The organism is Ruegeria sp. BB9 (genome assembly GCF_056539345.1).
Map to the genome: position 1 here is coordinate 113,244 of NZ_JBQFUU010000001.1, position 56,146 is coordinate 169,389.

Consider the following 56,146-nt stretch of genomic DNA (forward strand, 5'->3'; position numbering starts at 1 on the left):
GCACAGGGAACGCTGAAACAACCGGAAACAGCGTTCGGATTGATTTGATAATCCATCACGGTTTTATGGGATAAACCGAATGGAAGCCTGAAATTGAAGACGGAAAGCAGAATGCAGCCCCCCCGATACCCCCGCGACATGATTGGATACGGAGCCAACCCGCCAGAAGCCCAGTGGCCGGGCGGGGCCAAGCTGGCAGTGCAGATCGTGCTGAACTACGAAGAGGGCGGTGAAAACTGCGTGTTGCATGGCGACGCCGCTTCCGAGGCGTTTCTGTCCGAAATCGTCGGCGCCGCGCCTTGGCCGGGCCAGCGGCATTGGAACATGGAATCCATCTATGAATACGGCGCCCGCGCTGGGTTCTGGCGGCTGCATCGCCTGATGGCCGACCTGCCAGTGACCGTCTATGGCGTGGCCACCGCGCTGGCGCGCTCGCCCGATCAGGTGGCGGCGATGAAATCCGCCGGGTGGGAGATCGCCAGCCACGGCCTGAAATGGGTCGAGCACAAGGACATGCCGGAAGACGAGGAGCGCGCCCAGATCGCCGAGGCGATCCGCCTGCACACTGAGGTGGTCGGAGACCGCCCGCGCGGCTGGTACACGGGACGGTGTTCGGACAACACCGTTCGGCTGGTGGCCGAGGAAGGCGGGTTTGCCTATGTGGCCGACACCTATGCTGACGATCTGCCCTATTGGATGCACGTCAGCGGACGCGACCAGCTGATCGTGCCCTATACGCTGGACTGCAACGACATGCGCTTTGCCACGCCGCAGGGGTTCAACTCGGGCGATCAGTTCTTCGCCTATCTCCGCGACAGTTTCGATGCGCTCTATGCCGAGGGGCAGGCGGGCGCGCCCAAGATGTTGTCGATCGGTCTGCATTGCCGCCTGATCGGCCGACCGGGCCGGGTGATGGCGCTGAAGCGGTTCCTGGACTATGCGCGCGGCTTCTCCGATGTATGGTTCGCGACCCGGTTGCAGATTGCCGAACATTGGGCGGCGCATCATCCGCCGCAGGATCGCCCACGCCCCTCGCAGATGGACCGCGACGCCTTCGTGGCGGCCTATGGCGGCATTTTCGAACATTCGCCCTGGATCGCCGAGCGCGCCTGGGCGCTGGAACTGGGCCCCGCCCATGATACGGCGGGCGGGCTGCACAACGCGCTGGCGCGGGTGTTCCGTTCGGCCTCGTCCGAGGAACGCCTTGGCGTTCTGACCGCGCATCCGGATCTGGCGGGCAAGCTGGCACAGGCCAAACGCCTGACGGCCGAAAGCACCTCCGAGCAGGCCTCGGCCGGGTTGGACGCCCTGACCGACGCCGAGCGCGACGCCTTCACCGATTTGAACACGCGTTACACCGAAAAATTCGGCTTCCCCTTCATCATCGCGGTGCGCGACCACGACAAGGCCTCGATCCTGCAGGCGTTCCAGCGGCGCATCGAGAATGACCGCGAGACCGAGCTCGCCGAAGCCTGCTGTCAGGTCGAGCGCATCGCCGAGTTCCGGCTGCGCGACCTGCTACTCTCATGACGCGAGTCGTCCATATCGCGCCGCTGACGGCCCAAGCTTTTGCGCCGTTCGGTGACGTGCTCGAGGTTTCCGGTGCGCCGGACAAGATCATCAATCAGGGTCAGTGCGGGCGGTATCACGACCGGGCGGTTCTGGACTTTGCGGACGGGCGCGCGGGGATCAGCCTGTTCGACGCCAACCCACGGACATTGCCCTTTCAACTGGACATGGTCGAACGTCACCCTCAGGGCAGCCAGGCCTTCATTCCCATGTCCCACCAGCCGTTCCTGGTGATCGTCGCGCCGGATGAGGATGGCGTTCCGGGCCGGCCACAGGCCTTCGTGACGCAGCCGGGACAGGCCGTGAACTACCATCGGGGCACGTGGCATGGCGTGCTGACGCCGCTGCACGCGCCTGGCCTGTTCGCTGTAGTCGACCGTATCGGTTCGGGTGCAAACCTCGAGGAGCACTGGTTCGACACCCCTTACGAGGTGGTTGAACGCTAAGCCAATTTTGAAGCCGTCGGAGAAGCGGCAAGACCCCCATGAGAAAACAGGGAGACAGTTGAGATCATGGCCGAAACTTCGATAGGAACACCCGATCAGCTTCGGGATCCGAATTACACGCCTGCGCTGCACAAGGCGATACCACTTGGGATTCAGCACGTTCTGGCAATGTTTGTGTCAAACGTGACCCCCGCCATCATCGTGGCCGGTGCGGCCGGGTTTGGCTTCGGGTCGAACTCGCCCGATTTTCCCGAGCTGCTGTATCTGATCCAGATGTCGATGCTGTTTGCAGGGCTGGCGACCTTGTTGCAGACCATCACGCTGGGCCCGGTTGGTGCGGCATTGCCCATCGTTCAGGGAACAAGCTTTGCGTTCCTGCCAATCATGATCCCATTGGTGGCTGGCAAGGGCGTCGAGGCCCTTGCTGCGCTGTTCGGAGGCGTTCTGATCGGCGGTATCTTTCACGCCTGCCTTGGGATGTTCATTGGCAAGATTCGCTTCGCTCTGCCGCCATTGGTCACGGGCCTTGTTGTGACGATGATCGGATTGGCACTGGTCAAGGTCGGCATCCAGTATGCGGCGGGTGGTGTCCCGGCGATCGGTACGCCGGAATACGGATCGCTGCTCAACTGGTCTGCGGCACTGGTCGTCGTGATCGTCACGCTGGGCCTCAAGTTCTTTGCTCGCGGAATGCTGTCGGTGTCTGCGGTTCTGGTCGGATTGGCTGTCGGCTATGTCTACGCCCTGATGGTCGGAATGGTGACGTTCGAAACAATTGGAACAAGCTGGTCGCGGGCCGCTGGTTTCGCGCTGCCGGTGCCCTTCAAATATGGGTTCGAATTCTCGCTTGCGGCGGTGATCGGGTTCTGCCTCATGGCTTTCGTGTCAGCGGTCGAAACCGTCGGTGACGTTTCGGGCATTACCAAAGGCGGTGCGGGTCGCGAGGCCACGGACAAAGAAATCGCGGGAGCGACCTACGCAGATGGTGTGGGTACGGCGGTTGCCGGTATCTTTGGCGGTTTGCCGAATACCTCGTTCAGTCAGAACGTTGGTCTGATCGCGATGACCGGTGTCATGAGCCGCCATGTCGTCACGATTGGTGCGCTGTTCCTGATCCTGTGCGGACTTGTTCCCAAGGTCGGCGCCATCATACGCACTGTTCCGATCGAAGTTCTGGGGGGCGGCGTGATCGTCATGTTCGGCATGGTGGTGGCTGCCGGTATTTCGATGTTGTCTGACGTGGACTGGAATCGCCGCAACATGGTGATCTTCGCTATCTCGCTGTCGATCGGGCTTGGCTTGCAACTGGAACCCGGCGCGGTTCAGCATTTGCCGGACACAATCCGCATCCTGATGACAAGCGGACTGCTGCCCGCAGCGCTCATCGCCATTGTGCTGAACCTCATTCTGCCGCATGAACTGGCCGAGGAGTCGACCGAAGAGGTCTCGGGCGGAATGGCCGGTCACGGCGCTGGCAGTTTGCCGCACGACTGAAACCTGTAACTCAGCCCTGCAGCGCCAAGCGCGCTGCGGGCTATTCCAACTGGGCCATCATCCCGGCGACATCGAGCATACGGGCCGAAAAACCCCACTCATTGTCATACCATCCGAAAACCCGGACCTGATTTTGCCCGACGACACGTGTTTCCGGTCCGGCAATCACCAGCGATTCTGGTCGCGCACGCAGATCGGACGAGACCAGCGGCAAGTCGGTCCAGCCGAGCACCTTTGAAGCCTCGACGGCGCGACGCAATTCGACCGAGAACAGCTCGGGTTCCGTTCCATTTTGCAGGGTCACGACCAGATCGATGGCCGAGACGCTGGCCGTCGGCACCCGAACTGCCGCGCCCGAGATGCGGCCTGCAAGATGCGGCAGAACCACGTCGATCAGATGGGTCGCGCTTGACGTTGTGGGCACCATCGACAAGGCCCCGGCCCGCGACCGCGCCAGGTCGCCGCGCGGAGCGTCCACCATCGGCTGGCTGTTGGTGTAGCAGTGAATCGTGGTCATGTGCGCTGAGGCGATGCCCCCGATCTCGTCGATCACCTTGGCCAGCGGCGCCAGCGCGTTGGTGGTGCAGGACGCGTTCGATACAATCCGGGCATTGCCCAGCATGTCTTCGTTGGCACCCAGAACGATCGTTGTCTCGGCGGCCGGGGACGGGCCGGAAATCAGCACCTTGCTAGCCCCTGCCTGCAGGCCCCGGATTGCGACATCCGAACTGCGCGCGATACCCGTGCAATCTAGCATCACGTCCACGCCGGACAGATCGACATCGGCAAGGTCGTCGCTGTGGCTCAGTGGAATCGAATGTCCATCCACCTGCAAGGCTCCGGCGCTGGTTTCGACCGAACCGGCATAGGGGCCGAACGTGCTGTCGTACTTGAACAGATAGGCACAGGTCTCCAGCGGTGCGATGTCGTTGACCAGCACCACTTGAATATCCGAACCCGCTGGCAGGGCCATGACCTGCCGCAGGATCGTGCGGCCGATGCGGCCGAATCCGTTGATTGCGAGTTTCATGCGCAAGCTATGGCAGGCCGTTTGACCGACCTCAATGCCTGTATGGCGTCGCCGCTATCCGCAGCTGACCTGCGAGAAGAACTGGCCCGAAATATTCTGGTACATGCTTGACCGGATCACCTTGCACCCGGTTGCCTGCTGGATGGCCGCAATGGCCTGAACCGTGCGCAGGCGCGGCGGCGGGCCGAACGGGTTGAGGTTGTTGTTGTCGCGGGTCGCACGATACACGACAGGGGCGTCCGCAACCTGCGTCACAGCCCATGTGCGGCTCATGACGGATACGGTTTTGGTCGCTTCCTTTGCCACGACCGGGGCGGTGTCGACGGCGACCATGAGGCCGATCAGGGCCAGTGCCGTCAGAGGGGCGCGCAGTTTCATCGACCAATCTCCACGAATGAACAAAACGAAATCACCTCTGATTTCAGCAAATTCCGCCGTCCCTGTGAACCCCTGCCGACGCAAAAGCCCGTTTTCAGGACCTTTTGCTGGTCATCGTGTGGACAGTTTCAACGGCATGTGCCGATTGACGTCCTTGTAGAGCAGATACCGGAATCGCCCCGGCCCGCCCGCGTAGCAGGCTTGAGGACAGAACGCGCGCAACCACATGTAGTCACCGGCCTCGACCTCGACCCAATCCTGGTTCAGTCGATAGACGGCCTTTCCCTCAAGCACATAAAGCCCGTGTTCCATGACATGCGTTTCGGCAAAGGGGATGACCCCGCCTGGTTCAAACGTGACAATGTTCACATGCATGTCATGGCGCAGGTCATTCGGGTCCGCGAAGCGCGTTGTGGCCCACCGACCTTCGGTGCCGGGCATTGGGGTTGGGGCGACGTCGCGTTCGTTGGTGATGATCGGATCGGGGGCCGGCAATCCGGGTACGGCCTCATAGGCCTTGCGCACCCAATGGAACCGGGCCACTGCGTCAGAGCGGTTGTGCAAGGTCCAATCGGACCCGGGCGGAATGTAGGCATAGCCCCCTGTGTCCAGCTCGTGGACCTGCCCCGCAAGGGTCAGGGTAACCGACCCTTCGACGACGAAGACCACGCCTTGAGCCTCCGGGTCCGTCTCGGGCGTATCGCTGCCGCCGCCGGGCTGAACCTCCATGATGTATTGCGAAAACGTCTCGGCAAACCCGCTGAGGGGGCGCGAAAGGACCCACAGTCGGGTTTGTTCCCAAAACGGCAGAAAGCTGGTCACGATGTCGCGCATCGTGCCTTTCGGGATGACGGCATAGGCGTCAGTGAACATGGCGCGGTCGGTCAGCAGCTGAGTCTGGTCCGGAAGCCCGCCGGTGGGCGCGTAGTAGTTTTGATGAGCCATTCCTGTGCCTCAAGCTTGGTTTGCGATTACTATGGTCGCATCAGCGGCGGGCCGATAGCGCCGGCAGTCCGATAGGTTTGTTCGGCATTATTTGAAGGTCCGGCCGCGGGGGCTTGGCCCTGATTGCTGGGATGTATATTCTTGGTGCAGATCAATTTTCACGAAAGCGAGTTTCGCATGACTGTCCGGTTGCCTGCTGCCCTGTTTGCGCTGTTTTTGTCGGGTGTCGTGGGGGCGGTCGATGCCAAGCCTCTGTCCCGGATCATCGCCGAAATGGGGCTGAGCCCGGACGACTATCAGGTTCTGGACGCGACGACGTCTTCGATGCTGGCAGGCGGGACCCCAAGCGTCGGGCAGGAGCGGAACTGGGTCAACGAGAAAACGGGCACCAAAGGCACGGTCAGGATACGGGACGTGAAGGACAACTGCGTTCACTTCCAGCACTTTGTCCAGCCGTCCGGGGCGGCGCCCAACCCGGAAATCCGCACCCGTCAGTGCAAGGATGCCAGCGGCAATTGGATTCTGACGCCGTAATCGCGGCTCAGTAACCGCGGCTGCGGTCAACCTCGTGCAGCAGGGGCTGACCTGCGCTCAGCCGCAGAAAGTTCTGGGCAACATCCGCCAACGCATCACCCAGATGCCATCCCGACACATGCGGTGTGATCGTGACCGACGGGTGCCGCCATAAAGGGCTGTCTGCGGGCAATGGCTCTTGTGCGGTCACATCGAGAACCGCATGGCCCGGACGACCCCGGTCAAGTGCCTCGATCAGGGCTTCCTCGTCGATCAGGTCGCCACGTCCCGCATTCAACAACTGGCTGCCGTCCTTCATCGCGCTGAGCATTTCTGCGTCGAACAAGCCGATGGTTTCGGGGGTCGAGGGCAGAATCGCGCAGACATGGTCGCAACCGCGCAGCATTCCCGGCAAAGCATCCTGCCCGTGCAGACAGGTCACATCTTCGATTTGCTTGGGCGACCGGCTCCAGCCGATGACCTGGAACCCGACATCGCGCAGCATGCGGGCGGTACGGCTGCCGATATGGCCCAGCCCCAGAACTCCGACTACGGTGTCAGATGTCAGCACCGGCGCTTTCGGCCGCCACTCGGCCCGCCGCTGAGCGTCCGCGTGAAAGCCCATGTTCCGGTGAGCGTACAGGATATAGGCCAGAAACCACTCTGCGATGCCTTGCGCCGGGGCGTCCGGTTTCAGGCGGGCCACGCGGACATGCGCGGGCAAGGCGGGGTTCGACACGATTGTCTCGACTCCGGCGCCCAACTTTTGCACCAGCTGCAGATTGGGTAGGCGGGTCGCGTGATCTTCCCGCAGGCCGACAACCGCCACCATGGTGACCTCGGCCGGGTCACCAATTGTGCTTGGCGTGCGCACATCGGCCGTTGGTGCATGTTGCCGTACTTCTTCGGCAATCTCGGCATCGCTCATCCAGTCGGACAGCCCGGTATCGATTAACAACGCCATCTGCGCCCCTCTTCCGTTTCAAATTGATTGCAAGTGACGTGCCGTCACGCGGCTGGACACAGTTGCCGCAGCTAAGCCATCCTCGGCGCAAAGGTAAAGCCCGGTTCCGGGATCTACGGAGGATTCTTCATGAACATGTCATTTGTCTTGCGCGAGGAGAACCGGGCGCTGCTGGAGCGGGTCCGCGACATGATCCGCAACGAAATCATGCCCCTGGAAGAGGAATACCAGGCCGAGATCAACAAGGGCGACCGCTGGCAGTACACCGAACGCCAGGCCGAGATACTGGAAGGCCTGAAGGCCAAGGCCAAGGCGGCCGGTCTGTGGAATTTCTGGCTGACCGACAGCGACAAGGGGTTTGGTCTGACCACGGTTGAATACGCCTATTTCGCCGAAGAGATGGGCAAGACCCCGCTGGGCGCCGAGGTGTTCAATTGTTCCGCCCCCGACACCGGCAACATGGAGGTGTTCGAGCGCTACGGCACCGAGAAGATGAAAGAGCAGTGGCTCAAGCCGCTGCTCGAGGGCGAGATCCGCTCGGCCTATCTGATGACCGAGCCGGATGTAGCCTCGTCGGATGCCACGAATATCTCGATGTCCTGCGTGCGGGACGGGGATGACTATGTTCTGAATGGCGAGAAATGGTGGTCGTCCGGCGCGGGCGATCCGCGCTGCAAGGTCTACATCGTGATGGTCAAGACCGGCGGCGACGACCTGCCCAAGCACAAGCGCCAGTCGATGATCGTGGTGCCCGCCGACACGCCCGGGATCGAGATCCTGCGCCCGATGGAAGTGTACGGCCATGACGACGCGCCGCACGGACACATGCATATCCGGTTCACCAATGTCCGAGTGCCGGCCGAGAACATCCTGCTGGGCGAGGGCCGCGGGTTCGAAATCGCGCAGGGGCGCCTCGGGCCCGGTCGTATCCATCACTGCATGCGCGCGATCGGCCAGGCCGAGATGGCGCTGGAGCAGATGTGCAAACGCGCCCTGCAGCGCGAAGCCTTCGGCAAGAAGCTGGCGCAACTGGGTGCCAATTTCGACATCATCGCCGAGTGCCGGATGGAGATCGAGATGGCCCGCCTGCTGTGTCTGAAGGCCGCGTGGTACATGGATCAGGGCGATGCGCGCGCGGCGGCCCCGTGGATCAGCCAGATCAAGGTCGTGGCACCGCGCGTTGCGCTGAAGGTAATCGACGAGGCGGTGCAGATGTTCGGCGGGCAGGGCGTCAGCCAGGATACGCCGCTGGCCACCGCCTGGACGCATGTGCGCACGCTGCGGCTGGCCGATGGCCCGGATGCGGTGCATCGCCGTCAGGTGGCGCGGGCCGAACTGAAAAAGCATACCCAGGAAAAGATTTGAGATGCAGGACGCGGCGATGCAGCCAGTGGTGGGTAAGACCGCTTATTTCCGGGTCGCGCCCGACGGGGCCTTTGTCGGAAATGACCCGGCGCGCGGGCCGTGGTCGGCTGACCACTGTCATGCCGGCCCGGTTGCGGGCCTGATCGTGCGCGCGGCCGAGATCGAGGTCGGCCCCGACAAGATGCTGACCCGCCTGACCGTCGATCTGCTGCGCCCGCTGCCTCTGTCCGGTCTTCGCGTGGCCGCCGAGACCGTGCGCCACACCAAGACGCTGGCCACCACGCGCGTCACGGTGCATGACCTGGACGATACGCTGTGCGCGACCGCCACCACGATGCATCTGGCGCGCCGGGATCTGGGGCCGGTGCCGAATGTGGCGATCCAAGGCCCCGACCTGTCGCAGATCGAAGACGGCCCGTTTCCCATCGGCGAAATGCGGCATGACCTGCCCGGCTTTGCCCATCATTCCGAGGTGGCCTATCCCAAAGGCGGCAACCAGGGGGCGGGGCCGAAAACCATCTGGATGCGCACCCCGCTTCTGCTCGAGGGTGAAACCCCCTCGCCGATCCAGTCGTTGTGCCCGCTGGCCGATTGCGGCAACGGAATTTCGTGGAATGCGCCGACCTCGGAAATGGGGTTCATGAACACCGACCTGACGGTGCAGATCCACCGCGAGCCGACCTCCGACTGGCTCGCCTCGGACTCCGTGTCGCACTGGCAGCCCAGCGGCATCGGGATGTCGCAGTCGGTTCTGTACGATACTCAAGGCCCGATCGGCACGGCGCTGCAGACGCTGGTCCTGTTTCCGCCGAAATAAGCGGCAAAATCCGTGCTTACCGCCGAACCGCGTTGCCAGCGCCGGTCGGGCACCCTATCTTCGCGTTCATGCGCTGGATACCCACCTTGTTCGCCTGTTGCCTGCCGTTTACCGCGGTGGCGCACCCGCATGTCTTCATCGACACCGGGCTGGAGTTCATAGTGGACGAGTCGGGCAACCTGACCCATGTCCGCGTCACCTGGGCCTATGACGAGTTCTACTCGCTGCTAGTGCTTGAAGACATGAGATTGGATCAGGACGGCGACGGCGTGCTGTCCGAAGCCGAAGAGCAGCGCCTCGCCGGTTTCGACGCGCAGTGGGTCGAAGGATACAATGGCGATCTGGTCATCCTGGCCGCCGATCAACCGGTTGCCTTGTCCGGTCCGCTGGAACCGCGCGCCACGACCGAGGATGGTCGTATCGTGACAACCCATCTGCGCAAGGTCGAGGGCGACCCTTTGCCCGCCCAAAGCCTGTCTGCCAAACCCTATGACGAGACATTCTATACCGCCTACGAAGTGACGCGTCCGGTCACCGTTTCCGGGCCTGAATCCTGCCGGATCGACAGGTTCGAGCCGGATATCGACGGCGAACTGGCCCAGATGCAGGCCTTTCTGCTGACCCTGGACGCCGACTATGACCTCGAGGAGAACGACATCCCCCTGGTCGGTGAACGCTTTGCCACCGAGATCCGCGTTTCATGTCCCGCTACCTGATCCTGCCGGTCGGCCTGGCAATAGCGCTGCTGCTGTGGTTCTGGGGCAGCGGAGGCTTTGACAACCTCGCGTCCTGGGCCGCGGGCGAGCAGCGGGAATTTCAGAACCAGATCGCCCGAGCCCTTCGGGCCGCGCGGGCCGAACAGCCCGAGGCCGTGGCCACGCTGCTGGCCGTCTGTTTTGCCTATGGGTTCTTCCATGCGGTGGGGCCGGGGCATGGTAAGGTGCTGATCGGAGGGTACGGGCTGGGCCGCAATGTCGCATTTCTGCGCCTGTCGGCGATCAGCGTGCTGTCCTCGCTGGGGCAGGCCGTGACGGCCATCGTTCTGGTTTATGCAGGCGTTCTGGTGTTCCAGATGTCGCGGCAAAGCCTGGTCGGCACCACCGAACAGATCATGGCCCCGGTCAGCTATGGCGCGATCGCGGCCATCGGGCTGTGGCTGGTTCTGCGATCGCTGCGCAGTTTCGCCCGGCGCGGTCGTGCGGACAGTGCTCCGCATGACCATCACCATCATCATGATCACGGGCATCACCACCACGACGGCGAAGTCTGTTCCGATTGCGGGCATCGTCACGGCCCCACCGCCGAAGAGGTGGCCCAGGTCGGCAGCCTGCGCGAGGCGCTGATCCTGATCGCCGGTATCGCCGCGCGACCCTGTACCGGGGCCTTGTTCGTGCTGATCCTGACCTGGCAGATGGGCATCGCGATGGTCGGCATCGCCGGGGCCTTTGCCATGGCGCTGGGCACCGCGACCGTCACCACCCTGGTTGGCTGGACGTCGTTCGGGTTGCGGGGCGGGTTGCTGGCCTCGGCCTCGGCCACGCGGTTCGCGGCCGTGTTGGCACCCACGATCGAACTGGTGGCCGGGCTGCTGATCGCAGTGATCGCGGGCGGATTGCTGCTGCGCGCGCTCTGACGTCAGTCGAAAACAGGATCGGGATAGCCCACCCGCGCCAGGTACAATCCTTGCGGCGGGCAGACCGGCCCGCAGGCCGCGCGGTCGGCGGCCTCGAGCGCATCGCGCACGTCCTGCGGTGTCCAAGCGCCCGCGCCGACCCGTTCCAGCGTGCCGACGAAACTGCGGACCTGGTTGTGCAGGAAGGACCGGGCGCGGACGTGGAAATGCACCTCGGGGCCGGAAAAGCCCTGAACCTGTTCGACGCGCAGCTCGTCCAACGTCTTGACCGGGCTGGCCGCCTGGCAGATCGAGGACCGGAAGGTGGTGAAATCGTGCCGCCCGATCAGCATGTCGGCCCCTTCCTGCATCGCGGCGACATCCAGCGGATGCCCGATCTGCCAGACCTGGCCCTTGTCATGGGTCGCGGGCGCACGGCGGATCAGGATGCGAAACAGGTATTGCCGCTCGATGGCCGAGAACCGCGCATGCCAGTCATCCGCCACCCGCGCGGCCTTGAGAATCGCCACCGGCAACGGCTTGAGGTGATAGTTCAGCGCCTCGGACAGGCGGAACGGGTCCCAGTCTTTTTCAAGGTCGCAATGGGCCACTTGCCCCAGCGCGTGAACACCCGCATCCGTGCGCCCCGCGGCTGCGATCGTGTGTGCCCCGGGCTGCAGTTTCGACAAGGCCGCCTCGATGGCGCCCTGGACCGAGGGCAGCTCTTTCTGCCGCTGCCATCCGGCAAACGGCTCACCTTGGTATTCGACTTTCAACGCGTATCTGGGCATGGGCTGCTGGTACCCTGCCGGAGGCGCCCGGGCAAGGGCAGGCGGCAAAAGCGCTGGCAACCGGGGCAGCGGCTACCTATCTTGGGACAAACAAGAAATGCGGGGCGGCGGTTTGGTCATCTCATCACTGGCAGACAGTCTTGTGCGCGGCGTCGAATCCGTCGGCGACCGCGTGTCCGAGACGTTTTTCGAACCGGTCGTGCGGCTGGGCGTCACCGGTCTTGCGCGGTCGGGCAAGACGGTGTTCATCACGTCGCTGGTGGCCAACCTGCTGGACCGGGGGAGGATGCCCGGCCTGGTCGCCCAACAGGAGGGGCGCATCAACGCCGCCTACCTGCAGCCGCAGCCCGACGACACAGTGCCCCGGTTCGATTATGAATCGCACCTGTCGGCCCTGACCGGGCCTCAGCCCCATTGGCCCGACAGCACCCGCGCCGTGTCCGAGCTGCGCCTGTCGTTCAAGGTTCGCCCCGCCGGGTTGCTGGCCGGCCTGCAGGGGCCGCGCACCGTGCATCTGGACATCGTCGACTATCCCGGCGAGTGGCTGCTGGATCTGGCACTGCTCGAAAAAACCTATGACGACTGGTCGCGCGAAACGTTGGAGCGGATCGCGCAGCGTCCGGCCGCCGCCGATTTCCTGGCCCAGATCAAATCCGTTGATCCGGCCGACCCCCATGATGAACCCACCGCGCAGGCCCTGGCGCGGGGCTTTGCCGATTATCTGACTGCCGCGCGGGATGCGGGGTTTTATGACTGCACGCCGGGCCGGTTCCTGCTGCCGGGCGATCTGGCCGGGTCGCCGGTGCTGACCTTTGCGCCGTTGCCGGTCGAGAGCGCCGCGCGCCGCCGCAGCCTGCACCGCGAGATGGATCGCCGGTTCGAGGCCTACAAATCGCAGGTAGTGAAGCCCTTTTTCCGGGATCATTTCGCCCGGATCGACCGGCAGGTGGTGCTGGTGGATGCGCTGGGCGCGATTCACAAGGGTCCGCAGGCGGTCGAGGACATGCGCCGCGCCATGGGCGACATCCTGTCGGCCTTCCGGCCCGGCCGCAACGCATGGCTCAGCCAGATGTTGCTGGGCAAGCGGGTCGAACGCATCCTGTTCGCGGCCACCAAGGCCGATCACCTGCACCACCTGCAACACCCGCGCCTGACCGCGATCATGGAGGCCCTGACCCGCGAGGCGCGCGACCGCGCCAGGTTCGCCGGGGCCGAAACCGCCGCAATGTCCATCGCCGCGCTGCGCGTGACGACCGAAGAGATCCGCAATCACAACGGCGTCGAACTGCCCTGCGTGCGCGGTAGTTTGGAGAATGGAAAACAGGCGGCCTTCTACCCCGGAGAGCTGCCCGAAGACCCCGCCCATCTGCTGGGCCCTGCACGCAAGGGGGCCGACACCTGGCTGGGCGAGGATTTCGGGTTCATGACCTTTGCCCCGGCGAATCTGTCGCTGCGCCCCGGTGACGGCCCGCCGCATATCCGGCTGGACCGCGCCGCGCAGTTCCTGATCGGAGACCGGCTGTGACTGTTACCCTCAGGCCCGCGCGCAGCCTCGACGCCGGGGCGATCGGAGAGATCCTGCACGGCTTTGCACTCGAAAACGACTGGATGCCCGAGCTGCATACCGGGGCCGAAGCCATCGCCTTTTGCGGGCGGATGATTGACAATGGATGGGTCACGGTTGCCGAACAGGGCGGCAAGGTCGCAGGCTTTTTGGCCATGGACGGAACCGAGGTTCATTGCCTGTACCTAAGCCCCGCCGCGCGGAATCAGGGGATCGGCACACAACTGCTGGACAGCGCCAAGGCAGGTCGCCGAGAACTGGCGCTGTATGCGTTTCAGGCCAACACGGGCGCGTGCCGGTTCTACGAACGGCACGGCTTTGTCGAAGTGGCCCGCAGCGACGGGGCCGACAATGATGAACAACTGCCGGACATTCGGTTCGTATGGCGGAAAAAGGAGTGACGCATGGCCAAGGGTCCGGTTCTGATCGAGCTTGACGAGGATGCCCCGGCCGCCGACGTGTCGAAGGCCGCGCCGGTACCGGATATCGCGCCGCCCCAGGGGCAGGCGATGCAGGCCGCGGCCCGGCTGGCCGCGCGCAAGCCGTCGGTTCTTGGGCGGTGGTTTTGGGGGCTGGCGGTTGCGGTCGTGGGGGCGGCGGTCTCTGTCGTCGCATGGAATTTCGCCACCTCGTTGATCGCCAGCGTGCCGGTGCTGGGCTGGATCGTGACCGGCCTGATCTGCGCGCTGGTGCTGGTGGCCCTGCTGATCGCGCTGCGCGAACTGGCCGCGCTGGGCCGGCTGTCGCGGGTGGACGGGATGCGCCGCGCCGCCGATGCCGCGCTGGCCGATGCCGATCTGGCACAGGCCCGGGCCGTGACGCAGCGCCTGATCGCGTTCTATCGCGGGCGCGAGGATACGCGCTGGGGCCGCGACCGTCTGGTCGAACGGATCGAAGAACAGTTCGACGCTTCGGGCCTGCTGGGACTGGTCGAGGATGAATTGCTGGCCCCGCTCGACGCCGCCGCCAGCCGCGAGGTCGAGGCCGCCGCGCGCCAGGTCGCGACGGTGACGGCGCTGGTGCCGCTGGCGCTGGCCGATGTTGCGACGGCGCTGCTGGCCTCGCTGCGGATGATCCGCCGGATTGCCGAGATCTATGGCGGGCGGGCCGGGTTTCTGGGGGGCTGGCGGTTGACCCGTGCGGTGTTCGTTCACCTGGTGGCCACCGGCGCGGTGGCCGTGGGTGACGACCTGCTCGAACCGGTTCTGGGCGGGTCGGTCCTCAGCAAGCTGTCGCGCCGCTTTGGCGAAGGACTGGTCAACGGCGCCCTCAGCGCCCGCGTCGGCGTGGCTGCGATGGAGGTCTGCCGCCCGCTGCCCTTCTCGGACCGGCACAGGCCGTCGACCCGCGGCATGGTTTCGCGCGCGCTGGGCGGGCTGTTTTCCAAGGGTTGATCTGCCGCAAAGCCATCGGGCCGCCACGCAGGGCACAATCTCTTGGAAGGGAGACCAGCCATGGCGGATCACGGCCACACCCAACAGGAAATCGCAGACCGGATCGACGCCCCACCCGGGCGCGGGGTCCTGCGTGACGTGGTATATGGCGGGATCGACGGATCGGTGACCACGCTGGCCATCGTGGCAGGCGTGGCCGGGGCCGGGCTTTCGCCCTTTGTCATCGTGGCCTTGGGCTTGGCCAACGTGCTAGCCGACGGGTTCTCGATGGCGGCGGGCAATTACTCGGGGACCAAGGCCGAGTTGGACAATATCCGCCGGATCCGCGCTATCGAAGAGCGCCACATCCGCCTCTACCCCGACGGCGAGCGCGGCGAGGTGCTGGAGATCCTGTCCCGCAAGGGTTTGTCAGGCCGGGTGCTGGAACAGGCAACCGACGCGATCACCGCCGATCGTGACACTTGGATCAACCTGATGATCGAGGGCGAATACGGGCTGGGCAGCGTCGATCCGCATCCGCTCAAGGCCGCTGCGGCCACGTTCGCGGCCTTTGTCGTGGCCGGCATGGTTCCGCTCGTGCCGTTCCTGTTGGGTGTTCAGGGCGCGTTTCCAGCCTCGGTCCTGATGACACTGGGCGTTTTCTTTGCCATCGGCGCGATGAAAAGCCGGTGGTCGCTGGCGCCTTGGTGGCGCTCGGGGCTTGAGACGCTGGCGATTGGTGGAGCGGCGGCGGCAATTGCCTATCTCGTCGGGTCTCTGTTCCATCCTTAGATCACTGGCGTCAGATCGCAACAGGCTGAAACCATTCGGGATTTCCCGACTGTCTTGCCGCGCCTGGACAGGATAGCCTGTAATGCAGATTTGCCCGGAGGTGCGGTTTGGAATCTCTGCTTGTTCTTGTTGGCCTGGTCGTTTTGGCGATGCCGGTATCTATTGTCGTCTTGCTGGTCGGCCATGCCCGTCTGCGGCGGCGGGTCGAGCAGTTGGAGAGTCGGTTGGGTGCCGAGCAGCAACCGGACGCGGAGCGGCCACCAAAGACGCAGTCCGCGCCAATCGAAGCGCCGACGCCTGAACCGCGGCCGGCCCCTTGGGGTTCACCGAAACAGGAAAGCCCACCGACGCCGGACCAACGGCCTGACCCTGAAGAGTCGGCAGCTGTTACTGAGAGTGCATCGCCTCCGGCGGCAGTGGTGTTCCGCGCCGAGCGGTTCGACGATCTGGGCGCGTGGCTGCGCGAGAACTGGTTCTATGCCGTATCCGCTCTGTCGCTGGCGCTGGCGGGGATCTTCCTCGTGCAATACGGGGTCGAGAACGGTTTGCTGCCGCCTACCGCGCGCGTGTTGGCGGCCCTGGGCTTCGGCGCGCTGCTGATCGTGGCGGGTGAAATTGTGCGGCGTCGGTATGGCGATGACGAGTCGTCGGCCACCGCCTACCTGCCTTCGGTATTTTCCGGCGCGGGGCTGGTCACGCTGTTCGGCGGTGTGCTGGCGGCGCGTCAGCTCTATGACTTGATCGGCCCCGAGGCGGCCTTGGCAGGCATGATCGCCATCGCTCTAGTCGGGCTGGTACTTGGCTGGTTCCACGGCCCGCTGCTGGCGGCGATCGGGTTGATCGGCGCCTTTGCCGCGCCATTCGTCGTGGGTGGCGGCTCGGCTGACCCGTCTTGGCTGTACGTATATTTCTTCGTGATCACCGGGCTGGGGCTAGGGATCGACACGGTGCGGCGCTGGGCCTGGGTGTCGGTGATGTCGCTGGTGGGCGCCTATTTGGCGGGCCTTTTGCTGGTGATGGGTTCGCCGATCACGGAATCGGCTTTCCTCGTCTACATGGCCGCCGTGGCCGTGATCGCCATTGCCATTCCCGCCCGGCGGATCTGGCCCGACCATGACGGCGCGATGTTCAGCGAAATCCTTGTCAGAAAAGCCAGTGGTCCGTGGCCCGAATTTCCGACGCGCCTGGCCTTTGGGGCGGTGCTGGCAAGCTCGGCCATTCTGGCACTGCAATGGGCGGATACGAGCGGTGAGTTCTGGCTGGGTGTGATCCTGCTGGCCGGGCTGACTTTCGCCCTGCTGATCTGGGCAAAGGACGCGCCGGCCCTGCAGGACATGACCGCGCTTCCCGCCCTGGCTCTGGGTGGTTTCGTGTTCACGCATGGATTTGATGGCGGCGCGGTGGCGCGTGGGTTCTGGCAGACCTATTCCGAAACGCCCGAGGCTGCTTTTCCGTTGGCCGTGACCTTGCTGGTTGCGTTGGGCGCGATGATCTCTCTTCTGGCGGCATGGCGGTCGTTTCGGGGTGGGCGGTACCCGCTGGTCTGGGCCGGTGCCGCCGCGCTGTACGCCCCGGCGCTGGCCATCGCGCTTGAGCTTGGCTGGCGTCCTGCCAGCGTGATGGGCGCCTACCCCTGGGCTTTGCATGCGGTCGCGCTTGCGGCGCTGATGGTGGTACTGGCCGAGCGCTTTGCGCGTGTGGATGGCGAGGCCCGGATGCGTCCGGCTTTGGCCACGCTGTCGGCCTTGTCCTGCTTGACCTTCGGCTGCGTGATCGTGCTCAGCTCGGCGGCGCTGACCATCGCTTTCGTGGTCACGATCATCGCGGCGGCAGCGCTGGACCGGCGATTCAACCTGCTACCGATGAGCTGGTTCATCTGGGTCGGCGTTGCCACCGTCACGTTCCGACTGATCCTGAACCCGGGCCTGGACTGGGCGCTGCACGCGCCGGTTGTGGAAATGGCGCTGGTCTATGGGGCTGCGGTTGCAGGTTATCTTGCCGCATGGTGGATGCTGCGCCCGTTGGACCGCCCGGTCGCCAATGTCATGCTGGACAGCGCAGCGTGGGCGACGGGCGGCGTTCTGGTGTCTCTGCTGCTGTTGCGCTGGCTGGAAGGGCTGGGCGAGGGCGGTGCCGACGACAGCCATTGGGGGCTGGGCCTGCTGTCGGCCATTTGGCTGCTGCTGGCCTTTGTGCAGGTGCAGCGCTTTGCGCTGGGCGGGCGACTGAACTGGGTTCGGGTCGCACTGGGCGTGTTCTTTGCCGCGCATGGCCTGTTGTGGCTCGCGCTGGCTGCGACAGTGGCCAACCCTGTTTTGCGTTTTGGGGCAGATCCTGTTCTGGGGCCTCCGATCGTGAACACGCTGGCCATTGCCTATCTGCTGCCGGCCCTCGTCATCGGCCTGTCCGCGTGGCGGATCCCCACGATGCCGGCGCAGTTGCGGCTGGCCTGTCAGGGGGTGACCATTGCGCTGGGCGCCTTGTGGCTGGGCCTGACCATCCGGCATTTCTGGCAGGGCGCGGCAGGGATGTATGAAGGCAACGGCGTATCCCAGCCTGAGCTCTATACTTACACGCTCGCCCTGCTGGTGATCGGCGCGGCGCTGTTCTATCAGTCGCTGGCGCGTCGGTCGGACCTGATGCGCAAGGCCGGGCTGGCGGTGATCGGGTTGGCGGTGGCCAAGGTGTTCCTGATCGACATCTCGGGGCTGGGCGGTTTGATCCGGGTGTTTTCGTTGCTGGCCTTGGGGCTGGCGCTGGCGGGTCTGGCCTGGCTGAACCGCTGGGCCAAGCTGCGCCATTCGCCGCAGGGGCCGGAAGCTCTGGACCAATAGGCGCAACCGGCCTATAAGCCCGGCCATGCAAGACGTTCTGGCCATTATCATTCGAATTATTTCCCCGGCGCTCTGAGTTTCCGAGACGCCGGGCAAAGGTGCTTGAGTTCATCGCACCGACCGCTTCGATCCAAACACGCCAAGATCATCCAAGGGACGCCTCTCCATGTGCGCCGACACGACCCAGACACCCGACTACAAAGACACGCTGAACCTGCCCCGAACCGAATTCCCCATGCGCGCCGGCCTGCCCCAGCGCGAGCCCGCATGGCTAGACCGCTGGGAGAAGATCGGCGTCTATGACCGCCTGCGCGACAAACAGGGTCGCAAGCCCTTCACACTGCATGACGGCCCGCCCTATGCCAACGGGCACCTGCATATCGGCCACGCGTTGAACAAGACGATCAAGGACATGATCGTGCGGTCGCATCAGATGATGGGCTTTGATGCGCGCTATGTGCCCGGCTGGGACTGTCACGGCCTGCCGATCGAATGGAAGATCGAGGAACAGTACCGCAAGAAGGGCAAGAACAAGGACGAGGTTCCGGTCATCGACTTCCGCCAGGAGTGCCGCAAGTTCGCCGAAGGCTGGATCGACATCCAGCGCGAGGAGTTCAAGCGCCTGGGCATCACCGGCAACTGGGCCGATCCCTACGTCACTATGGACTATCACGCCGAGGCGGTGATCGCGGACGAGTTCATGAAGTTCCTGATGAACGGCACGCTGTATCAGGGCTCGAAACCGGTGATGTGGTCGCCGATCGAGAAGACCGCCCTGGCCGAGGCCGAGGTCGAATATCACGACAAGGAAAGCTTCACCATCTGGGTGAAGTTCAAGGTGGTGAACACTGGTGACACCACGCTGGACAACGCCTATGTTGTGATCTGGACCACGACGCCCTGGACCATGCCGTCGAACAAGGCCGTGGTCTATGGCAAGGATATCTCGTACGGGCTGTACGAAGTGACCGCCCGCCCCGAGGAATGCTGGGCCCGGATCGGTGACCGCTACCTGCTGGCCGACAATCTGGCCGCCGACGTGTTCGCGCGGGCGCGACTGGACGACACCATGTACCGCCGCCTGTGTGACGTCACCCAGGACGATCTGGCCAAGATCCAGCTGCAGCACCCGCTGGCAGGGGCCGAAGGGTCCAACGGCGAATGGGACGACATCCGCGATTTCCGCGCGGCCGATTTCGTGACCGATACGGAAGGCACCGGCTTCGTCCATTGCGCGCCCTCGCACGGGATGGAGGAATTCGAGCTGTACCGCGATCTGGGCATGCTCGAGCAGGTCATCACCTACAACGTGATGGACGATGGCAGCTTCCGCGCTGACATGCCGTTTTTCGGCGGCAAGTACATCCTGTCGCGCAAGGGCGGCGAGGGCGATGCGAACAAGGCTGTGATCGACAAGCTGGCCGAGGTCGGCGGGCTGCTGGCGCGTGGCAAGATCAAGCACAGCTATCCGCATTCGTGGCGGTCCAAGGCGCCGATCATCTATCGTAACACACCGCAATGGTTCGTGTCCGTCGACCGCAAGCTGGACGACGGCATGGACGAAATGGGCGACAACATCCGCGAACGCGCCCTGCGCTCGATCGACGAGCTGGTGAAGTGGACGCCGCCATCGGGCCGCAACCGCCTGTATTCGATGATTGAGGCGCGCCCCGACTGGGTTCTGTCGCGCCAGCGTGCCTGGGGTGTGCCGCTCACGTGCTTCACCAAGAAGGGCGCTCTGCCCACCGACGCGGACTATCTGCTGCGCAACGCGGATGTGAACACCCGCATCAAGGCCGCGTTCGAAGAACACGGTGCCGATGTCTGGTACACTGACGGGTTCAAACAGCAGGTTCTGGACGGCATCGTGAACCCCGACGACTATGACCAGGTGTTCGACGTTCTGGACGTTTGGTTCGACTCGGGCTCGACCCATGCGTTCGTTCTGCGCGACCGTGAGGATGGCACTGACGACGGTATCGCCGATGTCTACATGGAGGGCACCGACCAGCACCGCGGATGGTTCCATTCCTCGATGCTGCAAGCCTGCGGCACGATCGGCCGTGCGCCGTATCGCAACGTGGTCACGCACGGGTTCACGCTGGACGAGAAGGGCAACAAGATGTCCAAATCGCTCGGTAATACCATCGTGCCGGAAGAGGTCGTCAAGCAATACGGTGCCGACATCCTGCGCCTGTGGGTGGCCCAGACCGACTATACCGCCGACCAGCGGATCGGGCCGGAAATCCTGAAAGGGGTCGCTGACAGCTATCGCCGGCTGCGCAACACGATGCGCTTCATGCTGGGCTCGCTGGCCGATTTCACCGAGGCCGACCGGATCGACCCGGCCGAGATGCCGCGTCTGGAACGCTGGGTGCTCAGCCGCCTGGCCGAGTTGGACGAGCAGGTCCGCAAGGGCTATGCTGCGTTCGACTTCCAGGGCGTGTTCAGCGCGGTGTTCAACTTTGCCACCGTTGACCTGTCGGCCTTCTATTTCGACGTGCGCAAGGATGCGCTTTATTGCGATGGCGACACCCCGCGCCGCCGGGCCGCGCGCACGGTGCTGGATATACTGTTCCACCGACTGACCACCTGGCTGGCGCCGGTTCTGGTCTTTACGATGGAAGAGGTCTGGCTCGAGCGGTTCCCGGGCGACGACAGCTCGGTGCATCTGGTCGACTTCCCCGACACGCCTGCCGATTGGCGCGATGCCGAGCTCGAGGCGAACATGGCCAAGATCCGCCGTGTGCGCCGTGCGGTGACCGCCGCGCTGGAAGTGCAGCGCCGCGACAAGGTTATCGGCTCCAGCCTCGAAGCCGCGCCGGTCGTGCATGTCGAGGATGCCGAAACCCGCGACCTGCTGGCGACCTTCGACGTGGATGACCTTTGCATCACTTCGGGTCTGACCGTCACCGCCGACCCGGCCCCGGCCGAGGCGTTCCGCCTGCCCGAGATCGAGGGCGTCGGCGTCGTGTTCGAAAAGGCCGAAGGGGCCAAATGCCGGCGCTGCTGGAAGATCCGGCCGGATGTGGGACGTCACGCCCACCCCGGCGTCTGCGGCCGATGCGATACGGCGCTGAGCTGAAAATGATCTCTGAAACCCCCGCCATCGCGCGGGGGTTTTTCTTGCGGCTTGCCGTGCCCCCGCTGATCTGAAACTCTGCGCCCATGCCGATGATTGCAGTGGAAACCCAGTTCGGATGCCTTGGGATAGAAGAAGAGGACGGTGCCATCACCAGTCTGGTGTGGGACGGTCACACAACGGGTGAGAGGACCCCGCTGCTGATCGAAGCGGGGTTGCAAATCAGGGCCTATGCCGAGGGCCGGTTGCAAAAGTTCGACTTGCCGCTGCGTGTCGTTGGGTCCGAGTTCCAGAAGCAGGTCTGCGACTTGATGTCCGCGATTCCTTTCGGTGACACACGGACCTACGGTGATATCGCGCAGGATCTTGGGTGTCCGGCGCAAGCTGTCGGGCAGGCCTGTGGTGCCAACCCGATCCCGGTGATCATTCCATGTCACCGCGTTCTGGCGGCAAGCGGGCTTGGCGGGTTCTCGGGGCAGGGCGGGGTTGAGGGCAAGGTTGCCCTGTTGCGTCACGAGGGCGCTGCCAGTCTGCTGATCTGACCACCGGAATCCGGTTGCAATCTTTTGCAAAGCGTCCCAACCTGAGACAGTTTTCGAACCCGAAGGACTGCAATTCATGACTGCGAAAATTGACCCCGCCGCCCGGAAGAAGGCCATCATTGACCAATTGATGGCGTTGGAGGCACAGGAGTTGGCGACGGCGCAGGCGCACCACGATGCCTTTCAGAAAGAGTCCAAATTGGATGACCGGGAAGGCCACGACAAGGATGATATCGCGGCATCGCGCGAAAGCGCAGATCTGGCCGCTGCGTTTGACGGGCCGGTGCATGCGCACCATGCCAAGATTGACGTGATCGAAAACACCGATTTCAGCCTGACGGATACCGTGCAGCCGGGTGCCGTAGTCTGGCTGGGTGATCGGCATTTCGTCGTCTGCGTGTCGACCACCAAGTTCGACGTGGACGGCGAAACATATATGGGGATTTCAACCCAAAGCCCGATCTATCTGGCCATGGCCGGAATGCGCAAGGGGGACGTCTTCACCCACAATGGCACCGAGTTCGAGATCCGGGAAATCCTCTGACCTGTGATTTTCGCCCGTTGGGGCCGCGTCTCAGTCGCGGCTCGGCGGCATGATTTGCTGGGCGATCCCTGCCGAGACCAGGTACAGACTGGTCACCACCAGACCCCAATGCGCCCAGCTTTGCGGGTGAAAATCCACCCAAGCGGCCCATCCGGCGAAAAATGTCCATGCGAAGGCCATGGGCAGGGACAGGTTGCGCCAGCGTTCCGTGCGCACGGGGTGAATGAATTTCAGGGGCAGAAACATTGCAACGGCCAGCAGCGCCACAAGGACGAGGCTGAACCAGAAGTCGGGCTTTAGCGCAAAGATCACCACCACGACCATGTTCCAGCAACCGGGAAAACCGGAAAAGGAATTGTCCTTTGTTTTCATACGCGTGTCGGCAAAATACATCGCGCTGGCGAAGGTGATGACGATGATCGCGAACCAACCGGTCCAGCCGTCCATCAAGCCGGATTTGAACAGCGCGTAGGCCGGAATGAAGACGTAGGTCAGATAGTCGATGATCAGGTCCAGCAGGACACCGTCGAACTCGGGCGCGTTCTTTTTGACGTGATAGTGCCGCGCCAAAGGGCCGTCGATTCCGTCGACGATGAACGAAACGACCAGCCACAGAAACATCAGGCTCCACTTTTCCTCGACCGCGGCCAGCATGGCCAGCATCGCAAATACGGCTCCGGTCGCGGTAAACAGGTGAACGGCTAAGGCTTTGAATCTGAGTGTCATGACCCGTGTCATGTACGATGCGCGCCCGAGATGCAAAGCAAAAAGCCAGCGGTATCAGCACCGAAATTTGGTTGCTGCAATTCCGCCGCGTCTCAGGCTTTGGGGTGCGCGCGGTTGTACACCTCCATGAGGCGCGCGGTGTCGACCGCTGTATAGGCCTGGGTGGTCGAAAGGGACGCGTGACCCAGCAGTTCCTGAATGGCCCGGAGGTCTCCGCCGGCCGACAGAAGATGGGTTGCAAAGCTGTGCCGCATCGCGTGTGGAGTGGCCGTTGCCGGAAGACCCAGCTGCATGCGCGCTTTGGCCATGACGCCCTGAATTGCCCTTGGACTCAGGGCCTTGCCCCGTACGCCGCGGAACAATGGGGCGGTTGGGCTTTGGGGATGTGGGCACAATTCCAGGTATCGGTCGACTGCCTGACGCGCAGCGGGTATGACCGGAACGATCCTTTCCTTGTCACCCTTGCCGACAATTCTCAGCGTGTTGGGCAGGGGCGCGTCCGCTCCGGTCAGGGACAGGGCTTCGGAAATGCGAAGGCCGCAGCCATACAGCAGGGTCACGACGGCAACGTCGCGGGCGGCAACCCAATCTGACCCGGATTGCAGCTCGACCGTCTCGATCATGGCGCGGGCGGCGTCTTCGGCCAGAGGGCGCGGCAGTTTCTTGGTGTATTTCGGGGCGCGGGTGGACAGGACGGCGGTGGGCTCGAACCCCTCGCGTTCAGCCAGCCAGCGATAGAAGCTTTTGACGGCGGACAGTTTTCGCGCCAGTGACCGCGCCCCGACACCGGATTCGCGTTGATGTGCCATCCAGGCCCGCATGTCCGAAACGGTGATGCGCTCGAGCGCCGCCAGCCCCTGCCGTTCGCTGTGATGCAAAGTCATGAAAGACAGGAAATCCGAGACATCCCCGCGATAGGCATTGATGGTGTTTTCCGAACGGCCCGCCAAAGCGGTCAACCCCTCCAGCCACAACTGCAATGCATCGCGGCAGGCTGGAGAGATCAGGCTCACGACAGCCAGTGGCGCATCGACCGTTCGAATACGCCTGCAAAAAAGGCCAGCAGATCAGTGCCCAATTGAGGCGAGAAGTGCCTTGGGTCGCGCGCGCCCATGACTATCATGCCCGGCAGACGCCCTTTGCCGAGATCCAGCTGCATACATGCCTCAGATTGCAGCTGGTCCAGCTGATCCCCGTGCACTCTGCGGTTGGGTTGGCGAATTTCGCGCAGGACAACCTCGCGCGCGGGGTGGTTCGGAGCGTTGTCCATGTAGGATTGTACGAAACCCGGTTCCGCCACGGCCAAAACACCGTCCAGCCGGTCGATGCTTGGGTCCTGTTGGACCAACGTTGTTTCTAGGACCAGCGTGATGCGGTCGACGCGGAGGATTTCGGCAACTTCCGTACCCAGCACGCGCAGGAAGTCCTCGAATTCCGTCGGCTCAAGAAGGCGCAGGATGGCTCGGTGAACCTGGTTGGTTCCGGCGAGGTTCTCGTACGCGGCGGCGATGACCGAGCGGTGAGTGTCCTCCAGCCGGTCCAGCCGTGCCTCAAGCCGTTGCATGGCGATTCCGCGCAGGTCGATTATGTTGTCTCCGCGGGCGCGTTCGTTCGCGGCGACCAGCGCCTGCATCAGATCCTTGTCGTCCAGTACGGCGTCCGGCTCGGCCAGAATCGCGGCGCGGAGGTTGTCCTCGAGTTTGGGATTGCTGCTCATATCCTGTCCGGTCTTTTTTGTTAGGGGCGTTATAGCACGGGTGCCCGGAAATGCCTTGGGAAAAATGCACGTTTAGGTGGATTAGGCGCCGTGTGTGGGGGCGTGGCTCCCGCCTGCAGGCATCTGATTAAAGATCAGGCCCCCTGCAGTTGGGCCAAGCGCGGCCCAAGTCGGGGCCGCGCGGTTGTACTTGGGATCAATGGATCACAGAATCTTCTGACCGGTCTTGGCCCAATCCGACAGGAAAGCCTCGAGCCCTTTGTCGGTCAGCGGGTGATCAGCCAGCTTCTTGATCACAGCGGGCGGGGCGGTGATCACGTCGGCGCCGATGCGGGCGCTGTCGGCCACATGGTTCACGCTGCGGATCGAGGCGGCGAGGATTTCGGTTTCGAACCCGTAGTTGTCATAGACCTGACGGATGTCGGCGATCAGGTCCATACCGTCGAGGTTGATGTCGTCCAGCCGTCCGATGAAGGGCGAAATGAAGGTCGCGCCGGCCTTGGCTGCCAGAAGTGCCTGATTGACCGAGAAGCACAGGGTGACGTTGACCATCTGGCCCTCGTCGCTGAGCGTCTTGCAGGTTTTCAGACCGGCCCAGGTCAGCGGCACCTTGACGGCGATGTTCGGTGCGATCTGCGCCAGCTTGCGGCCTTCGGCGATCATGTCCTCGGCTTCGGTGGCGACGACTTCGGCGGAAACCGGGCCATCGACCAGGTCGCAGATTTCCTTGGTCACTTCCAGAATGTCGCGACCCGATTTCAGGATCAGCGAGGGGTTGGTGGTGACACCGTCCACCATGCCCAGATCGTTCAATTCGGCGATGGCGTCGATTTCGGCTGTGTCTACGAAGAATTTCATCGGGGCAGTCCTTTGATGGGTTGGCCTTGCTCGCGGATGCCTTTACCTCAAAGAGACCCGTGCTGAAACCCCTGCTGAAGAAAGGCGCGCATTGAGCGACCCGGTGCATTTCGACCAAGGTGAGCTGGTGGCGGTTCTGACGACCCAGCCGCTGGACCGGACGTTGGATTACAAGGCGCCCGAGGGGGGGTGTTTCCTGGGGGCCTTCGTCGAGGTGCCGCTGGGCCCGCGCAAGGTTCTGGGTGTGGTCTGGGGCGCGGGGCGCGGAGATTTCGACCGCAGCAAGATCCGCTCGGTCATCCGGGTGCTGGACGTGGCGCCCATGCGCGAAGAGATGCGCCTGTTCCTGCAGCGCGCGGCTGACTACACGCTGACGCCGATGCCGGCCATGCTGCGGCTGGCCACCCGCGCGCCCGGGCTGGGCGACCCGCTGTCGATGCGCAAGATCTATCGGCTGGGCAGCGGCACGCCTGACCGCATGACCGATGCCCGGGCCCGAGTGCTGGAGGTGCTGCGTGACTATGGCGGGCTGGCCTTTACCCTGAAAGAACTGGCCGAGATGGCCGGGGTCACCTCGTCGGTCGTCAAAGGTCTGGTCAAGCAGGGCGCCGTGCGCGAGGAGGACAGCCCGCGCGACCTGCCTTATCCGACGCTGGACCCGGACCGGCCCGGCAAGGCGCTGACCCCCGATCAGACCGCTGCCGCCGACACGTTGCGGGCCGCACTGCGCAGCGGAACCTATGGCACAACGCTGCTGAAGGGCGTGACCGGGTCGGGCAAGACCGAGGTTTACCTTGAAGCCGTGGCCGAAGCGCTGCGCATGGGCCGGCAGGCGTTGGTGCTGCTGCCCGAGATTGCCCTGACTGCCGAGTTTCTGACACGGGTCGAGGAGCGGTTCGGCGCGCGCCCGGCCGAATGGCATTCCGGTGCCACGATGACTGAACGCCGCCGTGTCTGGCGCATGGTCGGGCAGGGCGATGCGCAGATGGTGGTGGGCGCGCGGTCGGCGCTGTTTCTGCCGTTCCGCGATCTGGGCCTGATCGTGGTGGATGAGGAACACGACACCTCGTACAAGCAGGAAGACGGCGTGCATTACAATGCGCGCGACATGGCGGTTCTGCGGGCGGCGATCTGCGGGTCGCGCGTGATCTTGGCCAGCGCGACACCGTCGCTGGAAAGCTGGGCCAATGCGGAGGCCGGCAAGTACGACCGGCTGGACCTGACCTCGCGCTTTGGGGCGGCGGTGCTGCCGGACATGAAAACCATCGACATGCGCGCCGAGAAGATGCAGCCGGGCACCTGGATTTCCCCCAGCCTGCGCCAGGCGGTGCAGGCGCGCATCGAGAAGGGCGAACAGTCGCTGCTGTTCATCAACCGCCGTGGATATGCGCCAGTGACGCTGTGCCGGGCCTGCGGCGAACAGATCGCCTGCGACCATTGCGATGCGCGCATGGTCGAGCACCGGTTCCTCAAACGTCTGATGTGCCATCAGTGCGGCGAGACCAAGCCCATGCCCGAGGCCTGCCCCGCCTGCGGGGTCGAGGGCAAGCTGGCCCCGGTCGGTCCCGGCATCGAACGTCTGGCCGAAGAGGCCGAGGCGACCTTTCCCGAGGCCCGCATCGCCATGCTCAGTTCCGACCTGTTCGGCTCGGCCCGGGCGCTGAAGGCCAAGATCGAAGAGATCGCCGAGGGGGACGCAGATATCGTCATCGGTACGCAGCTGGTGGCCAAGGGGCACAATTTCCCGAACCTGACGCTGGTCGGGGTGATCGACTCGGATCTGGGCCTGCACGGGTCCGACCTGCGCGCGGCTGAGCGGACCTTTCAACTGATGCGGCAGGTGGCGGGCCGGGCCGGGAGGGCCGACAAGCCGGGGGCGGCGCTGCTGCAGACCTTTCAGCCCGAACACCCGGTGATCCGCGCGATCCTGTCGGGGGACGAGGAAGGGTTCTGGCGGGCTGAGGCCGCCGGGCGTCATGCGGCCGGGGTGCCGCCCTATGGCCGGATGGCGGGGATCGTGCTGTCCGGCCCCGAGGTCGGCCCCGTCTTTGACATCGGAAACGTATTGGCGCGCAATGACGCGCCGCTGCGGCAGATCGGGGCACAGGTCTTTGGACCAGCCCCGGCGCCGATTGCCCGTATCCGCGGGCGGCACCGGGTGCGGCTGCTGGTCAAGGCGCCCAAGGGGGCACCGATCCAGGACGCCATCGCCCGCTGGATCGCACCGCTGCGCCTGAAGGGTGACATCCGCCTGACCGTCGATATCGACCCGCAGAGTTTCTACTGACCCTGCATCAGCGCAGACCCGGTGTGCACTGGGGATTTCCTCTCGCCAGCCGGGCGGATTGGGCGTAGAGAACTCTCATGCTGAAACCGATGCCCCTGTCCCAGGCCCAGAGCCTGCCGTTCTGGCGCCGCCCCGTCACGTTGCTGTTCGTGATGGCGCTGACCATGCCGATCGCCTTCAACGCGTGGAGCGCGCTGCTGAACAATTTTGTGATCGAAGTCGCGGATTTCGACGGGGCAGACATCGGCCTGCTGCACACGGTGCGTGAAATCCCGGGCTTTCTGGCCGTGGGCGTGATCGCGGTGATAATTTTCGTGCGCGAGCAGGTGCTGGCCATGATTTCGCTGGTGCTGCTGGGTGTGGCCACGGCAGTGACGGCCTGGTTTCCCAGCCTCGGCGGGCTGCTGTTCGTGACCCTGTTCAGCTCGATCGGGTTTCACTACTACGAAACGGTGAATCAGTCGCTTCAGCTGCAATGGCTGCCCAAGGACCGCGCCCCGCAGGTGCTGGGCTGGCTGGTGGCGATGGGATCGGCCTCGACGCTGGTGGTCTATGGGCTGATCGTGCTGACCTGGGACCGTTTCGATCTGTCCTACAACACGGTCTTCATGGCGGCTGGTGGGCTGACAGCGGTACTCGCACTGTTCTGCCTGATCGCCTATCCACAATTCGATGCGCCGACACCGCAGACCAAGAAAATCGTGCTGCGCCGGCGCTACTGGCTGTATTACGCGCTGCAGTTCATGGCGGGCGCGCGGCGGCAGATCTTCGTCGTGTTCGCGGGGTTCATGATGGTCGAACGCTTTGGCTTCGAAGTGCATCACCTGACCAGTCTGTACCTCATCAATCTGATCATCAACATGGCCGCCGCCCCTTTGCTGGGCAAGGCCGTCGCGGTGTTTGGCGAGCGGCGTACGCTGATCTTCGAGTATCTGGGCCTTGCCATCGTGTTTGCGGCCTATGGCGGCATCTACTGGTTTGGCTGGGGTGTGCTGCTTGCGGCCATTCTCTACGTCATCGATCATGTGCTGTTCGCGCTGGCTTTGGCGCTCAAGACCTATTTCCAGAAAATCGCTGACCCGGCCGATATTGCACCCACCGCGGCGGTGGCCTTCACCATCAACCACATCGCGGCGGTGTTCCTGCCGGCGCTGCTGGGGCTGTTGTGGGTCGTGTCGCCGGGGGCGGTGTTCGGCCTGGCGGCGGGCATGGCGCTGATCTCTCTGGCGCTGTCGCTGCTGATCCCGCGCCACCCCGAGCCGGGGAACGAGACCATCTTTTCGAAATACGCCCCCGCACCGGCCGAATGACACGCGGGACGCTTGACCTCGGCGGCTGACGGCCCTAGGCGCAAAGGCGGTTTCTGCAGGAGGTTCCCATGCCCACATTCACCGCCCTGACCACCCTGAAAGGCAAAGCCGCGGCCGAAAGCCTGGGCGAAGCGATGGAGCGGCTGGAGCCCGAACCCACCGGCGTGGGCGTCTTCGAGGTCGAGGACGGCTCGGGCCTGTGGGAGGTCGGCGGCTATTTCACCGAAAGCCCAGACGAGGCCGCCCTGGCCCTGCTGGCGGCGGCCTTTGAGGCCAAGCCCTTCGTGGTGTCGGAACTACCGGAAACCGACTGGGTCGCCCATGTCCGGCGCGAGCTGGCCCCGGTCGAGGCCGGGCGGTTTTTCGTCTATGGCAGCCACGATGCCGACAAACTGCCTGAGGGGCGCATTCCGCTGCTGATCGAGGCTGCGATGGCCTTCGGTACAGGGCACCACGGAACGACGCTGGGATGTCTGAAGGCGCTGGACAAGCTGATTGAGACTGGGTTCGAGGCCAGCAAGGTTGCCGATATCGGCTGCGGTACGGCGGTGTTGGCGATGGCGGCGGCGCGGGTCTGGGAAGGTGACATCCTGGCCAGCGACATTGATCAGGTCGCCGTCGACGTAGCCGAGGCCAACCTGAAGGCCAACGGCATGGCCGGGGCCGTCCGTTGTGTCGAGGCTGCCGGTTTTGACCATCCTGACCTCCAGGCGGCGGCGCCTTACGATCTGATTTTCGCCAACATTCTGAAGGGACCGTTGGTGGCCCTTGCCCCGGAAATCGCGCAGAATCTGCGCGGAGGCGGACATGCGATCCTGTCGGGAATCCTCAACGAGCAGGCCGACGAAGTGGAATCAGTTTATTCACGAAACGGGTTCAATACGATGGATCGGTCAATGATTGGTGAATGGACGACGCTAGTCTTAACCAAACAGGGCGCAAATTAGACCATTTGCAGGAGTTTTGTGGATTTTTGCCACGGTTTTGACGCATTCTCTTTCTACCGTCATCCAATGAATTTGGGGGGCGGTTTTTGGAGGCTGCCATGACAGGAAAACAACTTGAATTCGATCAGCGCGTTCATCGGCTGACAAAGAAACACAACAAGATGAGCCGTGGCTATCGCGCGACTATGCGCAAAGATGGTCTGGTCGTCATGAAACCCCAGCGGGTACGCTCGGCGGTTCCGGCCAAGGTTCTGTTGCTGTGCCTGTGCGGATTTTTTGCTTTCAAAGCGTTCCTGCTATCCAATCTCGGCCCGACCGGATACCAGTATCGGGTGGATGCCCTGAACGAAGGGACATCGGTTGAACAGGCGGGCGCGTGGATCATGCAGATTGATCCATTGTCGCAGGCCCTGTCGACACAGCTGAACAAGATTCTCTACTGAACTCTCTCTCCTAAAGAGCTTTCACAAGACAAAAACACCGCGTACCTTTCGGTCCGCGGTGTTTCTGTGCTGCCCCGAGGGAGGATAGGGGCGAGAGTGGGTGGTTTCAGTACAGACGGCGGCGGCCAGCAGCGACTTCGTCGATGTCACCGCGGCACAGGCCGATATCTTCCAGTTCACGGTTGCTCAGACCGTTCAATGCGTTGCGCGTCACGCGTGCGTCGTTCCAGGCGACAACGGCGTTCACGACGGATGCCAGAAAGGCGCCGATACGGCCGACAAGGCCAAACGAGCCAATCGAGGCGCGGGTTGTGTCAATTGCAGCCATATCCTGCTTCCTTCTGTTCAGTGTTGACGTTTGAATGTCGAATTCTCGGGCCAGTTAGTGATGTCGGATTGACCTTGCAAGTGCTGAAACTGCATGTGTCCTATGCAGTTTTTGCAATGCTTCGAAAATGATGAAAGTCCCTTAAATTATTGATGAAAACTGCCTTGGGAATGTGTCGGTTTCAGACTTTCTGGCGTCGCAATGCGTCCGAATTGTCGCGGACGGAACAGGTGTGTCGCATTTGGTCACCGGATCAATTTTCTTGGAAAATGTTCACGCTTCGTGCTAATCGAGAGAAAAGACAATGAAAACCCGAGCAGGCCGAGGCACAACATGCGAATTCTGGGCATTGATCCGGGGCTGCGAACCCTGGGATGGGGCGTCATCGAATCACATGGCAGCCGGCTGAGCCATGTTGCCAACGGCCTTTGCAAATCCGACGGGGATGATCTGGGTGAGCGGCTTTTGTCGCTGCACAACCAGATCGTCGAGGTGATCTCCGAACATCAGCCCGACCAGGCAGCCATCGAACAGACCTTCGTCAACAAGGACGGCGCCGGGACGCTGAAGCTGGGTCAGGCGCGCGGAGTGGCGTTGCTGACCTTGGCGCAGGCCGGGTTGCCGGTGGGCGAATACGCGCCCAACCGGGTTAAGAAAACCGTGGTGGGCGTAGGGCACGCCGAGAAGGAGCAGGTTCTGCACATGGTCAAACTTCAACTGCCGGGGTGCCAGCCCAAGGGGGCCGATGCGGCGGATGCGCTGGCGATCGCGATCTGTCATGCGTTCTACGGTGCGACGCCGCAGGCGCGCATCAAGCAGGTGGCCACATGATCGGCAAGCTGACCGGACGCATCGATTACCGCGCGGCGGATCATCTTCTGATCGACGTGCGCGGGGTCGGCTACATCGTCTATTGCTCGGACCGGACCATGGCGGCCCTGCCCGGGATAGGCGAGGCGGTCTCGTTGTATACCGATCTGGTGGTGCGCGAGGACCTGATGCAGCTTTACGGCTTTCTGTCTCTGGTCGAGAAAGAATGGCACCGGCTGCTCTGCTCGGTTCAGGGGGTGGGGGCCAAGGTGTCGCTGGCCATTCTGGGCGCGCTGGGGCCGGACGGGGTCAGCCGGGCCATCGCGCTGGGCGATTGGGGCGCGGTTAAGGCGGCCAAGGGTGTCGGGCCCAAGACCGCGCAGCGCATCGTGCTGGACCTGAAGGACAAGGCGCCCGGCGTCATGGCGATGGGCGGCACGGTGACCGAAGCGATGGACGGCCCCGTGGCCGAGGTGGTTGAACCCGCAGACCCGGCGCCGGCCCCGGTGCGGGCCCCGAAACCCGGCGCGGGTGCGACGTCGGCGGGTGCTTTGTCGGCGCTGTCGAACCTGGGCTATGGCCCGTCCGAGGCCGCCTCTGCCGTCGCCGAGGCCGCCGCCAACCTGCCCGATGCCGGTGAGGCCGAATTGATCCGCGCGGCGTTGAAACTGCTGGCTCCGAAAGGCTGAATGAATGGTTGATGCCGACCCGACCCTGCGCCCGCAGCCTCTGCCCGAGGACAACGACCGCGCCTTGCGCCCGCAGGGGCTGGACGAATTCATCGGCCAGGCCGAGGCCCGGGCCAATCTGCGCATCTTCATCCAGTCGGCCCGCCAGCGGAACGAGGCGATGGACCACACGCTGTTCCACGGCCCTCCGGGCTTGGGCAAGACGACGCTGGCGCAGATCATGGCGCGCGAGCTTGGGGTGAACTTCCGCATGACCTCGGGGCCGGTTCTGGCCAAGGCCGGGGATCTTGCGGCGATCCTGACCAATCTCGAAGAGCGCGACGTGCTGTTCATCGACGAAATCCACCGCCTGAACCCGGCGGTGGAAGAGGTTCTGTACCCGGCGATGGAGGATTTCGAGCTGGATCTGGTGATCGGCGAGGGGCCCGCGGCCCGTACCGTGCGGATCGAGCTGCAGCCCTTTACCCTGGTCGGGGCGACCACGCGGATGGGCCTGCTGACCACCCCGCTGCGCGATCGGTTCGGTATTCCCACGCGGCTGCAATTCTACACCGAGGATGAGTTGCACGAGATCGTCACCCGCAACGCCCGCAAGCTGGGCGCGCCGGCCGAGGACGATGGAGCCCGCGAGATCGCGCGCCGGTCGCGGGGCACCCCCCGTATCGCCGGGCGGCTGCTGCGGCGGGTCGTGGATTTCGCCATCGTCGAGGGCGACGGTCGCATCACGCGCGAGCTGGCCGATGGTGCGCTGACGCGGCTGGGCGTTGACAATCTGGGTCTGGATGGGGCCGACCGCCGCTATCTGAAACTGATCGCCGAGAACTACGGCGGAGGTCCGGTAGGGATCGAGACCCTGTCGGCCGCCCTGTCCGAAAGCCGCGACTCACTGGAGGAAGTAATCGAGCCCTATCTGCTGCAACAAGGCCTGATCCAACGCACGCCGCGCGGCCGGATGCTGGCGCAGAAGGCCTGGACGCATCTGGGCATGGCCGCGCCCAAGGGGCAGAGTGACCTGTTTGGCTGACGATTGTAGATCAGCCGCTACGCTCGCGGATATTCGTCAGCATCTCGTACTCAGGTTCGAAATGAGGACGGAATGCGGCCAAGTCTTCCGCAGACAGCTTCTTGCGTGACAACGACCTGTTTTCGTGGCGCATAGGCAAATCCACCGAGAACAACGCCTGGGCGCTTTCAAGAAAATTGCCGAGTTCGTGAAAGAAACCGACTTGATCTAGAGAGGACACAGCCTCGACAGCCTCGTCCACGTCGAAGTTTTCGCTGAACATATAAAGCTGACGCAGCAGGTGATTGCGGTCAGCGGATGCGATGAAATCGGCAAAGTCGCCACTCGCCCAATCGCCTTCGGATGCCAGGCAGGGGTGATCGACGCCGTTTTCGATATACCTTTTCAGCATCAAAAAGTGGCTGTAGGCCCGCTCGACCGGATCGCGGAACACAGTGAATGTGCAGGTCTTGGCGGGCACCTTCAGTGAATGGAACGGCGAATGTGCAACGCGTAAGCAAAGCTGCCCGACTTGATCAGCCGCTCGTACCAGCCGACCGCAGGTCCGATCTCGCCGGCAATTCGGCGTTTGGGGGCGCCCGCAAGAGCTTTCACTGTCACACACTTGCCGGCGAACGCCGATAGGAACGCCGCATTCAACGAAGAGCCGGCTGTTTTTCTGCTGTGATAATGGTAGACGCGGTCAAATTCAGGAGTTAGCCGTCCTTTGTGCGGTATCGGTTTTCTTCTGATCCAGGAAAGCATTGGGCCGATGTTTCGTCCTTGTCAGATATGGCCGAGACCGTCTGGTCTGGTAGTGTCGGTAACGCCCGGGGAACATGGCGTTTGTCGCGGGCATATCGTTGTTTACGACAGCAAACAACGGCCCCGAGGTTGAAAAAAGAGGGAATTGCCAATGACGCCTGAGGGTGTTGCCGAGTTGTTTTTTCGCGCGGACGGGAGCTATCTTTTCGCACGTTGGGGACGGCCCATCGTGCCGATCGTATTTGGTGTGGAAGACAAGACGCTAGCAACGGTCAAAGGCGCGTTCGAGGCGGTCGTGGCGCTGGCCGGCCACAAGATGGCCGAGACCGACCCCGAGTTGGGGGCCAACTGCATGGTGTTCTTTTTTCGCGATTGGGCCGAGCTGCTTGAGGTGCCCGACCTTGACCGGCTGATCCCGGACCTCGCGCCGCTGGTCGAACGGCTCGATGCTGGCGGAGCCAACCAGTATCGAGCATTCAGGTTCGATCCGGACGGCGCGATCCGTGCTGCGTTTGTCTTTGTGAGGATGGACCGGGAGCTGTCGAAAGTGTCGGCTGAAACGCTGGCCTTGTCGCAGGTTGTTCAGACCGTTCTTTTGTGGTCGGACACAGCCTTCCGAGAGCGCTCGCCCCTGGCCGTGGCGGGAGACACGACGATCCTGCGGCCAGACATTGCCGCGCTGATCCGCGCCGCTTATGATCCGGTTTTGCCGGCGGTGGCCCGGGACCCGTCCCATGCGCTGCGGCTGTTCGCACGCATGGAGCCGACGCAATGAAGCATGTCTTTCCCGTCCGCGTCTATTACGAGGACACCGACATGGGGGGCGTGGTCTATCACGCCAACTACTTGCGCTATATCGAGCGCGCCCGGTCGGATTGGGTACGCAACCTGGGCAATGACCAGAACGCAATGCGCGAGGCTGGTATCATCTGGGTCGTGCGGAGGGTCGAGGCCGACTATCTGGCGTCTGCGCGGTTCGATGACGAGTTGCTGGTCGAAACCGAGGTCGTCGCGATTTCCGGCGTGCGACTGACCATGGCTCAACTCATCCGGCGCGGGGAAACCGAAGTCTTCCGCGCGACCGTGACGGCCGTTTGCGTCAATCAGGATGGCCGGCCGATCCGGCTCCCGGCAGAGATTCGCGCATTGCTGTAACAATTTGCTCAGCCCCTGTGGTTCTGTTGGCAATTTGCCCCTAACTACGCTAGCGTTTGGCAAAACAAGGCCAATCAACGGCTGTCAGGCAAAACAAAGAGCAGGTTCATGGAAGCTGAAACGCTGGCGCTGGCGCAGGAGATCGATTTCTCCATGTGGGGGCTGTTCGCCCGTGCGACATTCATCGTGAAAGTGGTGATGCTGATCCTTGTGGTCGCATCCTTCTGGTCATGGTCGATCATCATTCAAAAGCTCATCACCTATCGCAGCGCACGACGCGAAGCGCAGGTGTTCGACGAGGCGTTCTGGTCGGGCAACCCGCTGGACGAGCTGTTTGAACAAATCGGAACGCAGCCGGATGGCAGTTCCGAAAAGATCTTCGCAGCCGGCATGATCGAGTGGCGCCGCTCGCACCGCGCCGACGGAGGGCTCATAGCTGGCGCTCAGGCCCGGATCGATCGTTCGATGGATGTGGCCATCGCCAAAGAAGCCGAGGGTTTGCAAAAGGGTCTTTCGATCCTTGCGACCGTGGGTTCGACTGCGCCCTTCATCGGCCTGTTCGGTACGGTCTGGGGAATCATGAACGCCTTCATCGAAATCGCCGAACAGCAGAACACAAACCTGGCCGTCGTGGCACCGGGCATCGCCGAAGCTTTGCTGGCGACCGGTCTTGGCCTTTTGGCCGCAATTCCGGCCGTAATCTTCTACAACAAACTTAGCGCGGACAGCGATCGCATCGTTGGCGGATATGAGGCTTTTGCCGACGAATTCGCAACCATTCTGTCCCGCCAGTTGGACAGCTGACATGGGTGCGGCGATCCAGCAATCGTCTGGCGGCAACGGACGACGCCGAGGACGGCGGCGCGGGCGTGCGCAGCCGATGGGTGAAATCAACGTCACACCCTTTGTCGACGTGATGTTGGTGCTGCTGATCATCTTCATGGTCGCGGCTCCGCTGATGACCGTGGGGGTCGAGGTTGATCTGCCCAAAACTGCCGCCAGCGCTCTGCCGGGCGACAACGAGGAACCGTTGACCGTCACGCTAACAGCCGACGGGCGGGTTCAGATCCAGACCACCGAGGTGACCCGCGACGAGTTGATCGGTAAGTTGCGCGCCATTGCTGCCGAGCGCAGCAGCGACCGCGTCTACCTGCGGGCCGATGGCGCCATTCCTTATGCGCAGGTCATGCAGGTCATGGGTGCGTTGAATGCCGGCGGGTTTTCGAATGTGGGCCTTGTCACCGATACTGGCGGGCCGGCGCTGGACGCGGGCGGAGAGTGAGGCTGCGCGGTGGATACCGGCACCAAGATTTCGGCGATTGCCCATGTGACATTGATCGGATGGGCCCTGTTCGGCGGCACGTTCCGGTCCGAGCCGCTGCCTTTTGCTGTGCAGGAGGTGTCGGTGGTTTCGGCTGAGCAATTCGCTGCCCTGACGGCGCAAAGCGATGCGCCCGAAGTTCCGACGCCCCCCAACGCATTGGAAGATCCGAGCGTACAACCCCCGGCGCCCGAAGTGCCGGAGCCGTCTGCCGAAGAACAGCCGCGCCCCGAGCCGGTCACGCCAACTGAACCGGAGCCCGAGCCGCAACCCGAGGCAGTTGAGGCTCCACCTGAACCCGAAGTGATCGAGCAGCCTCCGGTACTGGATGAACCGGAACCCGAGGTTGCGGTTTTGCCAGCGCTGCCCGAGTCCCAGCCGCGCCCAGCGGACAAGGTCGCCCCCGAACCCATCGCTCCTCCGCCACTGGACGCAAAGCCGGACGATATCGAAACACCGGCGGTTTCGCTGGATGAAGGTGCTGAGATCCAGCAGGAGCAGCAAGACCAGACCGCGCCCGAGGAAGCCACCGACCAGATCGTGACCGAGGCGGAAGAAGCCAAGGACCTGTCGCCACAAAGCTCGCCGCGTCCCCGGGTCCGGCCCAATCGGCCCAAGCCTGCGGAAACCGAACAGACCGCGACCGCTGAGCCGGCCGAACAGGCTGCGGAACCGGACGAGGCCGCGATCAATGACGCGTTGGCCGAGGCCTTGGGCGGTGCGTCCGAGCCGTCCGGCCCGCCTCTCACCGGCGGTGAAAAGGATGCGATGCGTCTGGCTGTTTCGCGGTGCTGGAATGTGGGCTCGTTGTCGACCGATGCGCTCAAGACCGTTGTGGTGGTCGGTTTCTCACTGAACCGCGACGGCTCGATCGTTCCCGGCAGCCTGCAGCTTCTGGATAGCTCCGGCGGCTCGGACGGGGCCGCAAAACAGGCATACGAGGCCGCCCGGCGTGCGATTTTGCGCTGCGGAGCAAAAGGATATGACCTTCCTGCTGACAAATACGAGCATTGGAAGGATATTGAGATCACCTTCAATCCCGAGAGGATGCGGATCAAATGATGAAACTTCTGACCAGCCTCTTCGTTGGCCTGACCCTTCTGTCGGCCCCCGTGTCTGCGCAAACCGGCCCACTTCGGCTGGAATTGGATGAAGGCATTATCGAACCTTTGCCGTTTGCGGTGCCCAGCTTTGTACCGGACAGTCCGGCGGCCAGCCAGTTTGCGGCTGACATCAGCCGCGTCATCGCCGAGGACCTGACCGGAACCGGCCTGTTCCGTGAGATTTCGCCGGATGCGTTCATCAGCCGCGTCAGCAGTTTCGAAGCGCCGGTCCAATTTGCGGATTGGAAGGCGATCAATGCCGATGCGCTGGTCACCGGCGCGGTGAATGTCTCAGGCAATACCCTGTCCGTCCGGTTCCGGGTCTGGGATGTATTCTCGGGTCAGGAATTGGGCAACGGCCTGCAATTCGCCGGTACAACCGAGGGCTGGCGCCGAATGGCGCACAAGGTGGCTGATCAGGTCTACAGCCGCATCACCGGTGAAGGAGGCTATTTCGACAGCCGTGTGGCTTTTGTCTCGGAAACCGGCCCAAAGGACCAGCGCCGCAAGCGGCTGGCCATCATGGATTATGACGGGGCGAATGTTCAGTACCTGACCGACAGTGCCGCGATCGTTCTGGCCCCGCGCTTTTCGCCAACGGGCGACCGGCTGCTCTACACCAGCTATGAAAGCGGCCGGCCGCGGATTTACGTTCTGGATGTTGGCCGGGTCAAGCGGCAGGAATTGCAGACTCAGGAAGGTACGATGAGTTTCTCGCCACGCTTTTCGCCGGATGGCCGCTCGATCGTCTATTCGCTGACGCAGGGCGGCAATACGGATCTTTGGAAAATGGATCTGGCGTCCGGGCAGAGCGTGCGCCTGACCAACACGCCCGCAATTGAAACCGCGCCCAGCTATTCGCCCGACGGATCGCGGATCGTGTTCGAGAGCGACCGTTCCGGCAGCCCTCAGCTGTACATCATGCCGGCAAATGGCGGTGAGGCGACCCGCATCAGCTTTGGCCAGGGACGCTATGGAACACCGGTCTGGTCACCACGCGGAGATCTGGTGGCGTTTACCAAGCAGAACAAGGGCCGGTTCCATATCGGTGTGATGCGACTGGACGGTAGCGAGGAGCGGCTGTTGACCGCCTCGTTCCTGGACGAGGGGCCCACATGGTCGCCCAATGGCCGGGTCATCATGTTTGCGCGGGAAACACAGGGCGCCAGCGGGCGTTCGACCCTTTACTCGGTCGACATTTCGGGCCGAAACCTGCGCCCCGTACGCACCCCGGACGGTGGCAGTGACCCGTCGTGGGGGCCACTGTTGAATTAAGGAGCCGCCGGTCGGGCCGAAGTTCACAAGGCAGGCTGGCTGTGATAGACAGACGTCAACAAACAAACGGGACAAGAGGCAACAGAAATGAACGTATTGAGCAAGTTTGCGGCTCTGGGCGCGCTGGCGCTGGTGGCCGCATGTACCAACAACGATCCCTCGGCTTTGGGCGGTGGCGCCGGCGGCAACGGCGCAATCGTCCCGGGTTCTCCCAGCGACCCACGTTCGCCCGCCTATTTCCAGCAGGCGATCGGTGACCGGGTCCTGTTTGCCGTGGATCAGTCCACGCTCTCGCCCGAGGCGCAGACGATCCTTCAGGGGCAGGCCCAGTGGCTGTTGGCCAACACCGACTACGTCGCGACGATCGAAGGTCACGCGGATGAACAGGGCACGCGGGAATACAACCTTGCGCTGGGCGCCCGCCGGGCAAATGCCGCGCGGGAATACCTGATTTCCCGCGGTGTGGCCGGAAACCGTCTGCAGACGATCAGCTATGGCAAGGAACGTCCGATCGAAATCTGCAGCACCGAGGAATGCTATTCCAAGAACCGCCGCGCGGTCACCGTGCTGACCGGATCCACAACGGGGTAACAGGATGAGAATTGCGGGATTGGTTCTGGCGGCGGCTTTGACCCTTGCCAGCGGCGCGCAAGCGCAGGATCAGCAGACTCTGGCCGATATCCGCCAGGAGCTGACGGTGCTGCATGTCGAAATCCAACGGCTCAAGCGCGAGTTTTCCACGACAGGCTCGCCCGCGCCGAACCTGTCCGGCAGTTCGATACTGGAACGCGTTGACGCCATCGAGGCCGAGTTGCAGAGGCTGACACGGCAGACCGAGCAGCTGAATCAGCGTGTTCAGAATGTCGTGACGGACGGAACCAACCGGATCGGAGATCTGGAGTTCCGTCTCTGCGAGCTGGAACCCGGTTGCGAGTTCACCGGCGAAGACACACTGACATTGGGTGGAGATAGCGACACAGCGGCCATCACCGCTCCGGTGACGACGCCCGGCGATGCCACCGACGGCGATCAGGTCGAACTGGCCGTAGGTGAACAAGCCGATTTTGATGCCGCGTCGCAAGCCCTTGCGGACGGAGATTTCCAGACGGCGGCCGATCTTTTTGCGCAATTTGACAGCGCGTATCCCGGCAGCCCGCTGGCCCCCGAAGCCAATCTGAGGCGAGGGCAGGCCTTGGAAGGGCTGGGGGACACCCGCGAAGCGGCCCGGGCTTTCCTTGCCAGCTTTACTGGCGATTCCGAAGGGCCGGTGGCCCCCGAGGCGTTGTACGAACTTGGCGCAGCATTGGGCCGGTTGGGCCAGGTGGACCAGGCTTGTATCACGCTTGGAGAAGTCGGCGTCCGGTTCCCGTCGTCGGCCTTTTTGGCCACGGCAACCGAGGAAATGGCGTCGCTGAGCTGTTCTTGAGCTCACCAGCCGACACCCTTCCGGAGCGCGTCAGGGCGCTGTTGCCTGAAACGCTTCCGTCGCGACTGGGCGTGGCCGTGTCCGGCGGAAGCGACTCGCTTGCATTGCTGCATCTTTTGGTCCGGATCGCCCGGGATGAAGATGTTCGGCTGTTTGCGGCCACTGTCGACCACGGCCTGAGGCCGGATGCGGCCGCCGAGGCGGCCAGTGTTTCCGAGACATGTGCACATTTGGGCGTGTCCCATGTCACTCTGAAATGGACGGGATGGGACCGGTCGGGAAACCTGCAGGATCAGGCACGGCAGGCGCGCTACGGCCTGCTGCGGGACTGGGCGGTGTTGCAGGACATTCCTGCGGTCGCTCTGGGCCACACCGCAGATGATCAGGCGGAAACCGTGTTGATGCGTCTTGGGCGCGCCGCTGGCGTGCGCGGATTGTCGGCCATGTCTTTTGCGCGCGATCTGGACGGTGTCACGGTTTGGCGACCTTTGCTGGGCGAAACGCGCACCGCTTTGCGGGACTACCTGCAGGCTGAGGGGGTGCGATGGATCGAAGACCCTTCGAATCAGGATCTGCGCTTTGACCGGATAAAGGCCCGCGAGGCGTTGGGCCATCTGTCCGGCTTGGGGATTACGGCCGAAACTTTGTCCCGCGTTGCTGCGAACCTCGGGCGTGCTAACCGGGCGCTTGAGCATTTTGCGCAGGAATCCGCCCGCCGTGTTGCGAAGGAGACAGCCTGTGCGGTGCGTGTGGATCGCGCCGGTTTTGGCGCGCTGCCTGAAGAAATACAGCGCCGGCTTGTTGTCGGGATCCTCCAGCGGATCACGGGTCCGGGGTACCCGCCGCGGCAAAGCAAAGTCGAGCAGGTCGTACAGGCCGTTATTGCGGGACGTTCGTCGACGCTGAGCGGTTGTCAAATCCTGACGGACGGGAATAGTTCGTGGTTTTGCAGAGAGCTGACCGCCGTTTCGACATGCGAGGCCCGACCAGCCGAACTCTGGGACGAGCGTTGGATCGCGACAGGACCGGACACGCCCGGAGTGCAGATCCGCACTCTTGGCGAGACCGGTTTGCCACAAGTACCCGACTGGCGCGCGACAGGGGTGCCGCGCATGGTGCTTATGGTCACGCCCGCCGTTTGGCTGGGCGACCAAATCGTGTCCGCGCCATTTGCTGGTTTTTTGAACGGATGGTCGTTTGAAATGAACCCGAAATTCCCCGAGTTTTCGGCTTCTTTTTTATCGCATTGAACCTGCTTCAATCATCTCTATTTTAAGAGGCAACCCGGCAGCGCCTCATCTGCCGATGTCTTTTGGGAGAATTTTCTTGGGCAACGCTCGCAATATAGCCTTCTGGGTCGTTCTCTTCCTGTTGATCCTTGCACTGTTCAATCTGTTCAGCGGACCGGGAGGAACCCTCCAGAGCAATGAAAAAACCTATTCGGATTTCGTAAGCGCCGTCGAAGCAGGCGACGTAAAAGGCGTGACGCTGGATGGTGAGCAGATCCGTTACACAACCAGTTCCGGCGGGAATTTCGTCACGATCAAGCCCGGTGATGCCGAAGTCACCAAGCTGCTGATCGAGAAAGACATCCCCGTGCGGGCGGAAAAGCAACAGCAATCGGGTTTCCAGTCTTTCCTGATCACGCTGCTGCCGTTCCTGCTGCTGATCGGTGTCTGGGTCTATTTCATGAACCGGATGCAGGGCGGTGGCAAAGGCGGTGCCATGGGCTTTGGCAAGTCCAAGGCCAAGATGCTGACCGAAAAGCACGGCCGCGTGACCTTTGACGACGTGGCGGGCATCGACGAGGCCAAGGAAGAGTTGGAAGAGATCGTCGAATTCCTGCGCAACCCGCAGAAATTCTCGCGCCTTGGCGGCAAGATCCCGAAAGGTGCGCTGCTGGTTGGCCCTCCGGGCACCGGCAAGACGCTGCTGGCCCGTGCGATTGCAGGCGAGGCCGGCGTTCCGTTCTTCACCATTTCCGGTTCGGACTTCGTGGAAATGTTCGTGGGTGTGGGCGCGTCCCGCGTGCGCGACATGTTCGAACAGGCCAAGAAGAACGCGCCCTGCATCGTGTTCATCGACGAGATCGACGCCGTTGGCCGCCATCGTGGTGCCGGATATGGCGGGGGCAACGACGAACGCGAACAGACCCTGAACCAGCTGCTGGTCGAGATGGACGGGTTCGAGGCAAACGAGGGCGTCATCATCCTGGCTGCAACCAACCGCAAGGACGTGCTCGACCCGGCGCTGCTGCGCCCGGGCCGCTTTGACCGTCAGGTGACCGTCGGCAACCCGGACATCAAAGGTCGCGAAAAGATTCTTGGCGTTCACGCCCGCAAGACGCCTTTGGGTCCGGATGTCGATCTGCGCATCATCGCGCGCGGCACACCCGGCTTCTCGGGGGCTGACCTTGCCAACCTTGTTAACGAAGCCGCGCTGATGGCCGCACGTGTCGGTCGGCGCTTTGTCACCATGGAAGACTTCGAGAACGCCAAGGACAAGGTGATGATGGGGGCCGAGCGCCGCTCGATGGTGCTGACCCAGGACCAGAAGGAAAAGACCGCCTATCACGAGGCCGGCCATGCCGTGGTCGGCATGACCCTGCCGTTGTGCGATCCGGTCTACAAGGCCACGATCATCCCGCGCGGCGGCGCGCTGGGCATGGTGGTAAGCCTGCCTGAAATGGACCAGCTGAACTATCACAGGGACGAATGTGAGCAGAAGCTGGCCATGACCATGGCGGGCAAGGCGGCCGAGGTCATCAAATACGGTGAAGACCACGTCTCGAACGGCCCGGCCGGCGACATCATGCAGGCCAGCCAATTGGCGCGGGCCATGGTGATGCGTTGGGGCATGTCCGACAAGGTCGGCAACATCGATTATGCCGAAGCGCATGAGGGCTATCAGGGTAACACGGCCGGGTTCTCGGTTTCGGCCCATACCAAGGAACTGATCGAGGAAGAGGTCAAACGGCTGATCCAGCAGGGATATGACCGCGCCCATCAGATCCTGACCGAACACAAGGAAGAATGGGAGCGTCTGGCTCAGGGTCTGCTTGAATACGAAACTCTGACGGGTGACGAAATCAAGCGCGTCATGAATGGCGAACCGCCGAATGAGAGTGACGACGAAAGCGACAAGTCCGATCACGGCAATGCCGCGAGCGTGACGGCGATTCCCAAGACCAAGGTCAAGAAGACCCCGCCCGAGGGCGGGATGGAGCCTGAACCTTCGGCATGATGCAAGAGACCCGGCCCCAGAGCCGGGTCTTTTCTTTTCGGCCTTTCCATCAGGGCAGCGAGCGTTAGGCTGCAGCGAACTTTGATCCGCTGTCGAAAGGAAATGGCATGCCTGTCCTGCGTGAAACCGAATTCAAGGCCCGGGTCGTCTGGTTGGGCCACGTTCCCGCCGGGCAATCCCTGCGGGCTCAGCCGGTGCCGCAGCTTGACCTTGGGTTCTCGGGCGAAAAGGGCGCCCGTCATGAAGGACTCAATCGACCATCCTGCGTGCGGGTCAGGAACCTGTACCCGGAAGGCACCGAAATCCGCAACGTGCGACAGCTGACGATCCTGGCTGCCGAGGAAATGGCGGCCATTGCTTCAGACATGGGCGTGGACCGGCTGGATCCGGCCCTTTTGGGTGCAAGTATCGTTATTGAGGGCATTCCGGATTTCACGCATGTTCCGCCCTCGTCACGGCTGCAGGCGGATACGGGATTGACCCTGACCGTCGATATGGAGAACCGGCCTTGTGTCCTGCCCGGACGGGAAATCGAAGCAGAGTCTCCGGGGCACGGCGCCCGGTTCAAACCAGCCGCACAGGGCCGGCGCGGGGTGACCGCTTGGGTCGAACGGCCGGGACTTCTGAGGCTCGGAGACATTCTGACCCTTTACGTCCCCGATCAGCGCGCATGGGACCCAAAACAGACGGCGGTTTCCGATTAGATACGCCCGAACAAGGCCTACGCCGTTTCGCGGCCTGAAAATGTCGGAATCCACATCCATTCAAACCGTACACAACGGTATGGATTTGACAGCACCGACGCGCGGCGTCGGTTTTGCACGGAATTCAATCAGGGATCTTGCCCAATGAGCTACAAATCCGACATTGAAATCGCTCGCGAGGCGAACAAGAAGCCAATCCAGGAGATTGGTGCAAAAATCGGCATCTCGAGCGACGACCTGCTGCCATACGGCCATGACAAGGCTAAGGTAAGCCAGAATTTCATCAACTCGGTCCAGGACCGCGAAGATGGCAAGCTGATCCTTGTGACTGCAATCAACCCGACGCCCGCGGGCGAGGGCAAGACCACCACAACCGTCGGTTTGGGTGATGGCCTGAACCGGATCGGCAAGAATGCGATGATCTGTATCCGCGAGGCCTCGCTTGGTCCGAACTTCGGCATGAAGGGGGGAGCCGCGGGCGGTGGCTATGCGCAGGTCGTTCCGATGGAAGAGATGAACCTGCACTTCACCGGTGACTTCCACGCCATCACCTCCGCCCACTCGCTGCTGTCGGCGATGATCGACAACCACATTTATTGGGGCAACGAACTGGAAATCGATACCCGCCGCGTCGTTTGGCGCCGGGTCGTCGACATGAACGACCGCGCCCTGCGCCAGATCACGGCCTCTTTGGGGGGCGTGTCGAACGGTTTCCCGCGTGAAGCAGGTTTCGACATCACCGTCGCGTCCGAGGTCATGGCGATCCTGTGCCTGGCCAACGACCTGAAGGATCTTGAAAAGCGCCTGGGCGACATCATCGTGGCCTACCGCCGCGACAAGACCCCGGTTTACTGCCGCGACATCAAAGCCGAAGGCGCGATGACCGTTCTTCTGAAGGACGCGATGCAGCCCAATTTGGTCCAGACGCTGGAAAACAACCCGGCCTTCGTGCATGGCGGCCCGTTCGCCAACATCGCGCATGGCTGTAACTCGGTCATTGCGACCAAGACCGCGCTGAAGGTGGCCGACTATGTCGTGACCGAGGCCGGTTTCGGGGCCGATCTGGGCGCCGAGAAGTTCATGAACATCAAATGCCGCAAGGCCGGCATTGCGCCGTCGGCCGTGGTTCTGGTTGCAACGGTTCGCGCGATGAAGATGAATGGCGGCGTGGCCAAGGCCGATCTGGGCGCGGAAAACGTCGACGCGGTAAAGTCGGGCTGTGCCAACCTGGGCCGCCACATCGAAAACGTGAAATCGTTCGGCGTGCCGGTCGTCGTCGCGATCAACCACTTCGTCACCGATACCGATGCCGAGGTTCAGGCGGTCAAGGACTACTGCGCCGAACATGGGGTTGAGGCGGTTCTGTCGCGGCATTGGGAACTGGGCTCGGAAGGATCTGCAGATCTGGCAAAAAAAGTCGTTGAACTGGCTGATGCCGGTACCGCGAATTTTGCGCCGATCTACCCTGACGAAATGTCCCTGTTCGAAAAGATCGAGACCATCGCCAAGCGCATCTACCGCGCCGACGAGGTTCTGGCCGATGCCAAGATCCGCAACCAGCTGAAGGAATGGGAAGCCGCCGGATACGGCAATCTGCCGGTCTGCATGGCCAAGACACAGTATTCCTTCTCGACCGATCCGTCGCTGCGCGGCGCGCCCACCGGCCACTCGGTTCCGGTGCGCGAGGTGCGCCTGTCGGCGGGTGCTGGCTTTATCGTGGTGGTCTGCGGTGAGATCATGACAATGCCCGGTCTGCCCCGCAAACCGGCGGCTGAGACAATCCGCCTCAACGACGAAGGGCAGATCGAGGGCTTGTTCTAAGCCGCTGAATAAGACATCTCGTGGTCCGGGGAATCCCCGGGCCATGAGGAGATTGCGATGCCCACTCTGACGCTGCCGCAGGACTGTCATTCCATGCAGGAATTGCGGGTTCAGATCGACAAGCTGGACCGCCAACTGATCGAACTGTTGGCGACGCGCGCAACCTACATCGATCGCGCGTCCGAATTGAAACCTGGCGAGGGCCTGCCGGCCCGAATTCCCGAGCGTGTCGAGGACGTGGTGCAAAAGGTGCGTTCAAACTCGGTTGAGGTGGGCATGGACCCCGATCTGACCGAAAGGCTTTGGCGCATCTTGATTGATTGGTCGATTGCGCGCGAGGAGAACGTGCTCGGCCCTGACTGAATGACCGGGCGCCCTTCGCGCCCGATCCGCTTTTTGAAAGAAGGGATCAAAGGATGGTAGCTCAAGTCATCGACGGCAAGGCCTTTGCGGCCAAGGTCCGCGCACAAGTCGCCGATCAGGTTGCAAAACTCAAGGAAGAAAACGGCATCACCCCCGGTCTGGCAGTGGTCCTGGTCGGCGAAGATCCGGCCAGCCAGGTCTATGTCCGCTCCAAGGGCAAGATGACTGTCGAAGTGGGCATGAACTCATACGAGCACAAGCTGGATGTCGACACGTCCGAGGCAGATCTGCTTGCCTTGATCGAGAAGTTGAACAACGATCCCGCGGTGCATGGCATTCTGGTCCAGCTTCCGCTGCCCAAGCATTTGAATGAGGACCTGGTGATCAACTCGATCGACCCGGCCAAGGATGTCGACGGGTTCCACATCTCGAACGTTGGTCTGTTGGGCACCGGTCAGAAGTCCATGGTTCCCTGCACGCCGTTGGGCTGCCTGATGATGTTGCGCGATCATCATGGCTCGTTGTCCGGCATGGATGCGGTGGTGATCGGCCGGTCGAACATCGTGGGCAAGCCGATGGCCCAATTGCTGCTGGGCGACAGCTGCACCGTGACCATCGCGCACAGCCGTACCAAGGACTTGCCCGATGTCGTGCGTCGCGCCGATATCGTTGTGGCCGCGGTGGGCCGTCCCGAGATGGTGCCTGGCGACTGGATCAAGGAGGGCGCCACCGTCATCGACGTTGGCATCAACCGGATCGAGCGTGATGGAAAAACCAAGCTGGTCGGCGACGTGGATTATGCCAGCGCGGCCGAGCGCGCAGGCGCTATTACACCGGTTCCCGGTGGTGTTGGTCCGATGACCATCGCCTGCCTGTTGGCCAACACCCTGACGGCCTGTTGCCGATCGAACGGCCTGCCCGAGCCCGAAGGCCTGACGGCCTGACCACTGACGGCCTTGGGGCGGAGCTTCCGCCCCGGGGCCAACGTGGGGATGAAGCGCCCCCGCCAGCACGCCGCAAACGTGTTTGATTGTCTGACATTTCGTGATAAGCTTGAGTTTCCAGCCGGTTACGAAGTGAACAAGTGGGCGTCTGAGGGACAAGGGCTGGGTCCCGAAAGGCTGCTCATTGATTTTGATATGTTGTCAAAACTGAGCCCATTCATTGCAGAATGCACGCCTCAGAGGGTGGTCGCCGGTATTCTGTTCATCCCGTTGCTCGCCTATACTTTTCCACCGTTCCGAGAAATGGATCTGCCCTTCTCCGTACGTCTGTTGTTCTGGGCAGGAGTGATGATTCTGGCGGTTGTGGCAACTTGGGGATCTCGGCAGTTGGTGAAAGATCGTCTGGACCACGTCGGACTGACGGTCCGGGACGTGGCGTTTGCCTTGGTGATCCTTGTGCTGTTCACGCCGGCGTTGTGGATCCTGACGTGGATCCTGTACGCTGCCAGTGGCCACGATGCCCCCGGTTTGCTGGCGGTTGGCACTTACGGTGCGCTGTTTAGCACAGGTCTGGTACTTGTCAGCAAAGGCGAAGCCCCGCCTGAAAATGACGACATCATCGAAGCACCCCAACCCCGTTTGGCGAGCCGTCTACCGGACGGGTTTCGTGGTGATATCCTGCGGCTTGCGGTCCGGGATCACTACGTTGATGTGGTGACCACCAGCGGAACTTATACGATCCGGTCGCGCTTTACTGATGCGATTGCTGAGATGGAACCGATTTCGGGCCATTGTACCCACAGATCCCATTGGGTCACGGACGCGGCCATTCTGGAAATCCAGAAAAACAACGGCAAGACCTACCTGCGCCTTAGGAACGATGATCTGGTTCCCGTCAGCCGCAAATACAAACCCAAACTGGAAGAAGACGGTGTGATCTGAACCAGCTGTCGGCTAACGCGGCATCGCCGTCAGCTGTGGCTGCGGGCCCGTCAGAATGGCGCGGGCGTCCGGCTGCATCAACTGAGACAACGCGGTGTCCGAGCTGCGCAACCCTCCGGTATATGTTCCATAAGCCGGCATGATCAGTCGACACCCGTCGAACAAAAAGGCCGGGCGCGAGATCATGCGGCCCCGCGCATTGAGCCGGACCTTGGGGTGAAAATGCCCTGAAACTTCGCCTTGCGCGTCGGTTTCCGCTATATGGCGGAAGACCAGCACGTCTTGGCTCCACTCGGCCAGATGGGTGCCGCTCAGCGCGACGGGACCCGGGTCGTGGTTGCCCTCTATCCAGATCCAGAGCCGCCCGGCTTGCAGCGCAGAAATCTCGAGCCGATCTGCGTCGCTCAGCGATTCCGAGGCTTCGAGATCATCGAAACTGTCCCCCAAGCATACCACTGTCTTGGCACCGGTCGTGTCAAGATCGGCGGCCAGCCGGGACAGTGTCTCTCGGTTGTCATAAGGGGGCAGGGCCGGTCCGCCCCGCCGAACGACCCGAGATGACTTGCCCAAGTGCAGGTCCGAAACACACAGAAGATCGTGCGCAGGCCACCAAAGGGCGCCCGATCCCATGGCGCGCAGCCGGGCACCTGCAAAGGAAAATTCAAGGCTGTTCATGGTCCGTTCTTTGCCTGTCGGGGCTTGATTTGCAAGTCGTTTCTTCAGGCGGGTTCCAGGCCGGCGTCGCGCAACAAACGGGCGCTTTCTTCGGCCAGCAGCCGCTCTTCGGCCACGCCCTTGACCGGGACCTTTCCCACCTCGAGCAGCAACGGCGCCGCCAGCGGTGACACCCGATCCAGCCGGATCAGGTCGATCCGGTCGCCGATGCGTGCAATCATGGCCTCGATCCGTCCGAAATCGACCAGCCCGCGCATGGCTTCTTCGCGGGTGATCTGCATCAGCAGGTGGTCGGGGTCGTATTTCAGCAGCGTGTCGTACAGGATGTCCGACGAAAAGGTCGCCTGTCGCCCGCTTTTGCGTTGGCCACCTGTGTTGCGCTCGATCAGCCCGGCGATGGTGGCCGAGGCGCGGAAGGTGCGTTTCATCACCGCATTGCCCGCCAGCCAGTTGTCCAACCCGTCGCGCAGGGCCTCGATCTGGAACAAGGGGCTGGAGTCGGTCACCGCGTCCAGACCCCAGATCAGCGTGGCATAGTCGGTCGCGACAAAACCCAGCGGGGCCAGCCCGGTTTCCTCCATCCGTTTGGTCAGCAGCAGGCCCAGCGTTTGTTGTGCGTTGCGTCCGGCAAAGCCGTAAACGCACAGGTTTTCGCGGCCGTCATTGGGAAAGCTCTCGATCAACAGCCGGTCACGCCCGGGCAGCCGCGACATCCGGCGCTGCAGGGCCAACCATTCACCCGTATGTTCGGGCAGCTGCGGCCAGTCGGGCTGTGCGAACATCCGCAGGATGCGGTCGCTCAGCTGGGTCGAGGTGGCGAACTTGGTGCCCGAGAAGGTGGCGACCTTGGGCTTTTTGTCCGCACGGCGCGTGACCTCAACGACCATTTGACGCAACCCTTCATAGCGCACGATCTGACCGCCGATCAGGAAGGTGTCGCCGGGGGTCAGCGATGCGGCAAAGGCCTCCTCGACCTCACCCAAGGGCTTGCCGCCCCGGTTGCGCTTCAGCCGGACCTTCAGTGTATCGCTGTCCTGGATCGTGCCCGGGTTCATGCGGATGCGATGCGCCGCGCGCGGGTCGCGCAGTTGCCACAGCCCGTCGGGGCGCTGTTGCAGGCGTTGCCAGCGGTCATAGGCCCGCAGCGCATAGCCACCGGTTGCGCAGAACTCCAGACAGGCGTCGAAGGCCGCGCGGGTCAGATCGGCATAGGGACCGGCTGAGGTGACCTCGGCATACAGGGCATCGGCATCGAACGGCCCGGCGCAGGCCGCGATCAGGATGTGTTGGCACAAGACGTCACGCGGGCCGGGGCCGCGCGGCTCGCCGTCCAGATCGTGCGCGCGTGCGGCCTCCAGCGCGGCGACACACTCGACCACCTCAAATCGGTTGGCAGGCACCAGCAGAGCCTTGGACGGCGCGTTGTAGCGGTGGTTGGCCCGCCCGATCCGCTGGACCAGGCGCTTGACGTTCTTGGGGGCGCCGATCTGGATCACAAGATCCACGTCGCCCCAATCGATCCCCAGATCGAGGCTGCCGGTGCAGACGATGGCGCGCAGGTCTCCACGAACCATCGCCGCCTCGACCCGTTCGCGCTGTTGCCGGTCGAGGCTGCCGTGGTGGATGCCGATGGGCAGGCCTTCGTCATTGGCCAGCCACAGGTTGTGAAAGAAGATCTCGGCCTGGGCGCGGGTGTTGTGGAAAATCAGCGTCGTCTTGTGCTGCCGGACCTGCTCCAGCACCGCCGGGATGGCATAGGCCGCGCCGCCCCCGGCCCAGGGCGGCATTTCGGCCGTTTGCAACATGGCGATATCGGGATCGGGGCCGGGGTCGGCCAGAACAATGTCGCAAGGGTCGGGGTGGCGGGCCAGAAAGCGCGCGATGGCGTCCGGGTCCTCGACTGTGGCCGACAGGCCCACGCGCCGCAGATTGGGGCACAGGGTCTGAAGGCGGGCTAGCGCCAGCATCAACTGGTCGCCTCGCTTGCTGTCGGCCAACGCGTGTATCTCGTCCACGATCACGCGCTGGACGCCCTGAAACATACGTGGTGCATCTTCGTAGGACGCCAGCAGCGCCAAGCTTTCCGGGGTCGTCAGCAAAATATGCGGCGGGTCCACGCGCTGGCGTTTCTTCTGGGTGGGGGTGGTGTCGCCGGTGCGGTCTTCGATCCGGATCGGCAAGCCCATCTCGTCGGCCGGGCCGCGCAGGTTGCGCTTGATGTCGGCGGCCAGCGCTTTGAGCGGCGAGACATAGATCGTGTGCAGCCCCGCGTGCCGCCCCTCGGCCAGTTCGATCAGCGAGGGCAGGAACCCGGCCATCGTCTTGCCGCCGCCCGTGGGCGCGATCAACAGCGTCGCCGGGGCCCGCGCCCGGTCGATCATGGCCTGTTGATGCGGGTGGATGGACCAACCTCTGGCGGTAAACCAGGTGTCAATCCGGGCGGGAATCTGCGTCATATGCACAGACTAGCCCGCCCGGTGACAAAGCGGAATGCGGTTTGGGCCGGTCTTACTTAACGATTTCCTCGTCCTTGACGAACATGTTCGCCCAGGCGCGGTCGATCAATTCCGGGCTCATTTGATAGGGGATGCCCTCGAATTCGCAGATCGAGATCATCTGATCGATCAGGAAGATCGGCTGATAGTTCGCATAGACATTGTTGATGGTCGGGTATTTGACCTTCAACAGATGTACCAGTGCAGCTTCGTCCAACGGAATGCCGCGCTTGCGGGCCACCATGGCGAAGATCTTCAGGAAGTTTTCCTGGTTCGGGCCGTCGATCTTGATCTTGAAGAAGATCCGGCGAAGCGCGGCCTGGTCGAAGATCTCGTTCGGGTGGAAGTTGGTCGAGAAGATGACCAGCGTGTCGAAGGGAACTTCGAACTTTTCACCCGACTGAAGGCCCAGAATGTCCTTGCCCTCTTCCAGCGGAACAATCCACCGGTTGATCAGGGCCTGCGGCGGCTCGGCCTGGCGGCCAAGGTCGTCCACGATGAAGATGCCGCCGGTCGATTTCAGCTGCAGCGGCGCCTGATAGGTGCGCGCCGTGGGGTTGTAGACAAGGTCCAGCATGCTCAGCGACAGTTCACCACCCGTGACCACAGTGGGGCGTTCACACTGGACGTACCGCGTGTCGAACCGCTTGCGGCGGCGCAGGCTGTTCGGGTCGTCAGCCTCTTGCTCGATCGCTGTGTGCACGATCGGGTCGTACACGGTGATCACCTGACCGGCATATTCGATGGCATACGGAACAAAGACGTTGTCACCCAACGCATCCCGAATTCCGTTGGAAATCGAAGACTTACCGTTGCCCGGCGGGCCGTACATCAGGATCGAGCGACCGGCGCTGACCGCAGGGCCCAGGTGGTCAAGCAGGCTGTCCGGCAGAACAAGGTGCCCCATGGCGCCGGTCAACTGATCGCGCGTGACTTGGATGTTCCGGATCGACTGTCGTTTGACCTGCTCGCGGTAGACCTCCAGCGGAACGGGCATGGCGCCAAAGTATTCGGATTGGCTCAGCGCGTCCAGCGCCCGTGCCTTGCCGGCGTCGGTCAGCTGATAGCCCATTTCGTTGCCGCTGTTGGCGTTCAATGTCCCCGTCGCCTCAAGCAGCTTCTGTTCGCGGGCGATGTCGACCAATTCCTGCGTCACCGAACTCGGCAGACAGATCGAGGCGGCGATCTCGCTCACCGTGTCCACATTCTTGCGAAAAACGGTCTTCAGAAGGATGTCCCGCATCATAACAAGCGGAAGCTGCATTTCCCCCAGACCCTTCGGGGCAGGAGGAGCCATAACGGATGAGGTCTGCATGTTCATGAGCGCGGCTCGTCTATCCAGTTGTCAATCCTTGTGTCCCGAAAGGGACCACTTGCGGAAAATCTGGCGCAGCTTTGTGGCAGGACCAAGGCGCGGGCAAGGCGCAGACATGATGGTTTACGAGCCGTTAATTGCGCCCAAAATCAAATAGATGCCAAGACTCGCACCCAAGGCCAGCCCCATGGGGAATTTCTTGCCCTGATCCCAGCTTTCCCAGTTCGGAGCGATCTGGCGCAGGCGGGAGTATTTGGCCAGCCGATGGGTGGCAAACGCGGCCAGCGTCGTGACCATCAGAATCACCATCACCAGCAAGAAGTCACCAACCCATACGAACGGAGCCGCAGCCGCGCAGAACTTGGCGTCGCCCGCACCCATGGCGCCTGCGGCATTGAGAAGAATGCCAAAAAACAGCACGACCACCAGATGGAACAGCTGCCAGGCATAAACCGGCAGAGAAAACTGCAAAGGCCCGATGCTGGCCCCAACCCAATCGCCGGACCAAGGTGGCAGCACAATCAGCCCGACCACCAAAAAAACCAAGGTCAGAGCGGTAACCGCATGGTTCTTGATCTTCATTTCCCGCATGTCGGTGAACGCGACATAGAAACAGATGGGCAGCACAAATGGTAGAAACCACTGGGCTGCCACTGCAGGAATTTCCATGCCTTATGCTTCCTCGAGCGCGCGGAGCGACCGAACCGCTTCGTCGAAATGCTGCGGATGGGTGGCGATTGCTTCCCGGAACAGGTTCTTGGCAGTGTTGATGTCACCGCGCTTCACGGCCGAGATGCCCATCGTGTTCAAGAGTTCCGCGCGTTCGGTCTGGGACATCGGGATCACCGGCATGGAATAATTACCCTGCGCCGAGCGGGCAAGAACCAGGTTGTTCTTCGCCGTGAACAATGAACTGTCCTGTCGGATGGCTTCGGTGAACAGGCGCTCGGCCTCGGAATATTGGCCGCGGGTCAACTTGGAATACCCCCAGTTGTTCATCACGCCGGCCGGCCGTGTTGTCAGCCCGATTGCGGTTTCATAGAACTGGTCCGCACGCTTCCAATCCTTGCTGGCATCTGCCACCAAGGCTTCAAGCCGATAGCGTTTGAACGTCTCGTAGGTCGGGGGGATCTGGTCCAGCGCTGCCTTTGCCGCCTTCCAATCACCACTGCGGACCAACGAGTCCGCATAATCGACGCGATCCGCGTTCGTTGCACCGGACATCGCGGTCACGCGCTTCCAGGCGGCCGATGCTTCGGTGCTGCGCTTGGCGCGGGTCAGCGAAATGGCAAGGCCACGCTGCAAATCGATCCGATCTGGATTCTTGCCGGCGGCTCCACGGAAATAGGTCACTGCCTCGTTCGGGTCAGCCGCATTGAGCATCACGTCGTTGAGGTTCGTCTCATCGATGACGTTCACTTCCTGGAACGTGCGTTCGACCTTTTCCTCTTCGGTTTCTTTTGCGCATGCAGACAGGATCAGCCCGCACACGACGACTGTCGGAATCAGGAGTTGTTGGCGCATTTTTGCGTCCCTTACTGCTCTTGCCTCTGTTACTGGTTCTTCCGCAGCAGGAAAGCTCCGTTCCCTTGCTGCTCCAGCGTATATTCTTGTTCTTGTGGTGTATTATTAACAGGATTTTCCATTTTTGCGAGCGCTAAGCGAAGATTGTCACGGATTGCGTCACTTTCGCCATTGTCCAGCGCATAGGCCCTTTGGAAGACCTGCGCGGCCTCGGCATACTCACCTTTTTCCATCAGCAGAACGCCGAGATTGTTCCACGCAACCGACCAATCCGGGTCTTCCTCGACCGCTTGTCGCAACAAGGGCTCGGCTTGTCCCAGCCGCCTGAGGCCGAGATTGGCGGTTCCGATCGAGGTCAGGATTTCCGGGGTCATCCCTTCCGTCAGGGCCGCGCGGGTGAACGATTCCATGGCCAGTTCGTATTCTCCGGCTGCCATCAATCGGTTCCCGACAGCAATTTCGTCAATCGGTCCACCTTTGGGGTCGACGCCGGGGGCAAAAGGCCCGTTCGAAAGACTTGGGTCCGTACACGAAGCCACCACGGCAAGAACCGCGGTGGCTATCATTAGGCGGTGGAGCCCAAAGCGGGCGCACCGGTTGCGTGAGGGCATGGGCTTATTGGCCTCTGTTACCGAACTCCATGATGCCTTTCGCCGAAGGACCGACCAGAATGATCAGCAGCGGCGGCACCGTCAGCATCATTGTGGCAAGGGTCATTTTCGTTGGCAACTTGTTCGCGGCTTCTTCGGCGCGCATGACGCGTTTGTCGCGCATCTCGCCGGCATAAACCCGCAGGGCGTCGGCAATCGACGTACCGAATGTGGCCGATTGAATCATCACCGTCACGAAAGAGCTCACATCCTGGACACCGCAACGCGTCCCGAAATCGCGCAGAACTTGATCTTTCTCTTTGCCGGCCTTCATCTCATAGGCGACTATCTCGAATTCCTGCGCAATATCGGGGTAGGAGGCCTTCATCTCGCCGGCCACACGCACGATCGCCTGGTCCAGAGACTGACCGGCTTCCACGCAGACCAGCATCAGATCAAGCGTGTCGGGAAAGCCCGCGATAATGTTCTCTTTGCGCTCTTCGATCCGGCGCGTGATCCAGTATTTGGGAATGTAGTATCCGATGGCACCCGGCACCAGAACGCGGATCATCATTTGCTGACCGGTGAATTCCTGCCCGTTTGAAAACACGGTCACCAGGAGAACACCCAAAACGATCCCGGTGATCCCCAACGCAAATTGCGCAAAGTGGAAGAACCGAACGGAATCTTTCGAGCGGTAACCGGCCTGGCG

General features: G+C 62.6%; 57 protein-coding genes (1 of these 57 running past the window's edge). 38 read left to right on the forward strand and 19 right to left on the reverse strand.

Annotation, left to right across the window (positions count from 1 at the left end):
* The first annotated feature begins 111 nt into the window (after positions 1–111).
* The 3 genes from puuE (at position 112) to ACR0FC_RS00555 (ending at position 3,509) form a co-directional block, all read left to right on the forward strand.
* Positions 112–1,530, forward strand: a complete 1,419-nt coding sequence (gene puuE, locus ACR0FC_RS00545; protein ID WP_170337486.1) for an allantoinase PuuE — start codon at positions 112–114, stop codon at positions 1,528–1,530.
* Positions 1,527–2,015: an ureidoglycolate lyase gene (locus tag ACR0FC_RS00550; protein ID WP_170337487.1), complete on the forward strand. Its 489-nt coding sequence runs from the start codon at positions 1,527–1,529 to the stop codon at positions 2,013–2,015. The genes puuE and ACR0FC_RS00550 overlap by 4 nt, the downstream gene beginning before the upstream one ends.
* A gap of 66 nt (positions 2,016–2,081) precedes the next feature.
* Positions 2,082–3,509 (forward strand): uracil-xanthine permease family protein, encoded by a 1,428-nt coding sequence (locus ACR0FC_RS00555; protein WP_170337488.1) that lies wholly within the window; start codon positions 2,082–2,084, stop codon positions 3,507–3,509.
* A gap of 40 nt (positions 3,510–3,549) precedes the next feature.
* On the opposite strand, the gene ACR0FC_RS00560 is transcribed toward ACR0FC_RS00555, so the two are convergent.
* The 3 genes from ACR0FC_RS00560 to ACR0FC_RS00570 form a co-directional block, all read right to left on the reverse strand.
* Positions 3,550–4,539 carry a type I glyceraldehyde-3-phosphate dehydrogenase gene (locus ACR0FC_RS00560; RefSeq protein WP_170337489.1) on the reverse strand — a complete coding sequence of 330 codons (990 nt, stop codon included), beginning with the start codon at positions 4,537–4,539 and terminating at the stop codon, positions 3,550–3,552.
* Positions 4,540–4,593: 54 nt separating this feature from the next.
* Positions 4,594–4,917: a hypothetical protein gene (locus ACR0FC_RS00565; RefSeq protein WP_170337490.1), complete on the reverse strand. Its 324-nt coding sequence runs from the start codon at positions 4,915–4,917 to the stop codon at positions 4,594–4,596.
* A gap of 111 nt (positions 4,918–5,028) precedes the next feature.
* On the reverse strand, positions 5,029–5,862 hold the full coding sequence (locus ACR0FC_RS00570; protein ID WP_170337491.1) for a bifunctional allantoicase/(S)-ureidoglycine aminohydrolase: 834 nt from the start codon (positions 5,860–5,862) through the stop codon (positions 5,029–5,031).
* A 177-nt stretch (positions 5,863–6,039) separates the two neighbouring features.
* Between ACR0FC_RS00570 and ACR0FC_RS00575 the strand changes: the two genes are divergently transcribed.
* Positions 6,040–6,396 carry a hypothetical protein gene (locus ACR0FC_RS00575; protein ID WP_170337492.1) on the forward strand — a complete coding sequence of 119 codons (357 nt, stop codon included), beginning with the start codon at positions 6,040–6,042 and terminating at the stop codon, positions 6,394–6,396.
* A 7-nt stretch (positions 6,397–6,403) separates the two neighbouring features.
* On the opposite strand, the gene ACR0FC_RS00580 is transcribed toward ACR0FC_RS00575, so the two are convergent.
* A complete protein-coding gene (locus tag ACR0FC_RS00580; protein WP_170337493.1) occupies positions 6,404–7,339 on the reverse strand; it encodes a 2-hydroxyacid dehydrogenase in 936 nt (311 codons plus the stop codon).
* Between the two features lie 129 nt (positions 7,340–7,468).
* Here ACR0FC_RS00580 and ACR0FC_RS00585 point away from each other — a divergent pair, with 129 nt between their 5' ends.
* The 4 genes from ACR0FC_RS00585 to ACR0FC_RS00600 all read left to right on the forward strand — a co-directional run bounded on the left by ACR0FC_RS00585 (position 7,469) and on the right by ACR0FC_RS00600 (position 11,154).
* Entirely contained in the window at positions 7,469–8,704 is a 1,236-nt protein-coding gene (locus ACR0FC_RS00585; RefSeq protein WP_170337494.1) for an acyl-CoA dehydrogenase family protein, read from the forward strand.
* A 1-nt stretch (position 8,705) separates the two neighbouring features.
* Positions 8,706–9,521, forward strand: coding sequence for a thioesterase family protein (locus tag ACR0FC_RS00590; protein ID WP_254437743.1), 816 nt, complete (start codon positions 8,706–8,708; stop codon positions 9,519–9,521).
* An 86-nt stretch (positions 9,522–9,607) separates the two neighbouring features.
* Positions 9,608–10,237 carry a DUF1007 family protein gene (locus ACR0FC_RS00595; RefSeq protein ID WP_480656760.1) on the forward strand — a complete coding sequence of 210 codons (630 nt, stop codon included), beginning with the start codon at positions 9,608–9,610 and terminating at the stop codon, positions 10,235–10,237.
* On the forward strand, positions 10,222–11,154 hold the full coding sequence (locus tag ACR0FC_RS00600; RefSeq protein ID WP_170337496.1) for a nickel/cobalt transporter: 933 nt from the start codon (positions 10,222–10,224) through the stop codon (positions 11,152–11,154). The genes ACR0FC_RS00595 and ACR0FC_RS00600 overlap by 16 nt, the downstream gene beginning before the upstream one ends.
* A gap of 2 nt (positions 11,155–11,156) precedes the next feature.
* Here ACR0FC_RS00600 and truA read toward each other — a convergent pair whose 3' ends face one another.
* Complete coding sequence (gene truA / locus ACR0FC_RS00605; protein ID WP_170337497.1) at positions 11,157–11,924, reverse strand: tRNA pseudouridine(38-40) synthase TruA; 768 nt, start codon at positions 11,922–11,924, stop codon at positions 11,157–11,159.
* Positions 11,925–12,036: 112 nt separating this feature from the next.
* On the opposite strand from truA, the gene ACR0FC_RS00610 reads away from it, so the two are divergent.
* From ACR0FC_RS00610 to ACR0FC_RS00645, 8 genes are all read left to right on the forward strand, one after another.
* Positions 12,037–13,449: a YcjX family GTP-binding protein gene (locus ACR0FC_RS00610; protein ID WP_170337498.1), complete on the forward strand. Its 1,413-nt coding sequence runs from the start codon at positions 12,037–12,039 to the stop codon at positions 13,447–13,449.
* Positions 13,446–13,889 carry a GNAT family N-acetyltransferase gene (locus ACR0FC_RS00615; RefSeq protein WP_170337499.1) on the forward strand — a complete coding sequence of 148 codons (444 nt, stop codon included), beginning with the start codon at positions 13,446–13,448 and terminating at the stop codon, positions 13,887–13,889. Before ACR0FC_RS00610 ends, ACR0FC_RS00615 begins: the two co-directional genes overlap by 4 nt.
* Positions 13,890–13,892: 3 nt before the next feature.
* The gene (locus ACR0FC_RS00620; protein ID WP_170337500.1) at positions 13,893–14,882 is read left to right on the forward strand and encodes a YcjF family protein; all 990 of its coding nucleotides are present in this window, start codon (positions 13,893–13,895) and stop codon (positions 14,880–14,882) included.
* Positions 14,883–14,942: 60 nt separating this feature from the next.
* Positions 14,943–15,653, forward strand: a complete 711-nt coding sequence (locus tag ACR0FC_RS00625; RefSeq protein WP_170337501.1) for a VIT1/CCC1 transporter family protein — start codon at positions 14,943–14,945, stop codon at positions 15,651–15,653.
* Between the two features lie 107 nt (positions 15,654–15,760).
* A complete protein-coding gene (locus tag ACR0FC_RS00630) occupies positions 15,761–18,487 on the forward strand; it encodes a DUF2339 domain-containing protein (protein WP_170337502.1) in 2,727 nt (908 codons plus the stop codon).
* Positions 18,488–18,653: 166 nt separating this feature from the next.
* The gene (gene ileS / locus ACR0FC_RS00635) at positions 18,654–21,572 is read left to right on the forward strand and encodes an isoleucine--tRNA ligase (RefSeq protein ID WP_170337503.1); all 2,919 of its coding nucleotides are present in this window, start codon (positions 18,654–18,656) and stop codon (positions 21,570–21,572) included.
* Between the two features lie 83 nt (positions 21,573–21,655).
* Positions 21,656–22,111 carry a methylated-DNA--[protein]-cysteine S-methyltransferase gene (locus ACR0FC_RS00640; RefSeq protein ID WP_170337504.1) on the forward strand — a complete coding sequence of 152 codons (456 nt, stop codon included), beginning with the start codon at positions 21,656–21,658 and terminating at the stop codon, positions 22,109–22,111.
* Positions 22,112–22,187: 76 nt separating this feature from the next.
* Positions 22,188–22,655 (forward strand): hypothetical protein, encoded by a 468-nt coding sequence (locus ACR0FC_RS00645; RefSeq protein ID WP_093962795.1) that lies wholly within the window; start codon positions 22,188–22,190, stop codon positions 22,653–22,655.
* A gap of 30 nt (positions 22,656–22,685) precedes the next feature.
* Here ACR0FC_RS00645 and ACR0FC_RS00650 read toward each other — a convergent pair whose 3' ends face one another.
* The 4 genes from ACR0FC_RS00650 to fsa all read right to left on the reverse strand — a co-directional run bounded on the left by ACR0FC_RS00650 (position 22,686) and on the right by fsa (position 25,956).
* Positions 22,686–23,381, reverse strand: coding sequence for a CDP-alcohol phosphatidyltransferase family protein (locus tag ACR0FC_RS00650; RefSeq protein ID WP_093962794.1), 696 nt, complete (start codon positions 23,379–23,381; stop codon positions 22,686–22,688).
* 92 nt (positions 23,382–23,473) lie between these two features.
* Positions 23,474–24,394: a tyrosine recombinase XerC gene (locus ACR0FC_RS00655; protein ID WP_170337505.1), complete on the reverse strand. Its 921-nt coding sequence runs from the start codon at positions 24,392–24,394 to the stop codon at positions 23,474–23,476.
* Positions 24,391–25,098 (reverse strand): DUF484 family protein, encoded by a 708-nt coding sequence (locus tag ACR0FC_RS00660; protein WP_170337506.1) that lies wholly within the window; start codon positions 25,096–25,098, stop codon positions 24,391–24,393. Before ACR0FC_RS00660 ends, ACR0FC_RS00655 begins: the two co-directional genes overlap by 4 nt.
* A gap of 204 nt (positions 25,099–25,302) precedes the next feature.
* Positions 25,303–25,956, reverse strand: coding sequence for a fructose-6-phosphate aldolase (gene fsa / locus ACR0FC_RS00665; protein ID WP_170337507.1), 654 nt, complete (start codon positions 25,954–25,956; stop codon positions 25,303–25,305).
* A gap of 91 nt (positions 25,957–26,047) precedes the next feature.
* Here fsa and ACR0FC_RS00670 point away from each other — a divergent pair, with 91 nt between their 5' ends.
* From ACR0FC_RS00670 to ACR0FC_RS00685, 4 genes are all read left to right on the forward strand, one after another.
* Positions 26,048–28,243, forward strand: coding sequence for a primosomal protein N' (locus tag ACR0FC_RS00670; protein ID WP_170337508.1), 2,196 nt, complete (start codon positions 26,048–26,050; stop codon positions 28,241–28,243).
* A gap of 77 nt (positions 28,244–28,320) precedes the next feature.
* Positions 28,321–29,553, forward strand: a complete 1,233-nt coding sequence (locus tag ACR0FC_RS00675; protein ID WP_170337509.1) for an MFS transporter — start codon at positions 28,321–28,323, stop codon at positions 29,551–29,553.
* 68 nt (positions 29,554–29,621) lie between these two features.
* Entirely contained in the window at positions 29,622–30,500 is an 879-nt protein-coding gene (locus ACR0FC_RS00680; protein ID WP_170337510.1) for a 50S ribosomal protein L11 methyltransferase, read from the forward strand.
* 98 nt (positions 30,501–30,598) lie between these two features.
* Positions 30,599–30,943: a hypothetical protein gene (locus ACR0FC_RS00685; RefSeq protein ID WP_093962787.1), complete on the forward strand. Its 345-nt coding sequence runs from the start codon at positions 30,599–30,601 to the stop codon at positions 30,941–30,943.
* Between the two features lie 106 nt (positions 30,944–31,049).
* On the opposite strand, the gene ACR0FC_RS00690 is transcribed toward ACR0FC_RS00685, so the two are convergent.
* On the reverse strand, positions 31,050–31,271 hold the full coding sequence (locus ACR0FC_RS00690; protein WP_093962786.1) for a DUF1127 domain-containing protein: 222 nt from the start codon (positions 31,269–31,271) through the stop codon (positions 31,050–31,052).
* A gap of 333 nt (positions 31,272–31,604) precedes the next feature.
* Here ACR0FC_RS00690 and ruvC point away from each other — a divergent pair, with 333 nt between their 5' ends.
* The 3 genes from ruvC to ruvB are packed head-to-tail and all read left to right on the forward strand — an operon-like array spanning position 31,605 to position 33,794.
* Positions 31,605–32,102 carry a crossover junction endodeoxyribonuclease RuvC gene (ruvC, locus tag ACR0FC_RS00695; protein WP_170337511.1) on the forward strand — a complete coding sequence of 166 codons (498 nt, stop codon included), beginning with the start codon at positions 31,605–31,607 and terminating at the stop codon, positions 32,100–32,102.
* The gene (gene ruvA, locus ACR0FC_RS00700; RefSeq protein WP_170337512.1) at positions 32,099–32,770 is read left to right on the forward strand and encodes a Holliday junction branch migration protein RuvA; all 672 of its coding nucleotides are present in this window, start codon (positions 32,099–32,101) and stop codon (positions 32,768–32,770) included. The genes ruvC and ruvA overlap by 4 nt, the downstream gene beginning before the upstream one ends.
* Positions 32,771–32,774: 4 nt before the next feature.
* The gene (gene ruvB / locus ACR0FC_RS00705; protein WP_170337513.1) at positions 32,775–33,794 is read left to right on the forward strand and encodes a Holliday junction branch migration DNA helicase RuvB; all 1,020 of its coding nucleotides are present in this window, start codon (positions 32,775–32,777) and stop codon (positions 33,792–33,794) included.
* A 10-nt stretch (positions 33,795–33,804) separates the two neighbouring features.
* Here ruvB and ACR0FC_RS00710 read toward each other — a convergent pair whose 3' ends face one another.
* Positions 33,805–34,227, reverse strand: a complete 423-nt coding sequence (locus ACR0FC_RS00710) for a hypothetical protein (protein ID WP_170337514.1) — start codon at positions 34,225–34,227, stop codon at positions 33,805–33,807.
* A 29-nt stretch (positions 34,228–34,256) separates the two neighbouring features.
* A complete protein-coding gene (locus tag ACR0FC_RS00715) occupies positions 34,257–34,538 on the reverse strand; it encodes a hypothetical protein (RefSeq protein WP_170337515.1) in 282 nt (93 codons plus the stop codon).
* A 151-nt stretch (positions 34,539–34,689) separates the two neighbouring features.
* Between ACR0FC_RS00715 and ACR0FC_RS00720 the strand changes: the two genes are divergently transcribed.
* The 15 genes from ACR0FC_RS00720 (at position 34,690) to ACR0FC_RS00790 (ending at position 48,835) form a co-directional block, all read left to right on the forward strand.
* Positions 34,690–35,313, forward strand: a complete 624-nt coding sequence (locus tag ACR0FC_RS00720) for a hypothetical protein (protein ID WP_170337516.1) — start codon at positions 34,690–34,692, stop codon at positions 35,311–35,313.
* Entirely contained in the window at positions 35,310–35,693 is a 384-nt protein-coding gene (gene ybgC / locus ACR0FC_RS00725) for a tol-pal system-associated acyl-CoA thioesterase (protein WP_093962779.1), read from the forward strand. The genes ACR0FC_RS00720 and ybgC overlap by 4 nt, the downstream gene beginning before the upstream one ends.
* 108 nt (positions 35,694–35,801) lie before the next feature.
* Positions 35,802–36,497: a protein TolQ gene (gene tolQ, locus ACR0FC_RS00730; RefSeq protein WP_093962778.1), complete on the forward strand. Its 696-nt coding sequence runs from the start codon at positions 35,802–35,804 to the stop codon at positions 36,495–36,497.
* A gap of 1 nt (position 36,498) precedes the next feature.
* Entirely contained in the window at positions 36,499–36,975 is a 477-nt protein-coding gene (gene tolR / locus ACR0FC_RS00735) for a protein TolR (RefSeq protein WP_093962777.1), read from the forward strand.
* 9 nt (positions 36,976–36,984) lie between these two features.
* A complete protein-coding gene (locus ACR0FC_RS00740) occupies positions 36,985–38,076 on the forward strand; it encodes an energy transducer TonB (protein WP_170337517.1) in 1,092 nt (363 codons plus the stop codon).
* On the forward strand, positions 38,073–39,392 hold the full coding sequence (gene tolB, locus ACR0FC_RS00745; RefSeq protein ID WP_093962775.1) for a Tol-Pal system beta propeller repeat protein TolB: 1,320 nt from the start codon (positions 38,073–38,075) through the stop codon (positions 39,390–39,392). Before ACR0FC_RS00740 ends, tolB begins: the two co-directional genes overlap by 4 nt.
* A gap of 87 nt (positions 39,393–39,479) precedes the next feature.
* Complete coding sequence (pal, locus tag ACR0FC_RS00750) at positions 39,480–39,983, forward strand: peptidoglycan-associated lipoprotein Pal (protein WP_093962774.1); 504 nt, start codon at positions 39,480–39,482, stop codon at positions 39,981–39,983.
* Between the two features lie 4 nt (positions 39,984–39,987).
* The gene (ybgF, locus tag ACR0FC_RS00755; protein ID WP_170337518.1) at positions 39,988–40,818 is read left to right on the forward strand and encodes a tol-pal system protein YbgF; all 831 of its coding nucleotides are present in this window, start codon (positions 39,988–39,990) and stop codon (positions 40,816–40,818) included.
* Positions 40,815–42,068, forward strand: coding sequence for a tRNA lysidine(34) synthetase TilS (tilS, locus tag ACR0FC_RS00760; RefSeq protein ID WP_170337519.1), 1,254 nt, complete (start codon positions 40,815–40,817; stop codon positions 42,066–42,068). The genes ybgF and tilS overlap by 4 nt, the downstream gene beginning before the upstream one ends.
* A gap of 76 nt (positions 42,069–42,144) precedes the next feature.
* Positions 42,145–44,061 (forward strand): ATP-dependent zinc metalloprotease FtsH, encoded by a 1,917-nt coding sequence (gene ftsH, locus ACR0FC_RS00765; RefSeq protein ID WP_093962771.1) that lies wholly within the window; start codon positions 42,145–42,147, stop codon positions 44,059–44,061.
* 107 nt (positions 44,062–44,168) lie between these two features.
* The gene (locus tag ACR0FC_RS00770; RefSeq protein WP_170337520.1) at positions 44,169–44,765 is read left to right on the forward strand and encodes an MOSC domain-containing protein; all 597 of its coding nucleotides are present in this window, start codon (positions 44,169–44,171) and stop codon (positions 44,763–44,765) included.
* 144 nt (positions 44,766–44,909) lie between these two features.
* Entirely contained in the window at positions 44,910–46,586 is a 1,677-nt protein-coding gene (locus ACR0FC_RS00775) for a formate--tetrahydrofolate ligase (RefSeq protein ID WP_170337521.1), read from the forward strand.
* A 57-nt stretch (positions 46,587–46,643) separates the two neighbouring features.
* Positions 46,644–46,949 carry a chorismate mutase gene (locus ACR0FC_RS00780; RefSeq protein WP_170337522.1) on the forward strand — a complete coding sequence of 102 codons (306 nt, stop codon included), beginning with the start codon at positions 46,644–46,646 and terminating at the stop codon, positions 46,947–46,949.
* A 53-nt stretch (positions 46,950–47,002) separates the two neighbouring features.
* Positions 47,003–47,893, forward strand: coding sequence for a bifunctional methylenetetrahydrofolate dehydrogenase/methenyltetrahydrofolate cyclohydrolase FolD (gene folD, locus ACR0FC_RS00785; protein WP_170337523.1), 891 nt, complete (start codon positions 47,003–47,005; stop codon positions 47,891–47,893).
* 48 nt (positions 47,894–47,941) lie between these two features.
* On the forward strand, positions 47,942–48,835 hold the full coding sequence (locus tag ACR0FC_RS00790) for a LytTR family DNA-binding domain-containing protein (RefSeq protein WP_254432908.1): 894 nt from the start codon (positions 47,942–47,944) through the stop codon (positions 48,833–48,835).
* A 12-nt stretch (positions 48,836–48,847) separates the two neighbouring features.
* On the opposite strand, the gene pdeM is transcribed toward ACR0FC_RS00790, so the two are convergent.
* The 7 genes from pdeM to ACR0FC_RS00825 form a co-directional block, all read right to left on the reverse strand.
* Positions 48,848–49,510, reverse strand: coding sequence for a ligase-associated DNA damage response endonuclease PdeM (pdeM, locus tag ACR0FC_RS00795; RefSeq protein WP_170337524.1), 663 nt, complete (start codon positions 49,508–49,510; stop codon positions 48,848–48,850).
* Positions 49,511–49,554: 44 nt separating this feature from the next.
* Entirely contained in the window at positions 49,555–51,966 is a 2,412-nt protein-coding gene (locus tag ACR0FC_RS00800; RefSeq protein WP_170337525.1) for a ligase-associated DNA damage response DEXH box helicase, read from the reverse strand.
* A 52-nt stretch (positions 51,967–52,018) separates the two neighbouring features.
* Positions 52,019–53,326 (reverse strand): P-loop NTPase family protein, encoded by a 1,308-nt coding sequence (locus ACR0FC_RS00805; protein ID WP_093962764.1) that lies wholly within the window; start codon positions 53,324–53,326, stop codon positions 52,019–52,021.
* Between the two features lie 117 nt (positions 53,327–53,443).
* Complete coding sequence (locus ACR0FC_RS00810; RefSeq protein ID WP_170337526.1) at positions 53,444–53,989, reverse strand: prepilin peptidase; 546 nt, start codon at positions 53,987–53,989, stop codon at positions 53,444–53,446.
* Positions 53,990–53,992: 3 nt separating this feature from the next.
* Positions 53,993–54,844 (reverse strand): tetratricopeptide repeat protein, encoded by an 852-nt coding sequence (locus ACR0FC_RS00815; protein WP_170337527.1) that lies wholly within the window; start codon positions 54,842–54,844, stop codon positions 53,993–53,995.
* A 29-nt stretch (positions 54,845–54,873) separates the two neighbouring features.
* Positions 54,874–55,455, reverse strand: a complete 582-nt coding sequence (locus tag ACR0FC_RS00820) for a tetratricopeptide repeat protein (protein WP_170337528.1) — start codon at positions 55,453–55,455, stop codon at positions 54,874–54,876.
* A gap of 4 nt (positions 55,456–55,459) precedes the next feature.
* On the reverse strand, positions 55,460–56,146 hold the 3' portion of the coding sequence (locus tag ACR0FC_RS00825; protein ID WP_093962760.1) for a type II secretion system F family protein. 297 nt of this gene lie beyond the right edge of the window; 687 of the gene's 984 nt are visible here — the last part of the coding sequence; its start codon lies off the right edge, out of view; its stop codon occupies positions 55,460–55,462.

Bases quoted from the DNA above. Each gene is read 5' to 3' on its own strand.
- puuE (WP_170337486.1), top strand. From the start codon at position 112: ATGCAGCCCCCCCGATACCCCCGCGACATGATTGGATACGGAGCCAAC.
- ACR0FC_RS00550 (WP_170337487.1), top strand. From the start codon at position 1,527: ATGACGCGAGTCGTCCATATCGCGCCGCTGACGGCCCAAGCTTTTGCG.
- ACR0FC_RS00555 (WP_170337488.1), top strand. From the start codon at position 2,082: ATGGCCGAAACTTCGATAGGAACACCCGATCAGCTTCGGGATCCGAAT.
- ACR0FC_RS00560 (WP_170337489.1), bottom strand. From the start codon at position 4,539: ATGAAACTCGCAATCAACGGATTCGGCCGCATCGGCCGCACGATCCTG.
- ACR0FC_RS00565 (WP_170337490.1), bottom strand. From the start codon at position 4,917: ATGAAACTGCGCGCCCCTCTGACGGCACTGGCCCTGATCGGCCTCATG.
- ACR0FC_RS00570 (WP_170337491.1), bottom strand. From the start codon at position 5,862: ATGGCTCATCAAAACTACTACGCGCCCACCGGCGGGCTTCCGGACCAG.
- ACR0FC_RS00575 (WP_170337492.1), top strand. From the start codon at position 6,040: ATGACTGTCCGGTTGCCTGCTGCCCTGTTTGCGCTGTTTTTGTCGGGT.
- ACR0FC_RS00580 (WP_170337493.1), bottom strand. From the start codon at position 7,339: ATGGCGTTGTTAATCGATACCGGGCTGTCCGACTGGATGAGCGATGCC.
- ACR0FC_RS00585 (WP_170337494.1), top strand. From the start codon at position 7,469: ATGAACATGTCATTTGTCTTGCGCGAGGAGAACCGGGCGCTGCTGGAG.
- ACR0FC_RS00590 (WP_254437743.1), top strand. From the start codon at position 8,706: ATGCAGGACGCGGCGATGCAGCCAGTGGTGGGTAAGACCGCTTATTTC.
- ACR0FC_RS00600 (WP_170337496.1), top strand. From the start codon at position 10,222: ATGTCCCGCTACCTGATCCTGCCGGTCGGCCTGGCAATAGCGCTGCTG.
- truA (WP_170337497.1), bottom strand. From the start codon at position 11,924: ATGCCCAGATACGCGTTGAAAGTCGAATACCAAGGTGAGCCGTTTGCC.
- ACR0FC_RS00620 (WP_170337500.1), top strand. From the start codon at position 13,893: ATGGCCAAGGGTCCGGTTCTGATCGAGCTTGACGAGGATGCCCCGGCC.
- ACR0FC_RS00625 (WP_170337501.1), top strand. From the start codon at position 14,943: ATGGCGGATCACGGCCACACCCAACAGGAAATCGCAGACCGGATCGAC.
- ileS (WP_170337503.1), top strand. From the start codon at position 18,654: ATGTGCGCCGACACGACCCAGACACCCGACTACAAAGACACGCTGAAC.
- ACR0FC_RS00640 (WP_170337504.1), top strand. From the start codon at position 21,656: ATGCCGATGATTGCAGTGGAAACCCAGTTCGGATGCCTTGGGATAGAA.
- ACR0FC_RS00645 (WP_093962795.1), top strand. From the start codon at position 22,188: ATGACTGCGAAAATTGACCCCGCCGCCCGGAAGAAGGCCATCATTGAC.
- ACR0FC_RS00650 (WP_093962794.1), bottom strand. From the start codon at position 23,381: ATGACACTCAGATTCAAAGCCTTAGCCGTTCACCTGTTTACCGCGACC.
- ACR0FC_RS00660 (WP_170337506.1), bottom strand. From the start codon at position 25,098: ATGAGCAGCAATCCCAAACTCGAGGACAACCTCCGCGCCGCGATTCTG.
- fsa (WP_170337507.1), bottom strand. From the start codon at position 25,956: ATGAAATTCTTCGTAGACACAGCCGAAATCGACGCCATCGCCGAATTG.
- ACR0FC_RS00675 (WP_170337509.1), top strand. From the start codon at position 28,321: ATGCTGAAACCGATGCCCCTGTCCCAGGCCCAGAGCCTGCCGTTCTGG.
- ACR0FC_RS00680 (WP_170337510.1), top strand. From the start codon at position 29,622: ATGCCCACATTCACCGCCCTGACCACCCTGAAAGGCAAAGCCGCGGCC.
- ACR0FC_RS00685 (WP_093962787.1), top strand. From the start codon at position 30,599: ATGACAGGAAAACAACTTGAATTCGATCAGCGCGTTCATCGGCTGACA.
- ACR0FC_RS00690 (WP_093962786.1), bottom strand. From the start codon at position 31,271: ATGGCTGCAATTGACACAACCCGCGCCTCGATTGGCTCGTTTGGCCTT.
- ruvC (WP_170337511.1), top strand. From the start codon at position 31,605: ATGCGAATTCTGGGCATTGATCCGGGGCTGCGAACCCTGGGATGGGGC.
- ruvA (WP_170337512.1), top strand. From the start codon at position 32,099: ATGATCGGCAAGCTGACCGGACGCATCGATTACCGCGCGGCGGATCAT.
- ruvB (WP_170337513.1), top strand. From the start codon at position 32,775: ATGGTTGATGCCGACCCGACCCTGCGCCCGCAGCCTCTGCCCGAGGAC.
- ACR0FC_RS00715 (WP_170337515.1), bottom strand. From the start codon at position 34,538: ATGCTTTCCTGGATCAGAAGAAAACCGATACCGCACAAAGGACGGCTA.
- ACR0FC_RS00720 (WP_170337516.1), top strand. From the start codon at position 34,690: ATGACGCCTGAGGGTGTTGCCGAGTTGTTTTTTCGCGCGGACGGGAGC.
- ybgC (WP_093962779.1), top strand. From the start codon at position 35,310: ATGAAGCATGTCTTTCCCGTCCGCGTCTATTACGAGGACACCGACATG.
- tolQ (WP_093962778.1), top strand. From the start codon at position 35,802: ATGGAAGCTGAAACGCTGGCGCTGGCGCAGGAGATCGATTTCTCCATG.
- tolR (WP_093962777.1), top strand. From the start codon at position 36,499: ATGGGTGCGGCGATCCAGCAATCGTCTGGCGGCAACGGACGACGCCGA.
- tolB (WP_093962775.1), top strand. From the start codon at position 38,073: ATGATGAAACTTCTGACCAGCCTCTTCGTTGGCCTGACCCTTCTGTCG.
- pal (WP_093962774.1), top strand. From the start codon at position 39,480: ATGAACGTATTGAGCAAGTTTGCGGCTCTGGGCGCGCTGGCGCTGGTG.
- ybgF (WP_170337518.1), top strand. From the start codon at position 39,988: ATGAGAATTGCGGGATTGGTTCTGGCGGCGGCTTTGACCCTTGCCAGC.
- ACR0FC_RS00770 (WP_170337520.1), top strand. From the start codon at position 44,169: ATGCCTGTCCTGCGTGAAACCGAATTCAAGGCCCGGGTCGTCTGGTTG.
- ACR0FC_RS00775 (WP_170337521.1), top strand. From the start codon at position 44,910: ATGAGCTACAAATCCGACATTGAAATCGCTCGCGAGGCGAACAAGAAG.
- ACR0FC_RS00780 (WP_170337522.1), top strand. From the start codon at position 46,644: ATGCCCACTCTGACGCTGCCGCAGGACTGTCATTCCATGCAGGAATTG.
- folD (WP_170337523.1), top strand. From the start codon at position 47,003: ATGGTAGCTCAAGTCATCGACGGCAAGGCCTTTGCGGCCAAGGTCCGC.
- ACR0FC_RS00790 (WP_254432908.1), top strand. From the start codon at position 47,942: ATGAAGCGCCCCCGCCAGCACGCCGCAAACGTGTTTGATTGTCTGACA.
- pdeM (WP_170337524.1), bottom strand. From the start codon at position 49,510: ATGAACAGCCTTGAATTTTCCTTTGCAGGTGCCCGGCTGCGCGCCATG.
- ACR0FC_RS00800 (WP_170337525.1), bottom strand. From the start codon at position 51,966: ATGACGCAGATTCCCGCCCGGATTGACACCTGGTTTACCGCCAGAGGT.
- ACR0FC_RS00805 (WP_093962764.1), bottom strand. From the start codon at position 53,326: ATGAACATGCAGACCTCATCCGTTATGGCTCCTCCTGCCCCGAAGGGT.
- ACR0FC_RS00810 (WP_170337526.1), bottom strand. From the start codon at position 53,989: ATGGAAATTCCTGCAGTGGCAGCCCAGTGGTTTCTACCATTTGTGCTG.
- ACR0FC_RS00815 (WP_170337527.1), bottom strand. From the start codon at position 54,844: ATGCGCCAACAACTCCTGATTCCGACAGTCGTCGTGTGCGGGCTGATC.
- ACR0FC_RS00820 (WP_170337528.1), bottom strand. From the start codon at position 55,455: ATGCCCTCACGCAACCGGTGCGCCCGCTTTGGGCTCCACCGCCTAATG.